This window comes from Pseudomonas sp. Sample_21 (assembly GCF_004307525.1).
Lineage (GTDB): Bacteria > Pseudomonadota > Gammaproteobacteria > Pseudomonadales > Pseudomonadaceae > Aquipseudomonas > Aquipseudomonas atacamensis.
Genome location: NZ_RCNZ01000138.1, coordinates 57672 through 114285, shown reverse-complemented (window position 1 = coordinate 114285; position 56614 = coordinate 57672). Strand labels below are relative to the sequence as shown.

51 protein-coding genes and 2 pseudogenes (1 of these 53 running past the window's edge) are annotated in these 56614 nt (G+C 58.7%); 29 read left to right on the top strand and 24 right to left on the bottom strand.

Going from position 1 to position 56614, the window contains the following annotated elements; all coding sequences use genetic code 11:
* The first annotated feature begins 113 nt into the window (after positions 1–113).
* Positions 114–374 carry an accessory factor UbiK family protein gene (locus D8U71_RS26355; RefSeq protein WP_016772581.1) on the top strand — a complete coding sequence of 87 codons (261 nt, stop codon included), beginning with the start codon at positions 114–116 and terminating at the stop codon, positions 372–374.
* A gap of 113 nt (positions 375–487) precedes the next feature.
* Here D8U71_RS26355 and D8U71_RS26350 read toward each other — a convergent pair whose 3' ends face one another.
* Together D8U71_RS26350 and D8U71_RS26345 are read right to left on the bottom strand one after the other, a co-directional pair.
* The gene (locus D8U71_RS26350; protein WP_039757791.1) at positions 488–793 is read right to left on the bottom strand and encodes a HigA family addiction module antitoxin; all 306 of its coding nucleotides are present in this window, start codon (positions 791–793) and stop codon (positions 488–490) included.
* Positions 794–800: 7 nt separating this feature from the next.
* On the bottom strand, positions 801–1079 hold the full coding sequence (locus tag D8U71_RS26345; protein WP_082228595.1) for a type II toxin-antitoxin system RelE/ParE family toxin: 279 nt from the start codon (positions 1077–1079) through the stop codon (positions 801–803).
* Between the two features lie 325 nt (positions 1080–1404).
* On the opposite strand from D8U71_RS26345, the gene D8U71_RS26340 reads away from it, so the two are divergent.
* On the top strand, positions 1405–2898 hold the full coding sequence (locus D8U71_RS26340) for a YifB family Mg chelatase-like AAA ATPase (protein ID WP_122698697.1): 1494 nt from the start codon (positions 1405–1407) through the stop codon (positions 2896–2898).
* Here D8U71_RS26340 and D8U71_RS26335 read toward each other — a convergent pair.
* The 3 genes from D8U71_RS26335 to D8U71_RS26325 all read right to left on the bottom strand — a co-directional run bounded on the left by D8U71_RS26335 (position 2895) and on the right by D8U71_RS26325 (position 7389).
* The gene (locus tag D8U71_RS26335) at positions 2895–4109 is read right to left on the bottom strand and encodes an aldose 1-epimerase family protein (RefSeq protein ID WP_130889072.1); all 1215 of its coding nucleotides are present in this window, start codon (positions 4107–4109) and stop codon (positions 2895–2897) included. The genes D8U71_RS26340 and D8U71_RS26335 overlap by 4 nt on opposite strands.
* A gap of 195 nt (positions 4110–4304) precedes the next feature.
* Positions 4305–6281 carry a methyl-accepting chemotaxis protein gene (locus D8U71_RS26330; RefSeq protein WP_130889071.1) on the bottom strand — a complete coding sequence of 659 codons (1977 nt, stop codon included), beginning with the start codon at positions 6279–6281 and terminating at the stop codon, positions 4305–4307.
* Between the two features lie 187 nt (positions 6282–6468).
* Positions 6469–7389: a LysR substrate-binding domain-containing protein gene (locus D8U71_RS26325; RefSeq protein WP_016772577.1), complete on the bottom strand. Its 921-nt coding sequence runs from the start codon at positions 7387–7389 to the stop codon at positions 6469–6471.
* Between the two features lie 159 nt (positions 7390–7548).
* Between D8U71_RS26325 and D8U71_RS26320 the strand changes: the two genes are divergently transcribed.
* Entirely contained in the window at positions 7549–8943 is a 1395-nt protein-coding gene (locus D8U71_RS26320; RefSeq protein ID WP_125925375.1) for a NorM family multidrug efflux MATE transporter, read from the top strand.
* A gap of 78 nt (positions 8944–9021) precedes the next feature.
* On the opposite strand, the gene D8U71_RS26315 is transcribed toward D8U71_RS26320, so the two are convergent.
* Complete coding sequence (locus tag D8U71_RS26315; protein ID WP_130889070.1) at positions 9022–10692, bottom strand: bifunctional diguanylate cyclase/phosphodiesterase; 1671 nt, start codon at positions 10690–10692, stop codon at positions 9022–9024.
* Between the two features lie 272 nt (positions 10693–10964).
* Here D8U71_RS26315 and rep point away from each other — a divergent pair, with 272 nt between their 5' ends.
* Together rep and D8U71_RS26305 are read left to right on the top strand one after the other, a co-directional pair.
* Positions 10965–12974 carry a DNA helicase Rep gene (rep, locus tag D8U71_RS26310; RefSeq protein ID WP_016772574.1) on the top strand — a complete coding sequence of 670 codons (2010 nt, stop codon included), beginning with the start codon at positions 10965–10967 and terminating at the stop codon, positions 12972–12974.
* 57 nt (positions 12975–13031) lie between these two features.
* Positions 13032–13604: a xanthine phosphoribosyltransferase gene (locus tag D8U71_RS26305; protein WP_016772573.1), complete on the top strand. Its 573-nt coding sequence runs from the start codon at positions 13032–13034 to the stop codon at positions 13602–13604.
* A gap of 132 nt (positions 13605–13736) precedes the next feature.
* Here the strand turns inward: D8U71_RS26305 and D8U71_RS26300 are convergent, their stop codons facing one another.
* Complete coding sequence (locus tag D8U71_RS26300) at positions 13737–15659, bottom strand: acetyl-CoA hydrolase/transferase C-terminal domain-containing protein (RefSeq protein ID WP_130889069.1); 1923 nt, start codon at positions 15657–15659, stop codon at positions 13737–13739.
* Positions 15660–16250: 591 nt separating this feature from the next.
* Here D8U71_RS26300 and lanM point away from each other — a divergent pair.
* The 4 genes from lanM to D8U71_RS26280 are packed head-to-tail and all read left to right on the top strand — an operon-like array spanning position 16251 to position 21653.
* The gene (lanM, locus tag D8U71_RS26295; RefSeq protein WP_130889068.1) at positions 16251–19181 is read left to right on the top strand and encodes a type 2 lanthipeptide synthetase LanM; all 2931 of its coding nucleotides are present in this window, start codon (positions 16251–16253) and stop codon (positions 19179–19181) included.
* A complete protein-coding gene (locus tag D8U71_RS26290) occupies positions 19178–20056 on the top strand; it encodes an ABC transporter transmembrane domain-containing protein (RefSeq protein WP_125916825.1) in 879 nt (292 codons plus the stop codon). Before lanM ends, D8U71_RS26290 begins: the two co-directional genes overlap by 4 nt.
* Positions 20057–20059: 3 nt before the next feature.
* Positions 20060–20941: an ABC transporter ATP-binding protein gene (locus D8U71_RS26285; protein WP_130926274.1), complete on the top strand. Its 882-nt coding sequence runs from the start codon at positions 20060–20062 to the stop codon at positions 20939–20941.
* Positions 20934–21653: an AAA family ATPase gene (locus tag D8U71_RS26280; RefSeq protein ID WP_125916829.1), complete on the top strand. Its 720-nt coding sequence runs from the start codon at positions 20934–20936 to the stop codon at positions 21651–21653. Before D8U71_RS26285 ends, D8U71_RS26280 begins: the two co-directional genes overlap by 8 nt.
* Positions 21654–21708: 55 nt before the next feature.
* Here D8U71_RS26280 and D8U71_RS26275 read toward each other — a convergent pair whose 3' ends face one another.
* The 5 genes from D8U71_RS26275 to dadA form a co-directional block, all read right to left on the bottom strand.
* Positions 21709–22122, bottom strand: a complete 414-nt coding sequence (locus tag D8U71_RS26275) for a c-type cytochrome (RefSeq protein WP_039757383.1) — start codon at positions 22120–22122, stop codon at positions 21709–21711.
* A 181-nt stretch (positions 22123–22303) separates the two neighbouring features.
* Positions 22304–22852 (bottom strand): cupin domain-containing protein, encoded by a 549-nt coding sequence (locus tag D8U71_RS26270; RefSeq protein WP_016772566.1) that lies wholly within the window; start codon positions 22850–22852, stop codon positions 22304–22306.
* A gap of 88 nt (positions 22853–22940) precedes the next feature.
* Complete coding sequence (gene alr / locus D8U71_RS26265) at positions 22941–24014, bottom strand: alanine racemase (protein ID WP_130889066.1); 1074 nt, start codon at positions 24012–24014, stop codon at positions 22941–22943.
* 93 nt (positions 24015–24107) lie between these two features.
* Entirely contained in the window at positions 24108–24461 is a 354-nt protein-coding gene (locus D8U71_RS26260) for a RidA family protein (protein WP_016772564.1), read from the bottom strand.
* Positions 24433–25737 carry a D-amino acid dehydrogenase gene (gene dadA, locus D8U71_RS26255; RefSeq protein WP_130889065.1) on the bottom strand — a complete coding sequence of 435 codons (1305 nt, stop codon included), beginning with the start codon at positions 25735–25737 and terminating at the stop codon, positions 24433–24435. Before dadA ends, D8U71_RS26260 begins: the two co-directional genes overlap by 29 nt.
* 153 nt (positions 25738–25890) lie before the next feature.
* On the opposite strand from dadA, the gene D8U71_RS26250 reads away from it, so the two are divergent.
* Positions 25891–26379 (top strand): Lrp/AsnC ligand binding domain-containing protein, encoded by a 489-nt coding sequence (locus D8U71_RS26250; protein ID WP_130889064.1) that lies wholly within the window; start codon positions 25891–25893, stop codon positions 26377–26379.
* Between the two features lie 120 nt (positions 26380–26499).
* Here the strand turns inward: D8U71_RS26250 and D8U71_RS26245 are convergent, their stop codons facing one another.
* A complete protein-coding gene (locus tag D8U71_RS26245; RefSeq protein ID WP_071172244.1) occupies positions 26500–26853 on the bottom strand; it encodes a YkgJ family cysteine cluster protein in 354 nt (117 codons plus the stop codon).
* Positions 26854–26999: 146 nt separating this feature from the next.
* On the opposite strand from D8U71_RS26245, the gene D8U71_RS26240 reads away from it, so the two are divergent.
* On the top strand, positions 27000–28310 hold the full coding sequence (locus D8U71_RS26240) for an FAD-binding oxidoreductase (RefSeq protein ID WP_130889063.1): 1311 nt from the start codon (positions 27000–27002) through the stop codon (positions 28308–28310).
* 120 nt (positions 28311–28430) lie between these two features.
* On the opposite strand, the gene D8U71_RS26235 is transcribed toward D8U71_RS26240, so the two are convergent.
* Positions 28431–28673, bottom strand: coding sequence for a DUF1127 domain-containing protein (locus D8U71_RS26235; RefSeq protein ID WP_016772560.1), 243 nt, complete (start codon positions 28671–28673; stop codon positions 28431–28433).
* A gap of 175 nt (positions 28674–28848) precedes the next feature.
* Here D8U71_RS26235 and D8U71_RS26230 point away from each other — a divergent pair, with 175 nt between their 5' ends.
* Entirely contained in the window at positions 28849–30270 is a 1422-nt protein-coding gene (locus tag D8U71_RS26230) for a PLP-dependent aminotransferase family protein (RefSeq protein WP_130889062.1), read from the top strand.
* Between the two features lie 61 nt (positions 30271–30331).
* Entirely contained in the window at positions 30332–31900 is a 1569-nt protein-coding gene (locus tag D8U71_RS26225; RefSeq protein ID WP_024014795.1) for a phospholipase D family protein, read from the top strand.
* Between the two features lie 33 nt (positions 31901–31933).
* Here D8U71_RS26225 and D8U71_RS26220 read toward each other — a convergent pair whose 3' ends face one another.
* Both D8U71_RS26220 and D8U71_RS26215 read right to left on the bottom strand, forming a co-directional pair.
* Positions 31934–33079: an MFS transporter gene (locus tag D8U71_RS26220; RefSeq protein ID WP_130889061.1), complete on the bottom strand. Its 1146-nt coding sequence runs from the start codon at positions 33077–33079 to the stop codon at positions 31934–31936.
* A 260-nt stretch (positions 33080–33339) separates the two neighbouring features.
* Positions 33340–34833: an aldehyde dehydrogenase gene (locus D8U71_RS26215; RefSeq protein WP_016772556.1), complete on the bottom strand. Its 1494-nt coding sequence runs from the start codon at positions 34831–34833 to the stop codon at positions 33340–33342.
* A 236-nt stretch (positions 34834–35069) separates the two neighbouring features.
* Here D8U71_RS26215 and D8U71_RS26210 point away from each other — a divergent pair, with 236 nt between their 5' ends.
* Positions 35070–35432, top strand: a complete 363-nt coding sequence (locus D8U71_RS26210) for a cupin domain-containing protein (RefSeq protein WP_073470919.1) — start codon at positions 35070–35072, stop codon at positions 35430–35432.
* Positions 35433–35593: 161 nt separating this feature from the next.
* Here the strand turns inward: D8U71_RS26210 and rpmG are convergent, their stop codons facing one another.
* Together rpmG and rpmB are read right to left on the bottom strand one after the other, a co-directional pair.
* Positions 35594–35749, bottom strand: a complete 156-nt coding sequence (rpmG, locus tag D8U71_RS26205; protein ID WP_016772554.1) for a 50S ribosomal protein L33 — start codon at positions 35747–35749, stop codon at positions 35594–35596.
* An 11-nt stretch (positions 35750–35760) separates the two neighbouring features.
* Positions 35761–35994 carry a 50S ribosomal protein L28 gene (gene rpmB, locus D8U71_RS26200; protein ID WP_007920377.1) on the bottom strand — a complete coding sequence of 78 codons (234 nt, stop codon included), beginning with the start codon at positions 35992–35994 and terminating at the stop codon, positions 35761–35763.
* Positions 35995–36440: 446 nt separating this feature from the next.
* Between rpmB and D8U71_RS26195 the strand changes: the two genes are divergently transcribed.
* Positions 36441–38030 carry an ABC transporter substrate-binding protein gene (locus tag D8U71_RS26195; protein WP_130889060.1) on the top strand — a complete coding sequence of 530 codons (1590 nt, stop codon included), beginning with the start codon at positions 36441–36443 and terminating at the stop codon, positions 38028–38030.
* Positions 38031–38107: 77 nt separating this feature from the next.
* Here the strand turns inward: D8U71_RS26195 and radC are convergent, their stop codons facing one another.
* Positions 38108–38782 carry a DNA repair protein RadC gene (radC, locus tag D8U71_RS26190; protein WP_016772552.1) on the bottom strand — a complete coding sequence of 225 codons (675 nt, stop codon included), beginning with the start codon at positions 38780–38782 and terminating at the stop codon, positions 38108–38110.
* A 133-nt stretch (positions 38783–38915) separates the two neighbouring features.
* Between radC and coaBC the strand changes: the two genes are divergently transcribed.
* From coaBC to D8U71_RS26155, 6 genes and pseudogenes are all read left to right on the top strand, one after another.
* Positions 38916–40124, top strand: coding sequence for a bifunctional phosphopantothenoylcysteine decarboxylase/phosphopantothenate--cysteine ligase CoaBC (coaBC, locus tag D8U71_RS26185; protein WP_016772551.1), 1209 nt, complete (start codon positions 38916–38918; stop codon positions 40122–40124).
* 5 nt (positions 40125–40129) lie between these two features.
* Positions 40130–40585, top strand: a complete 456-nt coding sequence (dut, locus tag D8U71_RS26180) for a dUTP diphosphatase (RefSeq protein ID WP_016772550.1) — start codon at positions 40130–40132, stop codon at positions 40583–40585.
* 239 nt (positions 40586–40824) lie between these two features.
* A pseudogene (locus D8U71_RS26175) lies at positions 40825–42228 on the top strand (phosphomannomutase/phosphoglucomutase); the annotation flags it as partial.
* A gap of 17 nt (positions 42229–42245) precedes the next feature.
* The gene (gene argB / locus D8U71_RS26170) at positions 42246–43151 is read left to right on the top strand and encodes an acetylglutamate kinase (RefSeq protein WP_016772548.1); all 906 of its coding nucleotides are present in this window, start codon (positions 42246–42248) and stop codon (positions 43149–43151) included.
* Positions 43152–43587: 436 nt separating this feature from the next.
* Positions 43588–44160, top strand: coding sequence for a hypothetical protein (locus D8U71_RS26160; protein ID WP_016772546.1), 573 nt, complete (start codon positions 43588–43590; stop codon positions 44158–44160).
* Positions 44147–44530, top strand: a complete 384-nt coding sequence (locus D8U71_RS26155) for a hypothetical protein (RefSeq protein ID WP_016772545.1) — start codon at positions 44147–44149, stop codon at positions 44528–44530. The genes D8U71_RS26160 and D8U71_RS26155 overlap by 14 nt, the downstream gene beginning before the upstream one ends.
* Positions 44531–44671: 141 nt before the next feature.
* Here D8U71_RS26155 and pyrE read toward each other — a convergent pair whose 3' ends face one another.
* Positions 44672–45316: an orotate phosphoribosyltransferase gene (gene pyrE, locus D8U71_RS26150; protein ID WP_016772544.1), complete on the bottom strand. Its 645-nt coding sequence runs from the start codon at positions 45314–45316 to the stop codon at positions 44672–44674.
* Positions 45317–45398: 82 nt separating this feature from the next.
* On the opposite strand from pyrE, the gene D8U71_RS26145 reads away from it, so the two are divergent.
* Positions 45399–46178, top strand: coding sequence for an exodeoxyribonuclease III (locus D8U71_RS26145; RefSeq protein ID WP_016772543.1), 780 nt, complete (start codon positions 45399–45401; stop codon positions 46176–46178).
* Between the two features lie 65 nt (positions 46179–46243).
* Here the strand turns inward: D8U71_RS26145 and gltS are convergent.
* From gltS to rph, 3 genes and pseudogenes are all read right to left on the bottom strand, one after another.
* Positions 46244–47451, bottom strand: a pseudogene (gltS, locus tag D8U71_RS26140) (sodium/glutamate symporter).
* A 369-nt stretch (positions 47452–47820) separates the two neighbouring features.
* Positions 47821–48189 carry a DUF4870 domain-containing protein gene (locus D8U71_RS26135; protein WP_016772541.1) on the bottom strand — a complete coding sequence of 123 codons (369 nt, stop codon included), beginning with the start codon at positions 48187–48189 and terminating at the stop codon, positions 47821–47823.
* A gap of 24 nt (positions 48190–48213) precedes the next feature.
* Positions 48214–48936: a ribonuclease PH gene (gene rph, locus D8U71_RS26130; RefSeq protein WP_024014799.1), complete on the bottom strand. Its 723-nt coding sequence runs from the start codon at positions 48934–48936 to the stop codon at positions 48214–48216.
* 268 nt (positions 48937–49204) lie between these two features.
* Between rph and D8U71_RS26125 the strand changes: the two genes are divergently transcribed.
* From D8U71_RS26125 to D8U71_RS26100, 6 genes are all read left to right on the top strand, one after another.
* The gene (locus D8U71_RS26125; protein ID WP_016770639.1) at positions 49205–50068 is read left to right on the top strand and encodes a YicC/YloC family endoribonuclease; all 864 of its coding nucleotides are present in this window, start codon (positions 49205–49207) and stop codon (positions 50066–50068) included.
* Positions 50069–50079: 11 nt separating this feature from the next.
* Positions 50080–50700: a guanylate kinase gene (gmk, locus tag D8U71_RS26120; RefSeq protein ID WP_039757364.1), complete on the top strand. Its 621-nt coding sequence runs from the start codon at positions 50080–50082 to the stop codon at positions 50698–50700.
* A gap of 168 nt (positions 50701–50868) precedes the next feature.
* Positions 50869–51132 carry a DNA-directed RNA polymerase subunit omega gene (gene rpoZ / locus D8U71_RS26115; RefSeq protein ID WP_008030604.1) on the top strand — a complete coding sequence of 88 codons (264 nt, stop codon included), beginning with the start codon at positions 50869–50871 and terminating at the stop codon, positions 51130–51132.
* 57 nt (positions 51133–51189) lie between these two features.
* Positions 51190–53295, top strand: coding sequence for a bifunctional GTP diphosphokinase/guanosine-3',5'-bis pyrophosphate 3'-pyrophosphohydrolase (gene spoT / locus D8U71_RS26110; RefSeq protein ID WP_007920338.1), 2106 nt, complete (start codon positions 51190–51192; stop codon positions 53293–53295).
* A 24-nt stretch (positions 53296–53319) separates the two neighbouring features.
* Positions 53320–53700, top strand: coding sequence for a RidA family protein (locus D8U71_RS26105; RefSeq protein WP_014340863.1), 381 nt, complete (start codon positions 53320–53322; stop codon positions 53698–53700).
* A gap of 65 nt (positions 53701–53765) precedes the next feature.
* Positions 53766–54506, top strand: coding sequence for a hypothetical protein (locus D8U71_RS26100; protein WP_024014801.1), 741 nt, complete (start codon positions 53766–53768; stop codon positions 54504–54506).
* 140 nt (positions 54507–54646) lie between these two features.
* Here the strand turns inward: D8U71_RS26100 and D8U71_RS26095 are convergent, their stop codons facing one another.
* Positions 54647–55504: an SDR family oxidoreductase gene (locus tag D8U71_RS26095; protein ID WP_130889058.1), complete on the bottom strand. Its 858-nt coding sequence runs from the start codon at positions 55502–55504 to the stop codon at positions 54647–54649.
* Positions 55505–55692: 188 nt separating this feature from the next.
* Here D8U71_RS26095 and exbB point away from each other — a divergent pair, with 188 nt between their 5' ends.
* Positions 55693–56614: the 5' portion of a tonB-system energizer ExbB gene (gene exbB / locus D8U71_RS26090; RefSeq protein ID WP_041476629.1), read on the top strand. Its footprint extends 32 nt past the window's final position; 922 of the gene's 954 nt are visible here — the first part of the coding sequence; the start codon lies at positions 55693–55695; the stop codon falls past the right edge of the window.

Below are 56614 nucleotides of genomic sequence, written 5' to 3'. Positions count from 1 at the left end.
ACAACGGTGCGCCACCGTCCGTCCCCCTGCGCGAAAAGCGTGCATCCGTGCAACGGGATTGACTATAGACACTGCGTGATACACTGCCGGCCATTGTTTCCAGGACATTCCCCATGCTCGCGCCCAAAGACTTCCTCGACGCCCTGAGCGGCACCGCCTCCCGCCTGTTCAGCGGCGATACCCCGCTGCCGAAAGCCGAAATCGAAAGCCAGTTCAAAATGCTGCTGCAAAGTGCCTTCAGCAAACTCGATCTGGTCAGCCGGGAAGAGTTTGATAGTCAGATGGTGGTGTTGGCTCGCACGCGGGCACGGCTTGAGAGTCTTGAAGCGAAGGTGGCGGAGATGGAGGCGAAACTGAATCCGCCGGCTGAATAGCACCACTACTGACAGTGAAGGTTGGGCACGCTCTTCAGCTTTGAAGGCGTCGAAAAAAAACCTTCAAGCGTTTTCCTTCAAGCAGCCTTCAGCTCCACTGCCTAGATTCACTATCAAGCGCAATGTGCCAGCCGCTCGACCTGATCACGGATTGCAGCTCCTCTTTCAATTTCGGCTTTTCGCAGATCGTAGGTCGATTGGAGGTTCAGCCAAAACTCAGGAGTGGTGTCCAGACAGATTGAAAGTCTTAAAGCCATGTCAGCGCTGATGCCCCGGCGCTGTAGAACGATATCGTTCACCGTCGGAGTAGACACGCTCAATGCTCTCGCCAACGCAGCGGCTGTAAGGCTCAAAGGCTCCAGATACTCCTCTTTGAGGATCTCGCCGGGATGGACCGGACGCATACCATTCTTGGTCATATTCACCTCAGTGATAATCGACGATTTCAACATCCTCGGGCCCATTCAGGCCCCAGACGAAGCAAATTCGCCATTGGGCGTTGATACGAATACTGCATTGCCCCTTCCGATCGCCTCCCAGAGACTCGAGCCGATTTCCGGGAGGAGATCGGAGATCAGCCAACGCAGCTGCCGCATCAAGCATCGTCAGCTTACGTTCCGCGACACTCAATATGGCTGACCAGAAACGGGTTTTACCACTTCGGAACAGGTATTCGGTTTCAGGACATCTGAAGCTAACGATCATAGTTTAAAGCTTAACGTTATGCATTAACGCTGAGTTTATTCGTGAAAATCATTAGCGCAAACGGATGATCTTGCGATTTGGGTGTTCTCTCAGGACTTTCAGAAACGGACTACGCATGCTTGCTGGTTCTTACTGAACCCGTTGCTATCTCCTACACAAACTCTCCCCTATTCCCGTTTGCCATGCCCTGGCGAGTTCCTGGCATTTCTTGCGGCAACATCCTGCGAAATTTTTGCGCTCCACTCACCCCACTAAAATGGCATCGCCCTACTACCCTTCAAAAACCCGCAGGAAGCGGCTCCCCGATTCAGCTCAAGGAACGACCATGTCCCTCTCCATTGTCCACAGTCGCGCCCAGATTGGCGTGGAAGCCCCCGCTGTCACCGTCGAAGTCCATCTGGCCAACGGTCTGCCGTCGCTGACCATGGTCGGCCTGCCCGAGGCGGCGGTGAAGGAGAGCAAGGATCGGGTGCGCAGTGCGATCATCAATTCCGGGCTGCAATTTCCGGCGCGGCGGATCACCTTGAATCTGGCGCCGGCGGATCTGCCCAAGGATGGCGGGCGCTTCGATCTGGCAATTGCCTTGGGGATTTTGTCGGCCAGCGTGCAGGTGCCGTGTCTGACGCTGGACGAGGTGGAATGTCTGGGTGAATTGGCATTGTCCGGTGCCGTGCGACCAGTGCGTGGCGTGCTGCCGGCGGCACTGGCGGCGCGCAAGGCCGGGCGGGCGTTGGTGGTGCCTCGAGCTAATGCGGAAGAGGCGTGCCTGGCTTCGGGGCTGAAAGTGTTCGCAGTCGATCACTTGCTGGAAGCGGTGGCGCATTTCAATGGGCACACGCCGGTCGAGCCGTACACATCAGATGGCTTGATGCATGCCGCCAAACCCTATCCCGACCTCAACGAGGTGCAGGGGCAGACAGCCGCCAAACGCGCACTGCTGATTGCCGCAGCGGGGGCGCACAACTTGTTGTTCAGCGGGCCTCCGGGAACCGGCAAGACGCTGCTGGCCAGTCGTCTGCCAGGATTATTGCCGCCGCTATCCGAATGCGAGGCGCTGGAAGTGGCAGCGATTCAATCGGTGGCCAGCGGGGTTCCCTTGACTCACTGGCCGCAGCGGCCGTTCAGGCAACCGCACCATTCGGCTTCAGGGCCGGCATTGGTCGGTGGCAGCTCGAAACCGCAACCCGGCGAAATCACCCTCGCCCACCATGGCGTACTGTTTCTCGATGAGTTGCCGGAGTTTGATCGCAAGGTTCTGGAAGTGCTGCGCGAGCCGTTGGAGTCCGGGCATATCGTCATCGCTCGGGCCAAGGATCGCGTGCGTTTCCCCGCACGGTTTCAACTGGTGGCAGCGATGAATCCGTGTCCCTGTGGATATCTTGGCGAACCCAGCGGCAAATGCTCGTGCACACCGGACATGGTCCAGCGCTATCGCAACAAGCTGTCAGGGCCGCTGCTGGATCGGATTGATCTGCACCTGACCGTCGCGCGGGAGGCAACCGCATTGAATCCGGCAGCCAAGCCAGGCGAAAACAGCGCCAGCGCTGCGGCGTTGGTGGCCGAAGCGCGGGAGCGTCAGCAGAAACGTCAGGGCTGTGCCAATGCGTTTCTCGATCTGCCGGGGCTCAAGCGTCACTGCAAGTTATCCACAGCTGACGAGATATGGCTGGAGGCGGCCTGCGAGCGACTGATCCTGTCGCTGCGCTCGGCGCATCGCCTGCTCAAGGTCGCGCGCACGCTGGCGGATCTTGAACAGGCCGATGCGATTACCCGCGAGCATCTGGCCGAGGCACTGCAATACCGACCGGCGACACCTTAATGCTCAGTCAGATCAACCAGCGGTGCCTGACGCACTTCAGTGTCGCGACCGGCCTGAATCTCGGTCACGCGCTTGAGGGCCTTGTCCACCGCCCCTTTGTCGGCCAGCAGGCTGTAGCTGATCTGGAACTGTTTATGTTCTTTTGGGGCAATGGTCGGCACCAGATTCAACGGCCGCTGATAGCGACGGTTGTAGGAGAAACTGGTTCCCGGCTCCAGCCCGGTGACGTAGCCCTGCCCTTGGGTGTCGGTGTTTTTCCACAGCGAAAACACTGGCAACTGCTGAATATTGAAGCCAACGGATACGCCGAGGCTACCGGCCTTGTTGTGCAGCACGGTGAGGGTGTCACCCTTGGCGTCCGCATACGGCACGACGTTGTAGACAGTTTCGTCGTAGTCCTTGGTTGGCCCGCGATAGGTCTGCCAGTCGGGCAGATCGCCCTTGGCCTTGTCGTTGAACGGCGACACCTGCTTCACCGGCGCAGCGAATTTTGCCCCTTGCTCAAGAAACGGCGTGCTGAAGTTGCTGTGATACAGCGCCTGATATTCCTTCGCATAGTCGCCGTTGTTGGTCAGGGTGTCGTTGAGGGCGAAGCTGGCGCTGCCCGGTTCGGTGACAAGTTCGGTCGCTACCGAGAAATCGACTTTCTTGAATGCCTGCTCTTTCAGCTCGCCACGCAGCGTGATGGCATACGGCGGCTTCTCGTCGATGTGCAAAGTGACGGTGCTGGCCGGGATGTTGGCGGCGCGACCGTGCAAGGTCAGCAATTCGCCGTTGTCCATGCCGGGATGGCCAACCCACTCGTAACCGCAACGGGTGACCAGTTCATTGAAACCTTCGAGCCAGCCCAGGCCACCGCGACCGTTGAGTTCGATGAACGCCGGGTTGACCACGTCCTTGACCGGCGAATCCCAGCCCATCCGCACGTCGCCCACCGAAGCCTGCAACACGTTCATGCCACGGGTCGGCACTACCGAGAGTTTCATCGTGCCGTTATCGATATCGACAATGCTGACGCCCTCCTGACGACCGCCATGCAGGGTACGCAGGGTCACGGAGAACGGTTTGGCGGTTTTTACGCCAAGTTGCTCGCTGGTGATCGTCCAGTTTTTTGCCGGAGTGTTGGCGTCGAGCAGGACATAGTCCCAGGCCATGGCGTGGGAAGCGGCAGAGAACGCGCCGAGGGCGACGAGGAGTTTGAGCGGGGTCATGGCAGCAGCCTTTATTGGAGTTGTGCCATTTTTATAGCGCTGCGGAAACGTTTCAGCAAGTCCAAAGAAGCTGTCGGTGATAGGCGTTCGCGAGCAGGCTCGCTCCCACAGGGATTTCGGGCCTTCACAATATTTGTGAATTACGCCGACTACTGTGGGAGTGAGCCTGCTCGCGATAGCTGTTTCAAAGATGCATCAACGGAAGCGGTCAACCTCGGAACGCAGATCCGCCGCCAGCTTCTCCAGCTCTTTAGCGGTGACAGCCAGGTTCGACACCACCTCACGCTGCTCGCTGTTGGCCAAGGCGATGCTTTGCAAATTGCTGCTCAGCAACGTCGCAGTGCTGCTTTGTTCCTGAGTGGCGGTGGTGATCGCGGCGAACTGCTGGCCTGCCGAACGGCTCTGCTCATCGATCCGCGCCAGTGCCGAGGCGACATTGGCGTTGCGCGACAGGCCTTCCTGCATCAGCACATTGCCCTGCTCCATGGTGCTGATCGCGTTGCCGGTTTCCTGCTGAATGCTGTGGATCATGCTGGAGATTTCGTCGGTCGCCTGGCGGGTACGCGAGGCGAGGCTGCGCACTTCGTCCGCGACCACGGCAAAACCGCGACCCTGCTCACCGGCACGCGCGGCTTCGATGGCAGCGTTAAGTGCCAACAGGTTGGTCTGCTCGGCGATCGAAGTGATCACGCCGACAATGCCGCCGATTTCCTGCGAGCGCTGCCCCAGCGTGTTGATCACGCTGGCGGTGCTGTTCAGCGCGCCAGCGATCTGCTCCAGCGACGACGACGCTTCTTCCATCGAGTTGCGGCCAATCTGGGTCTGCTGCGCGTTTTCCTGCGCCAGGCGCTGGGTCGCGCCCATGTTGTCGGCAATGTTCAGCGAGGTGGCGCTGAACTCTTCCACGGCGCCGGCCATGCTGGTGATTTCGCCCGACTGCTGCTCCATGCCTTCATACGCACCGCCGGACAAACCGGACAGCGCCTGCGCACGGCTGTTGACCTCTTCCGAAGCGCGGCGGATGTGCTCGACCATGGTCGACAGCGCCTGGCTCATCTGGTTGAACGCGCGGGACAGCTGACCGATTTCATCGTGGCTCGATACGTTCAGCCGCACACTCAGATCACCCGCGCCCAAGGCTTCGGCCTGACGCACCAGATCGCCCAGCGGTGCGAGTTTGCTGCGCAGCAGCCAGACCACGGAACCGACCGCGAGCAACATCGCCAGCAGGCTGCCGATCGCCAGTTGCGTACCGACACTCCAGGTCACCGCGCGGATCTCGGCTTTCGGCATGCTCGCCACCACCGACCACGGGCCACCTTCGAACGGCACGGCGATGCTGTAGAAGTCCTCACCCTTGTCGCTCCAGAACTCACCCTTGCCCGGGGTTTTCACCAGGTTGTTGATGGTCGGGGCGGCTTGATCCAGGTTTTCGACGCCGGCAATCGGCACCAGCCATTTGTTCTGCTCGTCGAGCAGCGCCAGCGAGCCGGTCTTGCCAATGCGGAAGCGCTTGAGATTGGCGAACTGCGCGTTCTGCGCATCGGTGTAGTCGAAGCCGACGTACAGCACGGCGATTATCTTGCCGCCCGCATCGCGCACCGGGGTGTACTGCGACATGTAGTAGCGCTCGAACAGCAACGAGCGGCCGACATAACTCTGCCCCGCCATCAACTTCGCGTACGCCGGGTTGGCATGATCGAGCACGGTGCCAATCGCACGGGTGCCGTCCTGCTTGCTGACGTTGGTGCTGACGCGAATGAAGTCTTCGCCGCTGCGCACGAATACCGTGGCCACACCAGCGGTCATCTGCTTGAACTCGTCAACTTCCTTGAAGTTGTTGTTCAGCACCTCGTTGCCCAGATGCAGGCCCGGAGTCTGCACGCCGGCCACGGTCACTGGCTGATCGGGGTGCACACTCAAACCACTGCCGAAGCGCTTTTCGAACAGCCCGCTCAGGCGCAGGGTGCTTTCACGCAGCGTACCGTGGAAGGTACTCAGCTGATCGGCCAGCAGCCGGGCCTCACTGGCCAGATGCTCTTCACGGGTGGCGAGGTTGGCGGAATCCAGCGAACGCAAGGCGAACACCGTACTGCCGCTGATGACTATCGCCAGTATCACAGCAAGGGCAAGGCCCAGCTGCGAGGCGATCCGAGCACGAGGTTGAGACATGAACAGCTCCTGGCCGAGCCACCGAATCCTCCTTGATCGCGGTAATTGCCCGGAAAATATTCTAATAATGGGGGTAGCGCAGAACCGGCACGACGGTTCCACATGCTCGTAGTCGGCGGAAAATCCGAATACTTGAGCGGATTGCGTGGGTATGGCGCAGTAGTGGCATTGTGCCGGCTCGAACGTTTCAGCTCAAGCGCTCTACCGCCGGCAATTGCATGGCGCGGACTTCGCCTTGGAGAAAATCGCTGAGACGGCGCAAACGTTCACCTCCCGGACGCGGTTTCGGCCACACCAGGTAATAATTCAGGCCACTGGCGACGGCGGTCGGCCACGGCAGGCTCAAGCGTCCTTGCGCGACATCTTCGGCGACCATCAACAGATCACCCATCGAAACGCCGTAGCCGCGCGCCGCGGCGATCATGCCCAGCTCCAGCGTATCGAACACTTGTCCGCCCTTGAGCGAGACCTGATCGGACAGCCCCATGCGCTCCAGCCAACTGCGCCAATCGCGGCGATCCGGGGTCGGGTGCAGCAGTTCAGCAGCCGCCAGACGCGCTACGTCCCAAGGTTGGTCATTGAGCAGGTTCGGCGCGCCGACCGGAATCAATTCCTCGGGAAACAGCAGGCTCGCTTCCCAGTCCGGTGGGAAATGCCCGTCACTGAGCAACACCGCGCAATCGAACGGTTCATTGTTGAAGTCCACCGAATCGATATCCATCCATGCGCTGGTCAGTTGCACCTCATTGCCCGGCTGCAAATGGCGGAAGCGACTCAACCGCGCCAGCAGCCAACGCATGGTCAGGGTCGATGGCGCTTTCATGCGCAGGATGTCGTCCTCGGCGCGCAAGGTATTGCAGGCGCGCTCAAGGGCGGCGAAGCCTTCGCGGATACCGGGTAACAGCAGCCGCGCCGATTCGGTCAGTTGCAGATTGCGCCCGCTGCGGTGAAACAGCCGGCAGGCGAAGTGTTCTTCAAGAGTGCGCATGTGCCGACTGACCGCGCTCTGGGTGATCGACAGTTCTTCCGCCGCGCGGGTGAACGAGCTGTGTCGCGCTGCCGCTTCGAATGCGCGCAGGGCATACAACGGCGGAAGGCGTCGGGACATACACAAAGCTCCAATAGCGGGGATACAGCCAATTCGGCAGGACGATTCAGGATGAGTATTAATCATGCCACCCATCCTTTTTATCCCTTTGTGCAAAGCCTGCCAAGCGCCGAGAATCGACGCTCTTCTGCTTCCTCTGATATTTGGGTGGTGATGACCATGCAGCATCCTGTGCGTACCGAACTCTGGGCCATTCTGCGGCTGGCGGGGCCGCTGATTGCTTCGCAGTTGGCGCACATGCTGATGGTACTGACCGACACCCTGATGATGGCGCGCCTCAGTCCCGAGGCGCTGGCCGGTGGCGGCCTCGGTGCCGCGAGCTACTCGTTCGTGTCGATTTTCTGCATCGGCGTGATTGCAGCGGTCGGCACACTGGTGGCAATCCGTCAGGGTGCCGGCGACATCATCGGTGCCGCGCGCCTGACCCAGGCCGGACTGTGGCTGGCCTGGCTGATGGCCCTCGGCGCCGGGCTGTTGTTGTGGAACCTCAAACCGGTGTTGCTGCTGTTCGGCCAAACCGAAACCAACGTCAACGCCGCCGGGCAATTTCTCATCGCCCTGCCCTTCGCCCTGCCCGGCTACCTGAGCTTCATGGCCCTGCGCGGTTTTACCAGTGCAATCGGCCGGGCGACGCCAGTGATGGTCATCAGCCTCGCCGGTACGGTGGCCAACTTCCTGCTCAACTACGCGCTGATCACCGGCATGTTCGGCCTGCCACAACTGGGCCTGACCGGTATCGGTCTGGTCACGGCGATTGTCGCCAACTGCATGGCACTGGCGCTGGCCTGGCATATCCGCCGGCATCCGGCGTATGACGCTTATCCGTTGCGCGCCGGTCTGTCGCGGCCGAACCGGCAATACCTGAAAGAACTGTGGCGTCTGGGCCTGCCGATTGGCGGCACCTATGCGGTGGAAGTCGGGCTGTTTGCCTTTGCCGCGTTGTGCATGGGCACCATGGGCAGTACGCAGATGGGCGCGCATCAAATCGCCCTGCAGATCGTGTCGGTGGCCTTCATGGTCCCGGCCGGGATGTCTTACGCCATCACCATGCGCGTCGGCCAACACTATGGCGCCGGGCAATTGGTCGATGCGCGCATGTCCGGGCGTGTCGGCATCGCCTTCGGCGCCGTGGTGATGCTCGGTTTTGCCCTGGTGTTCTGGCTGTGGCCGAACCAGTTGGTCGGCCTGTTCCTCGACCACAACGATCCGGCGTTTGCCGAAGTGATCCGTCTGGCGGTGAGCCTGCTGGCCGTAGCGGCGTGGTTCGAGCTGTTCGACGGCACGCAGACGATTGCCATGGGCTGTATTCGTGGGCTCAAGGATGCCAAGACTACGTTTCTCGTGGGGCTCGCTTGCTATTGGCTGATCGGCGCACCAGCGGCGTGGTGGATGGCGTTCCATCTCAATTGGGGGCCGACGGGCGTCTGGTGGGGTCTGGCGTTGGGCCTGGCGTGCGCGGCGGTGAGCCTGACGCTGGCGTTCGAATGGAAGATGCAGCGGATGATTCGGCGCGAGCCAGTTGCAGAGAGGTTCGAGGCCATCGGCGCGGATTAAGATCAAAAGATCGCAGCCTTCGGCGGCTCCTACAAAGGAACACATTCCAAGGTAGGAGCTGCCGAAGGCTGCGATCTTTTAAATGGCTTCCACCGAAGCCTGCTGACTGGCTCCAAAGGTCAGATATTCCACCAACTCATCCAGCGGCAGCGGTCGGCTGATCAGGTAACCCTGCACCTGATCGCAGCCGAACCCGCGCAGCAACTCCAGTTGCTCCGGCGTCTCGACCCCTTCGGCAACTACTTCCAGGTGCAGGTTGTGCGCAAGGTTGATCATCGCGTGCACCAGTTTGCGGTTCTCTTCGCGCTGTTCCATGCCGCCGACAAAACTCTTGTCGATCTTCAACAAGGTGATCGGCAGGCTGTTGAGGTGCACGAACGACGAAAACCCGGTGCCGAAATCGTCCAGCGAGAAGCGCACACCGAGGCGCCCGAGGGCGTCCATAGTCTGTTTGACCAGATCGCTGCGCCGCATCACGGCGGTTTCGGTCAGTTCGAATTCCAGCCACTGCGCCTCGACGCCGCGCTCGGCGATCAGGCGGCTAAGTGTCGGCAGCAACTGGCTGTCCTGAAACTGGCGGAACGACAGATTGATCGCCATGTGCAGCGCCGGCAGCCCCTGCTCGCGCAAGGCCTGCATATCACGCAAGGCGCGGGAAATCACCCAGTAGCCCAGCGGCACGATCAGACCGCTCTGCTCGGCCAGCGGCACAAATTCACTCGGTGGCAGCAGACCGCGCTCACCGTGGCGCCAGCGCACCAGCGCTTCGAGGCCGACAATCTGGCCGTCCTCAAGATTCAGGCGTGGCTGGTAATGCAGTTCCAGCTCATCGCGGCGCAACGCCCGGCGCAGTTCACTTTCGAGGTCGGCCATGCTGCGCGCGTTGCGGTTGATGCGTTCGTTGAAGATATGAAAGGTGCAGCCCTGCGTGCTCTTGGCCTGCTGCATGGCGATATGGGCGTGCCACATCAGTGGATCGGCACCGCCGTTGGCACGGGCATGGGCGATGCCAAGGCTGGAGCCGATCAGCAGGCTCTCGCCGTCGACCCAATAAGGTTCGGCCAACGCCTCAGTGATGCGTTCGGCCATCCACTCGGCGCGTTGCGGCGCGCGGCGGGTATCGATCAGCAGAGCGAATTCATCGCTGCCCAGCCGTGCCAGTTGATCGCCGGCCTCCAGCTGACTTTTCAGCCGCGCGACAACTTGCAGGATCAAGCGATCGCCGGCCTGATGACCAAGGGCATCGTTGGCATGGCGGAAGTTGTCGAGATCGAGATGGCCGAGGGCGAGACCGCGACCGTCGCCTTCGGCAAGGCGCGCGGTGAGCAGAGTCTGGAAGCCCTGACGGTTGGCGATACCGGTCAGCGGGTCCTGTTCGGCGAGGCGCTGAAGAGTCTTTTCCAGCACGCCGCGCTCGCGCACATGGCGCAGGCAACGCTGGAGCATGCCGGCGTCGAGGGCGTCGAACACCAGCCAGTCGCTGACACCGACCGGCGCGGTGGCCGGCTCGTGCTCCAGCAGCAGAACGGTCGGCAGGCTGCAGCGCCCGGGCGGCGGTTGCAAAGCTGGCAGGGTCAGCAGTACCGCGTGGCGGTTGTCCTCGAACAGGCGGCTGACCGAATCCCAGTTCGGCGCGCTGATCAGCACCGCCGCGCTCCCCATCGGAGCCAGACACTCACGCAACAACGCTGTCCACGCTGGCTCTTCGGCCAGTAGCAGCAAACGCAAGGGTTCGACAGGCGTAGACAAGCTGACTCCCTAGACTCTGCAATGATGTAGGCGGGGCATTATGCCGTTGTGCTGAACAATGACCAATGCGTTGTCTGATGACAACGGCATCGAAACGTTATTTTGTGTCACGAATGAGAACATTAGCCGCAAAATCCCCGCGTATCCTGCGTGAAAGTAACAAAAGCGGCAAATCTGAATCGCGTGCTGCGTCACAAGTCGGACAGAGCAGCAGAAATCGCTGAGCCTGTTAAAATGCCGGCCCATTTCGTCAACGACTCCCGAATTTTCGTATGTCCCGACTCAATCCCCGGCAGCAAGAAGCCGTGAACTACGTCGGCGGCCCTCTATTGGTGCTCGCCGGTGCTGGCTCCGGCAAGACCAGCGTGATCACGCGCAAGATCGCGCACCTGATCCAGAACTGCGGCATCCGCGCCCAGTACATCGTCGCCATGACCTTTACCAACAAGGCCGCGCGCGAGATGAAAGAGCGGGTCGGCACCCTGTTGCGTGCCGGCGAAGGGCGTGGCCTGACCGTCTGCACCTTCCACAACCTGGGCCTGAACATCATCCGCAAGGAGCATGCGCGGCTGGGCTACAAACCCGGTTTCTCGATCTTCGACGAGACCGACGTCAAAGCCCTGATGACCGACATCATGCAGAAGGAATACGCAGGCGACGACGGCGTCGACGAGATCAAGAACATGATCGGCGCCTGGAAAAACGACCTGATCCTGCCCGCCCAGGCCCTGGAAAACGCGCGCAACCCGAAGGAGCAGACCGCCGCCATCGTCTACACCCACTATCAGCGCACGCTCAAGGCGTTCAACGCGGTGGACTTCGATGACCTGATCCTGCTGCCGGTAAAGCTCTTCGAAGAACACGCCGACATTCTCGAAAAATGGCAGAACAAGGTCCGTTACCTGCTCGTCGACGAATACCAGGACACCAACGCCAGCCAGTATCTGTTGGTGAAGATGCTCATCGGCAAGCGCAACCAGTTCACCGTGGTCGGCGACGACGACCAGTCGATCTACGCCTGGCGTGGCGCGCGCCCGGAAAACCTGATGCTGCTCAAGGACGACTATCCGTCCTTGAAAGTGGTCATGCTCGAGCAGAACTACCGCTCCACCAGCCGCATCCTGCGCTGCGCCAACGTGCTGATCTCGAATAACCCGCACGAATTCGAAAAACAGTTGTGGAGCGAGATGGGCCACGGCGACGAGATCCGCGTGATTCGCTGCCGCAACGAGGACGCCGAAGCCGAGCGCGTGGCCATGGAAATCCTCAGCCTGCACTTGCGCACCGACCGCCCGTACAGCGATTTTGCGATTCTCTATCGCGGTAACTACCAGGCCAAGCTGATCGAATTGAAGCTGCAACACCATCAGGTGCCGTATCGCCTGAGCGGCGGCAACAGCTTCTTCGGTCGCCAGGAAGTGAAGGACCTGATGGCCTACTTCCGCCTGATCGTCAACCCGGATGACGACAACGCCTTCCTGCGCGTGATCAACGTGCCGCGTCGCGAGATCGGCTCGACCACCCTGGAAAAGCTCGGCAACTACGCCACCGAGCGCAAGATCTCGATGTACGCCGCCACCGACGAAATTGGCCTCGGCGAACATCTCGACAGCCGCTTCACTGATCGCCTGGCGCGCTTCAAGCGCTTCATGGACAAGGTCCGCGAGCAGTGCGCCGGCGAAGATCCGATCTCGGCGCTGCGCAGCATGGTCATGGACATCGACTACGAGAACTGGCTGCGTACCAACAGCTCCAGCGACAAGGCGGCGGACTACCGCATGGGCAACGTCTGGTTCCTGATCGAGGCGTTGAAAAACACCCTCGAGAAAGACGAAGACGGCGAAATGACCGTCGAAGACGCCATCGGCAAACTGGTGCTGCGTGACATGCTCGAGCGCCAGCAGGAAGAAGAGGACGGTGCCGAAGGTGTGCAGATGATGACGCTGCACGCCTCCAAAGGGCTGGAATTTCCCTACGTGTTCATCATGGGCATGGAAGAGGAAATCCTCCCGCACCGTTCCAGCATCGAAGCCGACACCATCGAAGAAGAACGCCGCCTGGCCTATGTGGGCATCACCCGCGCCCGTCAGACCCTGGCCTTCACCTTCGCAGCCAAGCGCAAGCAGTACGGTGAAATCATCGACTGCGCGCCGAGTCGCTTTCTGGATGAGCTGCCGCCGGACGATCTGGCCTGGGAAGGCAACGACGACACCCCGACTGAAGTCAAAGCCGTGCGTGGCAATAGCGCATTGGCCGACATACGCGCGATGTTAAAGCGCTAGAATCGACTACTTTTTAATCTACCTTCGGCGCCCATCGCGCCAACAGAGGAAGCTGTTGTGGAAGCACTGCACAAAAAAATCCGCGAAGAAGGCATCGTGCTTTCCGATCAGGTCCTGAAAGTCGACGCTTTCCTGAACCACCAGATCGACCCGGCCCTGATGAAGCTGATCGGTGACGAATTCGCCGCGCTGTTCAAGGATTCCGGGATCACCAAGATCGTTACCATCGAAGCCTCGGGCATCGCCCCGGCGATCATGACCGGTCTGAACCTCGGCGTGCCGGTGATCTTCGCCCGCAAGCAACAGTCACTGACCCTGACTGAGAACCTGCTTTCGGCGACCGTCTACTCGTTCACCAAGAAGACCGAAAGCACCGTGGCCATCTCCCCGCGCCACCTGACCAGCAGCGACCGCGTGCTGATCATTGACGACTTCCTGGCCAACGGTAAGGCCTCGCAAGCGCTGATCTCGATCATCAAACAGGCCGGCGCCACCGTTGCCGGTCTGGGCATCGTCATCGAGAAGTCGTTCCAGGGCGGCCGCGCCGAACTGGACTCGCAGGGCTACCGCGTCGAGTCGCTGGCTCGCGTGCAATCGCTGAAGGATGGCGTCGTCACCTTCATCGAGTAACCAGCGGCACCGAGTTATACCCTGTGGGAGCGAGCATGCTCGCGACGGCATTGTGTCAGTCATCCTGTTAAGTGAATGACACACCGCTTTCGCGAGCAGGCTCGCTCCCACAGTGGGTTCTCGGCTGGTCAGTTATTGCGCGGTAGCTTTGAGGCCTGTGAGCAGCAGGCGTTGGAAAAGGTCCTCCTTCAAGCCTTCCGGATTCGTCAGCTGCATCCGCTCAAGATGTTCCGGGAACACTGAGGCCTCCGGCGCATCCAGCGCTGCCTTGCCCAAGTCGAGAATCTCGGTCAGCTTGAACTTGCTCTTCAGCCAGTTCAGCGCCCGCAGCAGATCCCGTTCGATGGCGGTGAAATCACAGCCCAGCGGATACTCCGGAAACAGGTTCGGATGCCGTGCGGCAATCGCCTGCAAGCGTTGCGGTGTGTTGTCGGCAAATCGTGGATCGAGACGGAAGTCCTTCGGCAGCTTGCCGACTGTCTGCGCCTGTTCGATCAGTCCCGGCTGAAACCGCGAGTCGCTGATATTGAGCAACGCTTCGATCACCGCCGCGTCGGGTTTGCCGCGCAGATCAGCGATGCCGTACTCGGTGACGACGATGTCGCGCAGGTGCCGCGGGATCGTGCAGTGGCCGTAGTCCCAGACGATATTGGAGCTGACCTCGCCGCCGGACTCGCGCCAGCTGCGCAGGATCAACATCGATCGCGCGCCCTCCAGCGCGTGGCCCTGAGCAACAAAGTTGTACTGGCCGCCAACACCGCTGAGCACGCGTCCGTCCGCCAATTGATCAGCCACGCCGGCGCCGAGCAGAGTCATGGTGAACACGGTGTTGATGAAGCGCGCATCGATGCGCTGCAAGCGCTTGAGCTCTTCCTGGCCGTACAGCTCGTTGATGTAGCTGATGCGGGTCATGTTGAATTCCAGCAGCTTGCTTTGCGGCAACTCGCGCAGCCGCTCATAAAAACTGCGCGGGCCAAGGAAGAAGCCGCCGTGGACGCAGATACCGTCAGGCTGTGCCGCTTCATCGAGGGTGCCAGCGTTGGCCTGCTCCTGGGTCGGCACATCCGGATAGACCTTGCGCCGGATGATCCCGGCATCCGCCAAAACCAGCAGCCCGTTGACGAACATCTCGCTGCAACCGTAAAGGCCTTTGGCAAATGGCGTGGTGCCGCCCTCGCGCTGGATCAATTGCGCCCATTGACTGAGGTTGATGTCACCGAGCAACGCCTGATAACCGGCGTTATCGGCCTGACGGGCAAGCAACGCAGCGGTCAACGCATCCCCCATCGAGCCGATACCAATTTGCAATGTGCCGCCATCGCGCACCAGCGTACTGGCGTGCAAGCCAATGAAATGATCCTGAAAGCCCACGGGCATGTTCGGCGTTGAAAACAGCGTGCTGCTGTCCTTCTCGTCGATCAGAAGATCAAACGTGTTGATATCGACTTCCGCATCGCCGGGCATGTACGGCAGATCCGTATGCACCTGGCCGACCAGCACAATGGTCTCCCCCGCTTCGCGACGCTTGGCGATCATCGGCAACAGGTCGAGGGTGATGTCCGGGTTGCAGCTCAGGCTTAAGCGATCAGGGTGTTCGCTGCTGCTGGCGAGCAATTGCGCCACCAGATTGAGACCCGCTGCGTTGATGTCGCGAGCGGCATGGCTGTAATTGCTGCTGACGTAATCCTGCTGCGCCGGCGCGCTGTTGAGCAGACTGCCAGGCTGCATGAAAAACTGCTGGATACGAATGTTGGCGGGCAGGCTGTCGCGCTGCAGATCGGCGAGGAAATCGAACTCCGGATAATCACCAAACACCCGCTCTACAAAGGGCTCGATAAAGCGCTTCTGCAAGCCATCGCCCAGATTCGGCCGACCAAGGCACAGCGCGGTATAGATCGTCAGCTGCCGCTCGGGCAGGTCCTTGATGCGCCGGTACAGCGCGTTGACGAAGTGATTCGGCTTGCCCAACCCCAGCGGCAGGCCCATGTGGATGTGCGCAGGCAAACGCGCCAATACGTCGTCCACCGCCTGTTCGATCGAACACAACTGCACCATCTGAAGCCTCCCGCCCGTTCCGTTGATAGGGGTAGACCGAGATTGCCGGGGAATTACTTCAGAGGGAAGGTGATTAAAAAGAAAAACCGCGAAATTTCTTGATGGGTCGAACCTCAAGTTAGGTTGCAAATACCTACAAAAAATATATAGCAATAACAATGAATTGTCCGCGCCCAATGAATCACCTCACAAACTTCTAGGTATTTTTCCTACATCGAACCGAATTTAATCATGCATGACTACAGGAAGCGTCTGAATTGAAGTTATTTCAATCCTCGCTAGGATTCATAACGTAACACTCCAGAAACTTATGCCATCAAGGCAAACACTAATTCACGTCAAGGCTCAATTATGGAAATCGACTTCTTAGCAATCCGTCGTGCCCGAGCACGCGTTCTAAACTCAACGACACCAATCTCAACTTTGGCGATTCAAGCATTCAGTAACTTGAGCGCAGCAAGCAGCGGTTCACGACCATGCACTAGCTGCTGTTCACAGTGTTGGCAAGGATGCTGCTACGCGACCTATATGTAAATAAAATTGGGTGGCACTCGAACCGAGTGGCCGCCCTCACTATTTAAGGATAAGACAATGAAAAATCCTAAAGATTTTTTAAGCGGAACAACGCCCATGAAACGCGGCTACGCTACTGACTGTCCAGTCTGGCCATACCTGTCTTATTACATCTTCCATATCGAAAAACAATTTCCGAAATCATGTAAAAACAACGAAGCATTGAAATCAACGGTCATCAATGGCTTTGTAACCAACCTTGCAGCACGACTTACTAACGCGGCAAATAATGTCTTGATAACGGAAAAAATAGTGTTTGAAAAGACCATCAGCAGCAAAATGGAGACTTCTGCATATTTCAAATTGGTTGGTGAAAATAGGAACTACCTCCTCGACATTATTAGCGCCTACCCTGAAATGGATCGAGTCCTGACCAAACTTTCAAATAATTTTATCGAATTCACGATACAGTTAGTCCTCGCTCTCATCGAAGACAGACAAGATATAAACAAAAAATTCGATATACCGACCGGATCCACACTTTCCTCCGTTGATGTTTCATCCAGCGAAACTCACATTGGATCTAGGACCGTTTGTATACTTTCTTTTGGTTCCATTAAGATAATTTACAAACCGAGAAATTTGGAACTTGAAGCCGAAGCATCTGATTTACTACTGCATTTGAGCAATGCTGCCGGAGATGATTACGAAAACTGGAAATTACCAAGGTATCTTGTAAAAAAAGAACACGGCTGGTCAGAGCACACACCTCAAACTCAGGCAGAAAACGAAGCCGAAGTTTCTTCTTACTTTAAAAGAGCTGGATTTCTATTAGGCTACTGCACCACTTTTATGGCCGCCGATATTACCTCTGACAATTTGATTGCACATGGCGCAAGCCCTATCCCAATTGATCTCGAAACCATTTTCTATAGCACCCTTAATATTGAAACCATTCCAAAAGAAGTACGCTGGAATGTCACCCAAACAAGCATACTTCCAAACTGGACGTGGAAAGGCACCGACGGCATAGGTGTAGACCTGAGTGCGTTAGGTGGACTATCGGAGCAATATGTCAGCTTAAATCTGTATCAACATCTGGAAGACGAGAGTGGACAGAGCCAGTTTGGCATGGACGGAGTGAAAATATTTCCAAACCAAAACGTTTTGTATATCGATGGAAAAGCGGCGCAGCCGTGGCACTACGAAAAAGAAATCATTGAAGGCCTGAACAAATTGTTCTCCATTGTGAATAGTAATCAGGCTTCAATCATCGAAATTATTGGTTCTCTCCGAGGAAGAAGAAATAGGTATATTCCGAGGCCGACCGCCACATATCACTACGCTATCCAATGCTCCTTGCATGCGACTTTAATGCGATGCACTAAAAAACGTAGAGCCTTCCTAGAGAACATTCTCAATAACGACACCGCCCCTGCCATAGGCTTTCTCAAGGCAGAGATCGCCGCTTGCTTGGATTTAGACGTACCTTTTGCTCAAGGACAAACTGGGGCCCTTGAATTCTTTGAACCAAGATACGATGGCAATGGCCACCTAGATAGCAATGACTATATAAACGGAATCGATAACAGCCTCCAATACGTTCAAACCATGAGCAAGAACAGAATCGCATTTGAAGAAAAACTGACTGCGAATACTTTATTAGCAATGAAAAATATGTATGAACATGGTGATAAGCTGACGGACCACACATTCAGACAATACGACGACCTGAACGACCCTCGGTATTCAAACGTAGATGAGATCATTAACAAACTCAGGTCATCATCAGAGGTCAATGCGAAGTTGATCAATGAGATGTTAGGCAGTGAAATTTCCAGCAATGGACTTTGGTTGGGATTTCATTCATCACCTGGCGGTTACATGGAGTTCTCAGAGTTAGGGGACGATTTCTACTACGGCCTGTCCGGCATTCTCTACGGGTGCGTGGTCGCTACTAGCCGCAGCAGCGCTATAGATAAAAAGCTGGTAAGCCAACTGCTAAATATTTGTTACAGCAGAGTGATCCAAAAACTTTCGAATAAAGGTACGCATTTAGGTGGTTTTCACTTCGGCTTATCCTCCGCAATTATACCGCTATTGATAAGCCTAGACTATTTTGATGATGAAAGGGAACACGAACTACTACAACTCTACAAGAGATATGTTGAAGAGGCACTCATTGAGCCTTGGTGGCAAAAATACTTTTGGGGCTCGGACTTTCTATCAGGTATGTTCGGAACTTTAAACGTACTGACTCATCTCTTCAGCCTCACGAAAGACAAATGCTTTTCTGATTTAGCGAAATCCTTATACGATAAGTTAAAAACAGAACTCACGCCTATAGCCGGCCGCAAACTAGCGACATTTGATAATGCAGTCACTACTAGAAGCGATGCTCTATTGAGCGGATTGTCCCATGGCATTATGGGGTGCGCATATTCGTTATTTTATTTCAACGATCTGATCGCAAAAGACGACTCAATCAAGAATTTATTCTTAGGATTTCTATCTTGGGAGCTCGACCAATATGATGGAACGATTGAAAACTGGCATGACTATAGAAAACGTTCAGCATCAAGTGCGGGCGAGTTTTCATGGAGCCATGGCTTACCAGGAAACTTCTTGGCAATAGATTATTTTGCTAGAAAGGGAGTGAGACTGGCAACAGAGTTCTTGGAGAAACATCCGTCTAAGACTGCATTTTCTTACTACGATCTAGAAAAAAGAAAGCGCCCTATTAACGACTCTTTATGTCATGGCGCTTTTGGAATTCTTAATATAATTAAAAAGCTTTCACCAGATTCGCTAAGTAACCCTAAGATATTTCTATGGTCAAACATCATCAACCTCAGTGAGCAAAGCAGTCGAAACCTTAGAACAAAGACTGCAGATCCTTTGGGTTTGTGGATTGGAAGAGTGGGATCGCTAATCGGCTCAATTGGGCTAATCGAGCATGACTATGAATTTCCATTCCTCCCCCACCAAATGGGGTTTCTAGAATCATGAAGGATAATCTAAAACTCTGCTGCTTTGGTGTAGGCATTGCGATTCTTACAAGCGCATCACCCTATTTAATAGGCAACTCAATCAATCTATACTTGGCAAGTGACAGTTTATATTTATACGCGCTCGCGGGCGCTTCGTTCTCCCTCATCGCCACGCCCCCATTAAAGCTGGCAGCCAACATCTATCTACAAAAAACCGCGTCCAAAACAAGATTTATTCTGAAGAAGGCAATCCTGAATCACCTACTAGACAGAAGCTTCGAGCATACGCAAAAACCAGGCGAGCGGATCGAACTCATCGATGGCGACGTTGATGGCTCGATATATTTGTATCACTCAATTTATCTGGATGTATCGCTGAACTGCAGCATCATTATCGCTGCTCTCCTGGTGACTGCCCACTATCATCCACTTCTGGCACTCGCACCACTTACCGGCCTCGTTTATGCTATTGCGGCATACCTTATAACTCGAAAAAATAGCAACTCACTGTTTGCTGAGTACGTTCAAGAAAACACCGTAACAATAGGCGCCATCTGTGAGCTTTTGCTTAATGCAAAGCCATACACAAACAGGATCAAGATCGATATAAAAAATATCGAGCGCCTCGCTTTTCGCTCAAGTCTCAAAGCCACAACATTCGAATCAATGTCAGGCACATGTTATCCGGTAGCGATAGTGGTTTTATTATTGGTATCGGCCCATCTGCTAAGCGTTGGCGAAACGAATATAGGCTCAATTTTTGCCTCAGCCATCTATCTTGAACGCGTTCTGAGCCCCACGATGTCACTGATATCTATCTACTACTCGAGCAGAGAGGCATCTTATAGACGTAGTCGAATTCGTAGCTACGAACTGCAGCACGAGGGGCATTGAACTATGTTTATATGCTTGCGAAATAACCTGACCGTTTTTCTGCTTTCGGTTATTTGCCTTACCGTAGCAAGTATATGTCAATTGTTAATACCATCAGTCATCGCAAAGAGCCTGTCGGCTCTTACTACTGGCTCCATTAACGCTGAATTTTATTTCACTCTTATCGCTGTTTTTCTAACCAAGCTATCAAGCCAAGCTCTGGGCAATTCCTTGGCAACGCTCATAGAAGCAAGATCCCGCTTTCTACTTATCAACTTCATTGTGCATGATAAACGCCCCTCTCCATTATGTTCTCGGGTGACATTGATAAAAGAAGACGCGGAAAAAATTGCTTCCGTCATTCATGACACAATCCACCTCATGGGCTCTTGCATTTTGACGGTTTCCGCAGCCTATATTCTGCTCCGGGAAAACATCTATTTCTTCCTGCCCATCGCTTTAATTATTGTGTTGACGTGTGTGCAATTAAGATTTGCCAAGCCTGTAATCCAGCGGTTATATGCAGCAGAAATGTCGAAGGAAGATTTGTACAAAGAGTCGCTTATCAGCGCCTTCAACGTTTCCAGCGATGGCAAGCAAAGTAAAATGCAACTCATCAGAAGCTATGGATATTTGAAGGACACGGTAAGAGCACGCTACAAGTATCTGAAAGCAAGCGCCATACAATCCTTCTGGCCGGAAATGGCTATATCGGCGGGGACGGTATCGGTTATTTTCTTCAGCGCCGCTGCCACGCCGGAATTATTTGGCGAGCGTCTTATTGCCTGTCTCGGTTATATCGGAATTTTTACCATGGCCAGCACTGGTTCGATAAGACTCGGCATAACGATGATTGGCGTGAAGGTATCCGTCGATAGAATCTTCAGAGGGCATCGATATGAATGATCTGTTTATCCAGCAAATACGCCTGAAGCCAGACATGACGGTGGGTGACCGGCTACAAAACCTCTTCCCGCTTGAGCTCAGCAACTCGATAACGGTTTTTATCGGCGAAAATGGTGCTGGGAAATCCACATTACTTGAAGCTATTGCCATCAAGTCAGGCTGCAATCCAGAAGGCGGTGGGAAGAATTTCAATTTCTCGACTGAGAATACTCATTCAAAACTGTACGAAAGCCTGACGCTCTCAAAAGGCTACCGAAGGGAGAAGGACGTTTTTTTCTACAGGGCAGAAACCTTCTACAACTTGAATACTGCAATTCGCAAGCTTGATGCAGAGGCGAGCTTTGATCCCGAAATAAAGAGCTACTACGGCGGCGTGGATATGCATTGCCTGTCGCACGGTGAAGCCATGGAGGCGTTGTTTCAACATCGATTCAAAGCCCAAGGTCTGTATGTGCTCGACGAGCCGGAAGCATCGTTATCCCCGTTGAGGCAATTGGTTTTTATCAACCGGATAATGGAGCTGTCGCGCGGCGGCGCGCAGTTCATCATCGCTACTCACTCTCCCCTCATCATGTCGATCCCGGGATGTGATCTTAGGCAGATATCAGGAGGGCGCTGCGAGCAAATAGCGCCTGAAGATACCGATGCTTACGCCGTGTACAAAGCGGTGCTCAATTCTGCCGGCGCCTACATCACGAAAAACATGCAGTGAGATTGCAGGCGCAAAAAAACCGTCCGAAGACGGTTTTTTTCAAAGCCGGCGCTGATTACAGACCGGACATCTCTTTGATCGCGCCCTTGAGCTCTTCATCGGAGCAATCGGCGCAGGTGCCTTTTGGCGGCATGGCGTTGATGCCGGTGATGGCCTTGGCGAGGATGCCGTCCAGACCACCCTGATGATCGGCGCGCTCCTTCCAGGCTGCCTTGTCGCCGATCTTCGGCGCGCCGAGCAGGCCCGTGCCGTGACAAGCGTTGCAGTGCTTGGCGATCACGTCTTTAGGGGCCTTTGCTCCGCCGCCCCCGCCAGCGGTAGCAGCCACTTCCATACCCTTGCATTCCTGCCCTTGAACACACACCTGGCCGACGGGCTCGAGGCGTTTGGCGATGTCGTCATTTGTCGCAGCTTGAGCGCTGACAGCCCAGAGGGCCAGTACGGTTGCTGGTGCAGCCAGCATTTTCATAATTAGGTTCACGCGTTCACCCTCAATGGTGGCTATTCACGCCTGCGGCCACGGTTCGCAGGCGGGCGCAAGTATAGCGGGTAGGCCGCTGTACTGAAACAACCCCATGCTTAGAGGGGTTTTGTTGCCCATCGGTAAATCGGTTCGGGCACCTTCGCCGCCATGGCCTGGCGCCTTCTGCTTAAAAATTCGCCGGCGTGGCTGCGCTGATTAGTCGCGCCGGCACGTCGAACGGGTTACGGAAGCGATGCGGCTTGGTACTTTCAAAATAGTAGCTGTCGCCGGCTTCGAGGATAAAAGTTTCCAGCCCTACCACCAGCTCCAGGCGACCTTCCACCAGAATTCCGGTTTCCTCGCCCTCGTGGGTGAGCATTTCTTCGCCGGTGTCGGCGCCCGGCGGGTAGATTTCGTTGAGGAACGCGATGGCGCGGCTCGGGTGGGCGCGGCCGACCAGTTTCATGGTCACGGCGCCGTCGGAGATGTCGATCAGCTCATTGGCCTTGTAGACGATCTGAGTCGGTTGGTCCTGCAGGATCTCTTCGGAAAAGAACTCGACCATCGACATGGGAATGCCGCCGAGCACCTTTCTCAGCGAACTGATCGAAGGGCTGACGCTGTTCTTTTCGATCATCGAAATGGTGCTGTTGGTGACGCCCGCGCGTTTGGCGAGTTCACGCTGGGAAAGCCCTTTGAGCTTGCGGATCGATTGCAGTCGTTCACCGACGTCCAAGGCGGGAGCCTCCTGATGTTGTAAGAATATTGAGCGTTATCATGGCGACAGCGTTCAGTATTTACAACAGCTGGCCCCCGCAGCGGCGTCAACCCTCGGAATAGAGCCTTGGCACCCGTTTCAGGTTGCAGAAGATCTGATACGGGATGGTATCGGCCCACTTTGCCACGTCGCTGGCGAGGATGTTTTTACCCCACAGCTCGACAGTTGAACCCAGCCCCGCTTCCGCTACGTCGGTCAGATCGATGCAGAGCATGTCCATCGACACACGCCCCAGCAGGCGGCTGAGTTTGCCGGCCACCAGCACCGGCGTGCCGGTCGGCGCCTGGCGCGGGTAGCCGTCGGCGTAACCCATGGCGACCACGCCGATGCGCATCGGCTTGTCGGTGATGAATCTGGCGCCATAGCCGATCGGTTCGCCGGCCGGCAATTCACGCACACTGATGACTTTCGATTCGAGAGTCATCACCGGTTGCAGGCGTTCAGCGACGGCGTTGGCTTCTTCGAACGGGGTCGCGCCGTAGAGCATGATGCCCGGACGTACCCAGTCGCTTTGGATTTCTGGCCATCCGAGCACCGCTGGCGAGTTGCGCAAGCTGACTTCCGCCGCCAGCCCCTGACGCGCCGCTTCGAACACCGCGACCTGCTCGGCACTGCTTTGCGCATGCAGTTCATCGGCGCGGGCGAAGTGGCTCATCAACACGATTTTTGCCACTTTGCCGCTGGCCAGCAGACGCTGATAGGCCGCTGGATAATCTTTCGGATGCAGGCCGACGCGGTGCATGCCGGAATCGAGCTTGAGCCATACCGTGATCGGTTTGCTCAGGACTGCCTGCTCGATCGCTTCGAGCTGCCACAGCGAATGCACCACGCACCAGAAATCATGCTCGACGATCAACGCCAGCTCATCGGCTTCGAAGAAGCCTTCCAGCAGCAATACCGGCGCGCGAATCCCGGCAGCGCGCAGTTCAAGCGCTTCCTCGATGCAGGCCACGGCAAACCCGTCAGCCTCGGCTTCCAGCGCCTGGGCGCAACGTACCGCGCCATGGCCATAGGCGTCCGCCTTGATCACCGCGAGCGCCTTGGCGCCGGTGACTTCGCGGGCAATTCGGTAGTTGTGGCGCAGGGCTTGAAGGTCGATCAGGGCACGGGCAGGACGCATGGCGGCAGACTTCTGGGCGGTCATGGGAAGAAAAACCGGCGCTGACTGACGACGTGAACCGCCAACAGCACCGGGAGAGGGATCTTGGGAACGTTATGGCAGCGCGGCGACGATGGATATCTCCACCAGAATGCTCGGCTTGGCCATCTTCGCTTCGACGGTGGCGCGGGCCGGCGCGGCGCCTTTGGGCAGCCACTGGTCCCACACCGCGTTCATTCCGGCGAAGTGCGCTTCGATGTCATTCAAATAGATCGTTGCCGACAACAGATGCTGTTTGTCCGTCCCGGCCAGATCGAGCAGACGTTCGATATTGGCCAGCACGTCGCGGGTCTGCTGTTCAATTCCGGCGTCGAAGTCGTCGCCGACCTGCCCGGCCAGATACACGGTGCCGTTGTGGCTGACGATCTGACTCATGCGCTCATTGGTGAGCTGGCGCTGGATTGACATGTTTTGCGGACTCCTGGGTCTGGTTGCCGTAACGGGAAATATCGAGGCCTTCAGCGCTGATCTGCGGCTTTTTCTTCGCCATCAGGTCGGCGAGCAAACGGCCGGAACCGCAGGCCATGGTCCAGCCAAGCGTACCGTGACCGGTGTTGAGGAACAGATTCTTGAACGGCGTGGCGCCAACGATCGGCGTACCGTCCGGCGTGGTCGGGCGCAGGCCGGTCCAGAAACTCGCTTCGGCCAGATTGCCGCCCTGAGGATAAAGGTCGTTGACGATCATCTCCAGGGTTTCGCGCCGACGTGGGTTCAGCGACAGATCAAAACCGGCGATCTCGGCCATGCCGCCGACGCGGATGCGGTTGTCGAAACGGGTGATCGCGACCTTGTAGGTCTCGTCGAGAATGGTCGACGTCGGCGCCATGTCCGGGTTGGTGATCGGCACGGTCAGCGAGTAGCCCTTGAGCGGATACACCGGGGCCTTGATGCCCAACGGCTTGAGCAGCTGCGGCGAGTAACTGCCGAGCGCCAGCACGTAGCGGTCAGCGGTTTCCAGCTTGCCGTCAATCCACACGCCGTTGATTCGATCACCGGCGTAGTCGAGTTTCTGGATCTCCTGGCCGAAACGGAATTCCACGCCGAGCTTGCGCGCCATTTCAGCGAGACGGGTGGTGAACATCTGGCAGTCGCCGGTCTGGTCATTGGGCAGACGCAGCGCGCCAGCGAGAATGTCAGTCACGCCTGCCAGCGCCGGTTCGACGCGGGCGATGCCGGCGCGGTCGAGGACTTCAAACGGCACGCCGGATTCCTTCAGTACGGCGATGTCTTTGGCGGCGTTATCCAGTTGCGCCTGAGTACGGAACAACTGCGTGGTGCCGAGGCTGCGGCCTTCGTAGGCGATACCGGTTTCGGCGCGCAATTCATCGAGGCAGTCACGGCTGTACTCGGACAGACGCACCATGCGCTCCTTGTTCACCGCGTAACGGCTGGCGGTGCAGTTGCGCAGCATTTGCGCCATCCACAGGTATTGGTCGATATCGGCGGTGGCCTTGATCGCCAGCGGCGCGTGGCGCTGCAGCAGCCACTTGATGGCCTTGAGCGGCACGCCCGGCGCGGCCCACGGCGAGGCGTAACCCGGCGAGACCTGGCCGGCGTTGGCGAAACTGGTCTCCATGGCCGCAGCAGGCTGCCGGTCGACCACCACCACTTCAAACCCGGCACGGGCCAGATAGTAAGCACTGGCGGTACCGATGACGCCGCTACCCAAGACCATGACGCGCATTTTCAATCCCTCATCGCGGCTTTTCGCCGAACTGTTTGTTAGAGCAATGATGGGCGCAGTGTAAAAAAGAAATGCCAGTGCTTTTCACTATATAAGCGCCTATATTTGGCGACAATTCTCGGCAAAAACCCTTTTCACGGAGGCGCATCCCCTATGCGTACCAACACTCAGACCAAACGTGAGCTGGACAAGATCGACCGCAACATCTTGCGCATCCTGCAAGCGGACGGGCGGATTTCCTTCACCGAACTGGGCGAAAAGGTCGGCCTCTCGACCACGCCGTGCACCGAGCGTGTGCGGCGTCTGGAGCGCGAGGGGATCATCATGGGCTACAACGCCCGGCTCAATCCGCAGCATTTGAAGGGTAGCCTGCTGGTGTTCGTCGAGATCAGCCTCGACTACAAATCCGGCGACACATTCGAAGAATTCAGACGCGCGGTGCTGACGCTGCCGCATGTGCTGGAGTGCCATTTGGTGTCAGGGGATTTCGACTATCTGGTGAAGGCGCGGATTTCCGAGATGGCCTCGTATCGCAAACTGCTCGGCGACATTCTCTTGAAGCTGCCGCATGTGCGTGAATCGAAGAGCTATATCGTCATGGAAGAGGTGAAAGAGAGCCTGTGCCTGCCAATTCCGGACTGATCACCGCAATGATCGTTCCCACGCTCTGCGTGGGAATGCAGCCCGGGACGCTCTGCGTCCCAAAGGCCGAACGCGGAGCGTCCGAAGAGGCATTCCCACGCAGAGCGTGGGAACGATCGCTTACACCAACACCTGCCGATTCGCCGCCATGTACTCGAATATATGCTTTTCCACCCGCGGATGAATCAGCTCCACCGGCCGCCGCTCGTTCGGGCATGGCAGCGTCTTGGTGGTACCAAACAATCGACAGATCAGCGGTCGCTCTTCATACACCGTGCAGCCATTCGGCCCCAGGTGCACACAATTGAGTTCTTCCAGCGCGGCATCCTGCTCGGCGCGGGTCTTGCGCGGCAGCCGGGCCATTTCCTCGGGCGACGTGGTCACCGGCCCGCAGCAGTCGTGGCAGCCCGGCACGCAGTCGAACGTGGGGATCTGCTGACGCAGGTTGCGGATTTTCTGGCTGTTGCAGCTCATCGAAACGGTGACCAAAGTGGCGGGATAACGATTGTGCCGCAAAAGCCCGGATCCAGACACCGCAGGCCGACCGATGTTGCCCACGTTCGGGCGTGCGGCTTATGCTCCGTCAAATTTTCTCGACACTCAGCCGTTGGATGATGCCCATGACCGCCCGCGCCCAGACCACCGCGAGCCAACCCCACGTTGCCTCTTATTACGCCGCCAGCAGCCTGTCGCAGCCTGACCATCCCGTGCTGCAAGGCGAGGTAGTGGCGGATGTCTGCGTGGTCGGCGGTGGCTTTTCCGGGCTGAATGCCGCGCTGGAACTCGCCGAACGCGGTTTCAGCGTGGTTTTGCTGGAAGCGCACCGGATCGGCTGGGGCGCCAGCGGTCGCAACGGCGGGCAGTTGATCCGCGGTGTCGGTCACGGCCTTGATCAGTTCGCCAATGTCATCGGTGCCGAAGGCGTGCGCGAGATGAAACTCATGGGCCTGGAAGCGGTGGAGATTGTCCGCCGGCGCGTCGAGCGTTTCGGCATTGCCTGCGACCTGACCTGGGGCTACTGCGACCTCGCCAACAAGCCTTCCGATCTCGACGGTTTTGCCGAAGATGCCGAAGAGTTGCGCGGCCTCGGTTACCGCTACGAAACCCGCTTGCTGCAAGCGAACGAAATGCACACCGTGGTCGGTTCCAAGCGCTATGTCGGCGGCTTGATCGACATGGGCTCCGGACATCTGCATCCGCTGAATCTGGCACTGGGCGAAGCGGCAGCGGCGCAGCAACTGGGCGTGCAGCTGTTCGAGCGTTCGGCAGTGACGCGCATCGATTACGGCCCCGAAGTAAAGGTGCACACCGCGCAAGGCTCGGTGCGGGCGAAGACCCTGGTGCTGGGCTGCAATGCCTATCTCAATGACCTCAACCCGCAACTGAGCGGCAAGGTCCTGCCTGCCGGCAGTTACATCATCGCCACCGAACCGCTGAGCGCAGAGCAGGCGCACAACCTGCTGCCGCAGAACATGGCGGTCTGCGACCAGCGGGTGGCGCTGGATTACTACCGGCTCTCGGCGGATCGACGTTTGCTGTTCGGCGGCGCGTGTCATTACTCGGGACGCGATCCGAAAGACATCGGCGCCTATATGCAGCCGAAGATGCTTGAAGTGTTCCCGCAACTGGCCGGGGTGAAAATCGATTATCAGTGGGGCGGAATGATCGGCATCGGTGCCAACCGCCTGCCGCAGATTGGCCGGCTCGCCGAGCAGCCGAACGTGTATTACGCCCAGGCGTATTCCGGACATGGCGTGAATGCCACACACCTGGCCGGCAAGCTGCTTGCCGAAGCAATCAGCGGGCAGCACAGCGGCGGCTTTGATCTGTTCGCCAAGGTGCCGCACATCACCTTCCCGGGCGGCAAGCATTTGCGCTCGCCGTTGTTGGCGTTGGGGATGTTGTGGCATCGGCTGAAAGAGTTGGTCTGACGAATCAGGATCGTTCCCACGCTCCGCGTGGGAATGCATCCAGTGACGCTCTGCGTCACAGCGGACGCAGAGCGTGCGGGGCGGCGTTCCCACGCAGAGCGTGGGAACGCTCTGTGGTATTCATATCCGCCAAAACGGCTTCAACCCCTCCTCCCTTGCCTGCTCCAGCGTCAGCCCGACATCCTTGAGCTGCTCCGGCGTCAGTCCCAACAACGCCTTGCGCGTGTGCAGACGATGCCAGAACAGACCCCAGCGACTGAGGCCGGACGGTGCGTTACGCAGCAGATTGCGCGCGCTGTCCTTCTGCCCTGCCGCCAGTTCCTGACTGTGTAACGTCAGCCGCACATCGCTCAAGCCGTTCATTTTCGTTGCTCCTGTTTACTTGGGTAGCCAGAGATTCCATGATGCGCGGGCGAGCAAAACCATTACAGACTCAAAGAACCTGTATTAACTCCATACAGATTTGCCGATTCACCGACTGAATGACTGATTTTTGCCGCATCTGTACTGGTTTCCACCAAGACGCACCGAGGCCACCATGACTCTGTATGTAAATCTCGCCGAATTGCTCGGCACCCGCATCGAACAAGGCTTCTATCGTCCTGGCGATCGCTTGCCGTCGGTTCGAGCCTTGAGCGTCGAGCACGGAGTCAGTTTGAGCACGGTGCAGCAGGCCTATCGCGTGCTTGAAGACAGCGGCCTCGCCACGCCGAAACCCAAGTCTGGCTACTTTGTCCCAGTCGGCCGCGAGTTGCCGGAGCTGCCCGCAGTAGGCCGCCCGGCGCAACGGCCGGTAGAGATTTCGCAATGGGATCAGGTGCTGGAACTCATTCGCGCGGTGCCACGCAAGGACGTCGTGCAATTGGGCCGTGGCATGCCCGATGTCGGCTCGCCAACCATGAAGCCGCTGCTGCGCGGGCTGGCGCGTATCAGTCGCCGGCAGGACATGCCTGGTCTGTATTACGACAACATCCACGGCAACCTCGAACTGCGCGAACAGATCGCACGGCTGATGCTCGATTCCGGCTGCCAGTTGAGCGCCAGCGATCTGGTGATCACCACTGGCTGCCACGAAGCGCTGTCCACCAGCATCCACGCGATCTGCGAGCCGGGCGACATCGTCGCGGTGGATTCGCCGAGTTTCCACGGCGCCATGCAGACCCTCAAAGGCCTGGGCATGAAAGCCCTGGAGATTCCCACCGACCCGCTCACCGGGATCAGCCTCGACGCCCTTGAACTGGCGCTGGAACAGTGGCCGATCAAGGCCATTCAGCTCACCCCCAACTGCAACAACCCGCTCGGCTACGTGATGCCCGAGTCGCGCAAACGCGCGCTGTTGACGCTCGCCCAGCGTTTCGACGTGGCGATCATTGAAGACGATGTGTATGGCGAACTGGCCTATACCTATCCGCGCCCGCGCACGATCAAATCCTTCGATGAAGACGGCCGCGTGTTGCTCTGCAGCTCGTTCTCCAAAACCTTGGCGCCGGGGCTGCGCATCGGCTGGGTGGCGCCGGGCCGATATCTGGAGCGAGTGCTGCACATGAAATACATCAGCACCGGCTCCACCGCACCACAACCGCAGATCGCCATCGCCGAATTCATCAAGGCCGGCCATTTCGAGCCGCACTTGCGGCGTATGCGCATGCAGTACCAACGCAATCGTGACGCGATGATCGACTGGGTGACGCGCTACTTTCCCGCCGGCACCCGCGCCAGTCGCCCGCAGGGCAGCTTCATGCTCTGGGTGGAGCTGCCGGAAGGTTTCGACACGCTGAAACTGAATCGCGCGCTGCACGATCAGGGCGTACAGATTGCCGTTGGCAGCATCTTTTCCGCCTCGGGCAAGTACCGCAATTGTTTACGGATGAACTACGCTGCCAAACCAACAGCGCAGATCGAAGAAGCGGTGCGCAAGGTCGGCTCTGCGGCAATCAAACTACTCGCTGAGACCGACTGACCTTTTTTGCGCGCCCGGCGTCCAAATTGCCGACCTCAGCCGCCAACCGGAACGATCCTACGTGAGCTTCAGACAGCCCTTACTCGCTTCACTGATACTCGCCTCGTTTCTCAGCGGCTGCGCCAGCCTCGATGTGCCGCGCGAACCAAGCCAGGCCCTGCCGGCGTCGGACTCCAGCTTCGGCCGCTCGATCCAGGCTCAGGCCGCACCCTACAAAGGGCAATCGGGGTTTCGTCTGCTCTCGGACAGCGGTGAGGCCTTTACCGCCCGGGCCGAGCTGATTCGCCATGCCCAGGTCAGCCTCGATTTGCAGTACTACATCGTCCACGACGGCATCAGCACGCGGATGTTGGTGGAGGAAGTGCTCAAGGCTGCCGACCGTGGCGTGCGCGTGCGCATCCTGCTCGACGACACCACCAGCGACGGCCTCGACCAGATCATCGCCACCCTGGCGGCGCATCCGCAGATCCAGATTCGTTTGTTCAATCCTTTGCACCTGGGGCGCAGCACCGGCGTAACGCGCGCGGCCGGGCGACTGTTCAATCTGTCCGTGCAGCATCGGCGCATGCACAACAAGTTGTGGCTGGCGGACAACAGCGCGGCCATCGTCGGCGGGCGCAATCTGGGCGATGAATATTTCGACGCCGAACCCAACCTGAATTTCACCGACATCGACATGCTCAGCATCGGCCCGGTGGCCGAACAGCTCGGACACAGTTTCGACCAGTACTGGAACAGCGCGCTGAGCAAGCCGATCGACGAATTCCTCTCCAGCCAGCCGACCGCCGCTGACTTGGAAAACACGCGCACGCGCCTGGAAGAATCACTGGAAGAAACCCGCAAGCAGAACCACGCGCTCTATCAACAGTTGATGAAGTTCACAACCGACCCGCGCATGGACATCTGGCGTAAAGAGCTGATCTGGGCCTGGAACCAGGCCTTGTGGGACGCGCCGAGCAAGGTCCTGTCCAAGGGCGAACCGGATCCGCATCTGCTGCTGACCACGCAACTGGCGCCGGAACTGACCGGCGTCAGCAAAGAGCTGATCATGATTTCCGCCTACTTCGTGCCCGGCCAGCCGGGGCTGGTCTACCTGACCGGGCGCGCCGATGCCGGAGTCTCCGTGAGCCTGCTGACCAATTCACTGGAGGCCACCGACGTGCCGGCGGTGCATGGCGGTTATGCGCCCTATCGCAAGGCGTTGCTTGAACACGGGGTGAAACTCTATGAACTGCGCCGCCAGCCTGGGGATAACTATGGCAGCGGGCCGCGGGTGTTCTACAGCAAGTCGTTTCGCGGTTCGGATTCGAGTTTGCACAGCAAGGCGATGATCTTCGACCGGCGCAAGTCGTTTATCGGCTCGTTCAACTTCGACCCGCGCTCGGTGCTGTGGAACACCGAAGTCGGCGTGCTCGTCGACAGCCCGGAACTGGCCGAGCATGTGCGCGCACTGGCATTGCAAGGCATGGCGCCGACCTTGAGTTATCAGGCGAAACTCGAGGACGGCAAGGTCGTCTGGGTCACCGAGGACAACGGCCAGATGCACACTCTGACCAAGGAGCCGGGGAGCTGGTGGCGGCGCTTCAACTCGTGGTTCAGCACCAGCGTCGGCCTGGAGCGGATGCTGTAAGTCCGTCTGTTGATGATCCCTTGTGGGATGCGCTCAGGCTGCTTCTGCTGTTGTGCCAAAGGCGCCTTGGCGCAACAACAAAAGCACCAGACCAAACGCCCCAGCCGCCATCAACAGCGGCAACGCATGACCATTGATCCACTGACTGCCCGCCCCTGCCGCCAACGGCCCGACCAGACAACCGACACCCCACAACTGCGCGATATGCGCATTGGCGCGAACCAGCGCATCGTCTCGATAACGCTCGCCAATCAGAATCAGCGACAGGGTGAACAAGCCGCCGGCACTGGCGCCGAACAGCACCCACAACGGCCAGATCAGCAGCGTGTCGAGCAACATCGGAATGGCCAGACTCGACAGCATCAACACCACCGCGCATCCGGCGAACAGCGTGCGCCGCGACAGGTAATCGGCCAACGCGCCGATCGGCAACTGCAGCAGCGCATCGCCGACCACCACCGTGCTGACCATGGCCAGGGCGATTTCGGCGGTGAACCCCTGTTGCAGGCAGTACACCGGCAGCAGTGTCAGGATCATCGCCTCGAACGCGGCAAACAACGACACCGCCCAGGCAATCGCCGGCAACTCGCGGGCGAAGCCCCACAGATCGCCAAACGTGACGCTGTTGGCCTCACTGCTCGGCGCCCCGCTGCGCCCCAGCAGCAGAAAGGGCGAGAGCGTGAGCAGGCCGACCCCGACCCAGAAACCGTAATCATGCTCGGTACCGAGCGCCCCCAGCAGCAACGGACCAGACAGTTGGCTCAGCGCATAGCTGCTGCCATACAGCGCTACCAGACGCCCGCGCCACTGCTCGATCACCAGTTGATTGATCCAGCTCTCGCCGAGGATGAACACGATGGTCAGGATCACCCCGATCAGCAGGCGCAGCAGCAACCAGATCGGGTAACTCGGCAGCAGCGCCAGCAGGCCGATCGACAATGCCCCGGCCCACAGGCACAAACGCATCAGGTTCGCCGTGCCGAAATACGCGGCGAGGTGGCTGGAAATCTTCGCCCCGAGCAGCACGCCGATTGCCGGCATGGCCGCCATCACACCGATGGCGAACGAGCCGTAGCCCCAGCCCTCCAGACGCAACGACACCAGCGGCATGCTGACCCCCAGGGCCAGGCCGACACTCAAGACAGACGCCAACACGGCGAAATACGTCGCCCAACGCATGTTCCACGCTCCTGTGGATATTTTTATATGCACCACAAAATCACTGTGGGAGCGAGCCCCTGTGGCGAGGGGATTTATCCCCGTTGGGTCGCGCAGCGGCCCCAAAACCTGCATCCACGATGTACCAGGTACACCGCGTGCAATGGTTTAGCGACTGCTTCGCAGCCGAACAGGGATAAATCCCCTCACCACAGAGGCTCGCTCCCACAGGGGATCTCTGTAGGTTCGAGAGCCTGATTAACTCAGGCTCTCTTAATGAATCACAGCTTGATCCACGTGGCCTTCAGCTCGGTGTACTTGTCGAAGGCATGCAGCGATTTGTCGCGACCGTTGCCCGACTGTTTGAAGCCACCGAACGGCGCGGTCATGTCGCCGCCATCGTACTGGTTGACCCACACGCTACCGGCGCGCAAGGCCTTGGCGGTCAGGTGCGCCTTGGAGATGTCCTGGGTCCACACCGCTGCGGCCAGACCGTATGGCGTGTCGTTGGCGATCTGGATGGCTTCTTCGGCGCTATCGAAAGCGATCACCGACAACACTGGGCCGAAAATCTCTTCCTGGGCAATCTTCATCGCATTGCTCACACCATCGAAAATGGTTGGCTCGACGTAAGTGCCACCGGTCTCCTGGAGGATGCGCTTGCCGCCGGCGACCAGTTTGGCGCCATCGCTATGGCCGGATTCGATGTACGACAGCACGGTGTTCATCTGCTGGGTATCGACCAGCGCACCGACGTTGGTCGCCGGGTCCAGCGGATTGCCCGGCTTCCAGGCTTTCAGCGCCTCGATCACCATTGGCAGGAATTTGTCCTTGATCGAACGCTCGACCAGCAGGCGCGAACCGGCGGTGCACACTTCGCCCTGGTTGAAGGCGATGGCGCTGGCGGCGGATTCAGCGGCGGCCTGCAGATCCGGCGCATCGGCGAAGACGATGTTCGGGCTCTTGCCGCCGGCTTCCAGCCAGACGCGTTTCATGTTCGATTCGCCGGCATAGACCATGAGTTGCTTGGCAATCTTGGTCGAACCGGTGAACACCAGCGTGTCGACGTCATTGTGCAAACCCAGCGCCTTGCCGACGGTGTGGCCATAGCCCGGCAGCACGTTGAGCACGCCTTTCGGAATCCCGGCTTCAATGGCCAGCGCAGCGATGCGGATGGCAGTCAGCGGCGACTTTTCCGACGGCTTGAGGATCACCGAGTTACCGGTCGACAGCGCCGGGCCGAGCTTCCAGCAAGCCATCATCAGCGGGAAGTTCCACGGCACGATAGCGCCAACCACGCCCACCGGCTCACGGGTCACCAGACCTAGTTGGTCATGCGGGGTGGCGGCAACTTCGTCGTAGATCTTGTCGATCGCTTCGCCGCTCCAGCTCAACGCCTGCGCCGCGCCCGGTACGTCGATGTACAGCGAATCGCTGATCGGCTTGCCCATGTCGAGGGTTTCCAGCAGCGCCAGTTCTTCAGCGTGCTGTTTCAGCAGGCTGGCGAAGCGGATCATGGTGGCTTTGCGTTTGGTCGGCGCCAGGCGCGACCAGACGCCGGAATTGAAAGTAGCGCGGGCGTTTTCTACAGCACGGTCGGCGTCGGCGGCGTCACAGCTGGCGATCTTGCCGAGCAGGCGGCCATCGACCGGGCTGATGCATTCGAAGGTTTCGCCGGAGACGGCGTCAGTGTATTCGCCATTCAGGAAGGCGCGGCCTTCGATTTTCAGATCGCGGGCGCGTTGTTCCCAGTCGGCACGAGTCAGGGTGGTCATTCGGGTGTCCTCCTCTTATTGAATACGAGCACCGCAAGCGCTGCGGCGCTGTTCAAGAATCCTGCCCGGCCAGCCTGCACTTTCGGCCCGAGGCACCCGCCACCCTAAACCAGCGACCGGGTTTGTTTCAATATATTTGACATAAGCTGGCCATACGGCCTTGCGGTGTTCATTTTAATAAACATAGACTTTGGCCCATTCCAGCCAATGCGCCGTCACTAGCGGAGAAAACAACAATGAACATCCAGAACGTCGTCGACATCAGCCTCGCCAGCAGCGAAGCCGAGCGCTATCGGCCGGACCCGGCGAAAGTGCTAAAGGGCGATCCTGAGCAGGCGGTGTTTCATCAATACGAAAGCCCTTGTGGGCAAATGGGCGTGGGTGTGTGGGAAGGCGCGGTGGGTCAGTGGACGGTGAATTACACCGAACATGAGTACTGCGAGATTCTGCAGGGGGTTTCGGTATTGCGTGACAGCGATGGCAATGCCAAGACCTTGCGCGCTGGTGATCGCTTCGTGATTCCGGCGGGGTTTCGCGGCACCTGGGAAGTGCTGGAGGCTTGCCGCAAGGTTTATGTGATCTTTGAACAGAAGGCTTGAGTCTTTGCGCTGATTTCACCGCCCTCTTCGCGAGCAGGCTCGCTCCCACATTCGAACGTATTCCATTGTGGGAGTGCAGGACAGGCAACACCAAATGCAAGGCAAACAAAAAAGGCCCGTATCTCACGATACGGGCCTTTTTCGCAGTCAGGAAAAATCAATTACTTGATTTTGCCTTCCTTGTACATCACGTGCTTGCGAACAACCGGATCATATTTCTTGATCTCGATTTTGTCCGGGGTAGTACGCTTGTTCTTGTCGGTAGTGTAGAAGTGACCAGTACCGGCGCTCGAGATCAAACGAATCAATTCACGCATGATTAGCTCCCTTAAATCTTGCCATCGCGGCGAAGTTCGGCGAGCACGACAGTGATGCCACGCTTGTCGATGATACGCATGCCTTTGGCAGATACGCGCAGACGCACAAAACGTTTCTCTTCTTCAACCCAGAAGCGGTGATGCTGCAGGTTCGGCAGGAAACGACGACGGGTTTTGTTGTTTGCGTGGGAAATGTTATTCCCAGTCACCGGACCCTTACCGGTAACTTGACATACTCTCGACATGCCTCAGCCCTCTAAAACCACATGCCCAACCCGGCATGGGTTGGCCGCTTAATCTCTCAGTCATTTGGCGCCAGGCGCCGCGTTTCTTTAGAGGTCTTACCGGCTACACCTACAGTGAAGGAACCGGGCCCCTAGAAAAGAGCGCTGCTTTATACCAGAAAGACCGGGGTGCAACAACAATCGGTGTGCAATCAATCGGCAAAAGGGCGATTTTTTCCGCCGCAGACGCCTTGGACAAAGGCTGCGGCCAGTTTTGACCACTCGTCGCAGAAATCCCGCCCTACAGCCGATTCAGACTTTTCATCTGGCTGCCCACGCTCGAAACCGCGCAAGAGTGCGCCTGAAAATGCAAAAAGGGGATAGTCATTTGCAATTCAGAGCTCTAGGGTAGGACTTTTCCAGACTGCACTTGCAGATGGGCCTTCGATCTGTAAAGGAAACCGACCATGCGCCTCGCTGCCCTACCCCTGTTACTCGCTCCGCTGTTGCTGAGCCCCCTCGCCCAGGCCGCCGCGTTGAGCGTGTGTACCGAGGCCAGTCCCGAAGGGTTCGACGTGGTGCAGTACAACTCGCTGACCACCACCAATGCTTCGGCTGACGTACTGATGAACCGCTTGGTGGATTTCGACACCGCCAGTGGCAAGGTCATCCCGAGCCTGGCCGACAGCTGGGAAGTCAGCACCGACGGCCTCATCTATGTGTTCAAACTGCACCCGCAGGTGAAATTTCATACAACCGACTACTTCAAACCGAGCCGCGAGCTGAGCGCTGAAGACGTCAAGTTCAGCTTCGACCGCATGCTCGACCCGGCCAACCCGTGGCACAAGGTCGCCCAGAGCGGCTTCCCCCATGCGCAGTCGATGCAACTGCCGACCCTGATCAAGAAGATCGACGCCCTCGACCCGCTGACCGTGCGTTTTACCCTCGACCATCCGGATTCGACCTTCCTCGCGACGCTGAGCATGGGTTTCGCCTCGATCTATTCCGCCGAATATGCCGACAAACTGATGAAGGCCGGCGCCACCGACAAACTCAACAGCCAGCCGATCGGCACCGGCCCGTTCGTGTTCAATCGCTTCCAGAAAGACGCGGCGATTCGCTACAAGGCCAATCCGGACTATTTCCGTGGCAAGCCTGCGGTCGACCCGTTGATCTTCGCCATCACGCCGGACGCCAACGTGCGCCTGCAAAAGCTGCGACGCAATGAATGCCAGATCGCCCTGTCGCCAAAACCACTGGACGTACAGGCTGCGCTGAAGGAGCCGACGCTGAAAGTCGAAAAGACTGACGCGTTCATGACCGCTTTCGTGGGCATCAACAGCCAGCATCCGCCACTGGACAAACCGGAAGTGCGCCAGGCGATCAACCTCGCTTTCGACAAGGCCAACTACATCAAAGCCGTGTTCGAAGACACCGCCGAAGCGGCCAACGGCCCGTACCCGCCGAACACCTGGAGCTACGCCAAGAACCTGCCGGGCTATCCGCACGACGTGGCCAAAGCCAAGGCGCTGCTGGCCAAGGCCGGCTTGAAGGATGGCTTCCAGACCACAATCTGGACGCGTCCATCAGGCAGCCTGCTCAACCCGAACCCGAGTCTCGGCGCGCAGATGTTGCAGTCGGATCTGGCCGAGATCGGCATCCAGGCGGAGATCCGCGTGATCGAGTGGGGCGAACTGATTCGCCGCGCCAAGGCCGGCGAACACGACCTGCTGTTCATGGGCTGGGCCGGCGACAACGGCGACCCGGACAACTTCCTCACCCCGCAGTTTTCCTGCGCGGCGGTGAAATCCGGGACCAACTTCGCGCGGTACTGCAACGCCGATCTGGACAAGCTGATCAGCGCCGGCAAGACCACCAGCGAGCAAGGCGTGCGCACCAAGCTGTATGAACAGGCACAGGCACAGATCCAGCAGCAGGCGTTGTGGCTGCCACTGGCGCACCCAACGGCCTACGCTTTGACGCGCAAGGATGTTCAGGGTTATTCCGTCAGCCCGTTCGGCCGGCAGGATTATTCCAAGATCAGCCTCAAGCCCTAAGCGGCAAGCGGCAAGCTAGAGCACTCCGCGCGCAGCTCCAGCTTGCCGCTTGCAGCTAGAGGCTTGCCGCTGCTCTTTTACATCCAGCCACACTCCGCCATCGACAGCGGTTCGCCGTCTCCGACGATGAAGTGATCGAGCACTCGCACGTCAATCAGCTCCAGCGCTTTCTGCAGGCGCTTGGTCAGCAGCCGATCGGCCTGACTCGGATCGGTGTTGCCGGACGGATGGTTGTGACACAGGATCACCGCTGCGGCGTTATTGGCCAGCGCGCGCTTCACCACCTCCCGAGGATGCACGCTGGTGTTGTCGATCGAGCCGCGAAACAGCGCCTCGAAATTCAGCACCTGATGCTTTGAATCGAGAAACAGGCAGCCGAACACCTCGTGCGGCTCGTGCCGCAGCATCGCCTTGAGGTAATCGCGGACGACCTGTGGGTTCTCCAGTGCCGGCTTCTGTCGTGAGCGCTCGGCCAGATGGCGCTTGCTCATTTCCTGCGCGGCTTGCAGCTGGGCGAACTTGGCGGGGCCGAGACCCATTTGTTTGCTGAATGCGTCCTGATCGGCCTCAAGCAGCAAACGCAGGCCACCGAATTGCGTCAGCAGATGTCTGGCAAGGTCGACAGCGCTTTTTCCGGGCAATCCGGTGCGCAGAAAAATCGCCAACAACTCAGCGTCCGAAAGACTCCCTGCGCCGTGTTCCAACAGCCTTTCCCGCGGCCGTTCCGCCGCCGGCCAATCGCGAATACTCATAGCACCTCCTTGTCTGTGGGCGCCGCTGTTCCGTAGCGGTCGCTGTGATATCGTAGCCCATCTTTTTGGCGGTCGATTCAACCCTGGGGAGGGGTATCGCGCCGCCGTCATCAACGAAATGAAAGGCAGACCTATGCAGCGGCTGTATCGGAAACGCATCGTTCTGGGCGTCGGCGGCGGCATTGCGGCCTACAAGAGCGCCGATCTGGTTCGCCGCCTGATCGACCAGGGTGCCGAAGTGCGCGTGGTCATGACCCATGGCGGCGCCGAATTCATTACCCCGCTGACCATGCAGGCCCTGTCGGGCCACCCGGTTCACCTCGACTTGCTCGACCCTGCCGCCGAAGCCGCCATGGGCCATATCGAGCTGGCGAAATGGGCCGATCTGGTACTGATCGCCCCGGCCACCGCCGACCTGATCGCCCGTCTGGCGCAAGGCATTGCCAACGATCTGCTGACCACGCTGGTGCTGGCCACCGACGCCGTGGTTGCCGTCGCACCAGCAATGAACCAGGCGATGTGGCGCGACCCGGCGACCCAGGCCAACCTGCAACTGTTGGAGAGCCGTGGCCTGAAGACTTTCGGCCCGGCCTCGGGCAGCCAGGCCTGCGGCGACGTCGGCATGGGCCGCATGATGGAGGCCACCGATCTGGCGCTGCTCGCCGCCGATTGCTTCCAGCGCCAGGCCCTGACCGGCAAGCATGTGGTGATCACCGCCGGCCCGACTCAGGAAAACATCGACCCGGTGCGCTACATCACCAACCACAGCTCCGGCAAAATGGGTTTTGCCCTCGCCGAAGCAGCCGTGGAAGCCGGCGCCCGTGTCACTTTGATCAGCGGCCCGGTGCACTTGCCGACGCCTGATCGCGTGACGCGGATCGATGTGGTCAGCGCCCGCGACATGCTCGCCGCCTGCGAATCGGCCATGCCTTGCGACGTGTTCATCTCGTCGGCAGCGGTGGCGGACTACCGCCCGGAAGTAGTAGCTCCGCATAAACTCAAGAAAGATCCTACGAGCGGTGACGGCTTCGTCCTGCAAATGGTGCGCAACCCGGACATCCTTGCCACCATCGCGACCCGTCCCGACCGTCCGTTCAGTGTCGGCTTCGCCGCCGAAACCGAACACCTGCTCGACTACGCTGCACGCAAGCTGAAGGACAAGAATCTCGATCTGATCGTCGCCAACGACGTCGCCAACCCGAGCATCGGTTTCAACAGCGAAGAAAACGCCTGCAGCGTCATCGACCGTGAGCTGCACGCCACGGTTTTCGCCCAGACCAGCAAGAGCAAGATCGCTCGCCAACTGGTCACTTTTATCGCCGAACGTCTGAACCAGGTTTAATTTACATGCACGCTTTGCAAGCCAAGATCCTCGATCCACGCATCGGTACCGAATTCCCGCTGCCGCAATACGCCACGCCGGGCTCCGCCGGCCTCGACCTGCGCGCCATGCTGGAACAGGACATCGTGATCAAACCGGGTGAAACCGTGCTGATTCCCACCGGCCTGTCGGTCTATATCGGCGACCCGAATCTCGCCGCGCTGATCCTGCCGCGCTCGGGCATGGGCCACAAACATGGCATCGTGCTCGGCAATCTGGTCGGCCTGATCGACTCCGACTACCAGGGCCCGCTGATGGTCTCCTGCTGGAACCGCGGCCAGAGCGACTTCACCATGACCGTCGGCGAACGTCTGGCGCAATTGGTGCTCGTGCCGGTGGTGCAGGCGCATTTCGAAATGGTTGAAGAGTTTGTCGAGACCGAGCGCGGTACCGGTGGTTTTGGCCATACCGGCACCAAATAACCGGATAAAAATTATTGTGGTGAGGGGGTTTATCCCCTCACCACAAAAAATGCGCTACATCGGCAGCAGGTTTTAACACCGTAAATCAAGGTTTTGCCGGCCGAAAGCCACGCCAGCCGGGGCGTCATGGCCCTTTCATAGCACGAACTCTCTGTGGAAAACGCCGTCATACCCTTCAGTTTGAGCCTGCCGTCGAATCATTCGTCGGTCTGTCCCGCCCTTTTCGAGATGGAGCATGTCCACAGATGAGCACCCCCGCCAAGATCGCCCCGAAGCTGCCTGACAGCATTTTCCGCGCCTACGACATTCGTGGCACCGTGCCGGAATTCCTCAACGGCGAAACCGCCTACTGGATCGGCCGTGCCATCGGCTCGCAGAGCCTGGCCCAGGGCGAACCGAATGTGTCGGTCGGTCGCGACGGTCGCCTGTCCGGCCCGGAGCTGGTCGCGGAACTCATTCGCGGCATCGCCGAGAGCGGCTGCCATGTCAGCGATGTCGGCCTGGTGCCAACGCCAGCGCTGTATTACGCCGCCAACGTGCTGGCCGGCAAGTCCGGGGTGATGCTCACCGGTAGCCACAATCCGTCGAACTACAACGGTTTCAAAATCGTCATCGCCGGCGACACCCTCGCCAACGAGCAGATTCAAGTGCTCCACGAGCGCATCAAGAACAACGACCTGAGCACTGGCGAGGGCAGCGTCACCCAAGTCGAAATCCTCGACCGCTACAACACCGAAATCGTCCAGGACATCAAACTCGCTCGTCGCCTGAAAGTCGTGGTCGACTGCGGCAACGGCGCGGCCGGCGTGATCGCCCCGCAACTGATCGAAGCGCTGAACTGCGAAGTCATCCCGCTGTTCTGCGAAGTCGACGGCAACTTCCCTAACCATCACCCGGATCCGGGCAAACCGGAAAACCTTGTCGACCTGATCGCCAAGGTCAAGGAAACCAACGCCGATATCGGCCTGGCCTTCGACGGTGACGGCGACCGCGTCGGCGTGGTGACCAACACCGGCAGTATCGTCTACCCGGACCGTCTGCTGATGCTGTTCGCTCGCGACGTAGTGGCGCGCAACCCGGACGCGGAAATCATCTTCGACGTCAAATGCACTCGCCGTTTGGTGCCGCTGATCAAGGAATACGGCGGTCGGCCGCTAATGTGGAAGACCGGTCACTCGTTGATCAAAAAGAAAATGAAACAATCCGGCGCGCTGTTGGCCGGCGAAATGAGCGGGCACATCTTCTTCAAGGAGCGCTGGTTCGGTTTTGACGACGGCATCTACAGCGCCGCACGTCTGCTGGAGATCCTCAGCAAGGAAAAATCCACCGCGGAAGAGCTGTTTGCGACCTTCCCGAACGATATTTCCACGCCGGAAATCAATATCCATGTGACCGAAGAGAGCAAATTCAGCATCATTGATGCACTGCACGATGCTCAGTGGGGCGAAGGCGCCGACCTGACCACCATCGACGGCGTGCGGGTCGATTACGCCAAAGGCTGGGGCCTGGTGCGCGCGTCCAACACCACACCGGTGCTGGTGCTGCGCTTCGAGGCCGATGACGAGGCTGAATTGCAGCGCATCAAGGATGTGTTCCACGCCCAACTGAAACGCGTTGCACCTGATCTCCAACTACCGTTCTGATCCACCCGGAGCCCTGAATGACCCTCGAACGCGAAGCCGCCGCCAACACTGCCAAGGTCCTGTCCGAAGCGCTGCCTTACATCCGACGCTATGTCGGCAAGACCCTGGTGATCAAATACGGCGGCAACGCGATGGAAAGCGAGGAGCTGAAAACCGGCTTCGCCCGCGACATCGTGCTGATGAAAGCCGTGGGCATCAACCCGGTGGTCGTGCACGGCGGCGGCCCGCAGATCGGTGACCTGCTCAAGCGCCTGTCGATCGAAAGCCATTTCGTCGACGGCATGCGCGTCACCGACGCGGCGACCATGGACGTGGTGGAAATGGTCCTTGGCGGTCAGGTCAACAAAAGCATCGTCAACCTGATCAACCGCCATGGCGGCAGCGCCATCGGCCTGACCGGTAAGGATGCCGGGCTGATTCGCGCGAAGAAGCTCACCGTCTCCCGTCAGACCCCGGAGATGACCCAGCCGGAAATCATCGACATCGGCCACGTTGGCGAAGTCGTCGGCATCAACACCGAACTGCTGAACCTGCTGGTCAAAGGCAACTTCATCCCGGTCATCGCGCCGATTGGCGTCGGTGAGAACGGCGAGTCGTACAACATCAACGCCGACCTGGTGGCGGGCAAGGTTGCCGAAGCGCTGAAAGCTGAAAAGCTGATGCTGCTGACCAACATTGCCGGCCTGATGGACAAGTCGGGCACCGTGTTGACCGGCCTGAGCACGCAGCAGGTCGACGACCTGATCGCCGATGGCACGATCTACGGCGGCATGCTGCCGAAGATCCGCTGCGCACTGGAAGCGGTTCAGGGTGGCGTAGGTAGTTCGTTGATCATCGACGGTCGTGTGCCGAACGCGATCCTGCTGGAAATCTTCACTGATACCGGTGTGGGCACGCTGATCAGCAATCGCAAGCGTCCTTGATCGCTAATAGCTGAAAGCAAAAGATCGCAGCCTTCAACAGCTCCTACAGGGATTTCGCACACGCGAGAATCCGCTTTGTAGGAACTGACGAAGGCTGCGATCTTTTTTGTGCGCACAGGAAAAGCCTGACTCGACACAGCGAAACGTCCGACATCCCTTCAGAATAAATCTCCATAGGATCTTCCCCTCATCCAACGGAGATCTTCCCATGCAAAAAAACAGCGTTCCTTACGGCAGTGACATTTCGGCTGGCACTTACGCCTGCGTGGACTGCGGCCGAGAATATTCAGCCCCTTCGCAGACTTCGATGCCGCCCTGCCCTGACTTCACCGAAGCCTCTCACCCACTCAAGGGCTGGAAAGTGCTCACCGGCCAAGGAGATGCACCCCAGGATCCCTACCCAGCCGCCAGCGACAAATAACCGGAGCGGCGACTCATGCAGATCTCGTTCACGATCGACGCCGACGCTTTCGAGCAGGAACAGAAGGAACCGGTGAAAAAGACCTTGCGCATCGGCGACGCTGAAATCGCCCATGCGCTGGAGCGCATCGCCAAAGCCAGCCTGACCGAATACCTGAAAATGCTGGTCGAGGGCGGCATGCCCAGCCGGGCCGACGAAGCCAAGCAGGATCGCCTGCTGTATCTGATTCAGAGTTACTTCGGGCAAACCCTGCCGACCGAATCGCAGATCTCGACGATCTTTCAGCTGACCCAGAGCCAAAGCAAAACCCTGTTGAAAAACACCGTTTCGCGTTTTCGCAATCAGCTCGACGACATCCTGCAGCACAGCATGCGCGCAGTAATCCAGTCCGCCGAGCATGCGCAAAACGTGTTTCTGGTGGTGATCAGCTCGGACGTGATCCGCGATGAATTGAACATGCTCATCACCCAGAACGAGCCGACCTTCAAACCCATCACCAAACGCAAGGGCAGCGCCGGGCAGTTCGAGATCAGCGAAGATTCCCACGCATTGCTCTGTGCAACGCTGGGTCTGAATGCCGTTCAGTGACATCGTCGCGGTCAGTGGCTTGCTGCTGACCCTGACCACGTTCATGTTCAATCTGGCGTGGCCGGCGCTCAATGAAGCGCTGGCTGAGGATGAATTTCAAAAAGGTTCGCAGGGCCGCAAGCGCAGTCGAGACAAGGTGATGGCTGCTTTCTACTGGCGAGCATTGCCATTGACGTGCGCTTTCGTGGCGCTGTTTTACGTTAACTTGCCGGCAGCAGTCGGGATCATGCGCAGCAGCACGCTGGACCTGTGGGATTTCGATGTGGATCGCACGTTGTACGTGATGGTGGTTGTTGCGCTGCTGGTGTTTGCGCTAGTGAACGCTGCATTGGCGCTGAGACTGCTGATGAAATGGCGAAATCTGCGTTGATCGCCAACAAAAAAAGGCCCGGTTGAGCCTGCCTGAACCGGGTCTTTTTTCTGTGGGAGCGAGCCTGCTCGCAAACGCCTAATGTGCCTCACATCGCTGACAGGTGACGGCCATTCGCGAGCAGGCTCGCTCCCACATTGGTCACACGCCAAACTGCGCGCGGTACGCTTCCACGGCTGGCAAATGCTGTTTGAGCTGCGGATCGTCGGCGAGGAACTCCAGCACCTGATTCAGCGAGACAATGCTGATCACCGGGATGCCGAAGTCGCGCTCGACTTCCTGGATTGCCGACAACTCGCCGTTGCCACGCTCCTGACGGTTCAGTGCGATCAGCACACCGGCGGCCTTGGCGCCGTCCTGGGAAGCGATGATCTGCATCACTTCACGAATCGCGGTGCCGGCGGTGATTACGTCGTCGATGATCAAGACTTCGCCAGTCAGCGGTGCGCCAACCAGGCTGCCGCCCTCGCCGTGGGCCTTGGCTTCCTTGCGGTTGAAGCACCATGGCAGGTCACGGCCGTGATGTTCGGCCAGCGCAACGGCGGTCGTGGCCGCCAGCGGAATGCCTTTATAAGCTGGGCCAAACAGGACGTCGAAGGAGATGCCGCTTTCGGCGATGGCGGCGGCGTAGAAACGCCCCAGCTGCGCCAGGGCCGAACCGGAGTTGAACAGGCCGGCATTGAAGAAGTAGGGACTGGTGCGCCCGGACTTCAGGGTGAACTCACCGAAGCGCAAAACGCCGCGATCGATGGCAAAACGAATGAAATCGCGCTGATACGCTTGCATGAAAAAAACCCCAAATACCACGGATTTAGCTAATTAGCTTGACGCCGTGTATCATACACGCACGCGATTTTTGGGGCCATTTATGCGGATCATCAGTGTGAACGTCAATGGTATTCAGGCGGCAGTCGAGCGCGGTTTGCTCAGTTGGCTGCAAGCCCAGAATGCCGACGTCATCTGCCTGCAGGACACCCGTGCCTCCGCCTTTGAACTGGATGACCCAGCCTTCCAACTGGATGGCTACTTCCTTTATGCCTGCGATGCTGAAGTCCCTGCCCAAGGCGGCGTGGCTTTGTATTCGCGGTTGCAACCGAAGGCTGTCATCAGCGGTCTCGGTTTCGAGACGGCCGACCGCTACGGGCGCTACCTGCAAGCAGATTTCGACAAAGTCAGTATTGCCACCTTGCTGTTTCCTTCGGGGATGAACGGCGATGAAGACTTGAACCAGAAGTTCAAGCTCATGGACGATTTCGGCAAGTACCTGGACAAACAGCGACGCAAACGTCGCGAGTACATTTATTGTGGCTCGCTGTACGTTGCGCAGCAGAAACTCGACATCAAGAACTGGCGAGACAGCCAGCAATCTCCAGGCTTCCTGGCGCCGGAGCGCGCCTGGATGGACGAGATTGTCGGCAACATGGGCTATGTCGATGCGCTGCGCGAAGTCAGCCGCGAAGGCGACCAGTACAGCTGGTGGCCGGATAACGAACAGGCCGAGATGCTCAATCTGGGCTGGCGTTTCGATTATCAGATCCTGACCCCGGGCCTGCGTCGCTCGGTGCGCAGTGCACGCCTGCCGCGTCAGCCACGGTTCTCGCAGCACGCGCCGCTGATCGTCGACTACGACTGGACGCTGACCATCTAAGCGTCCTCGCAGCCAAAAAAATGCCCGCATCGTGAGATGCGGGCATTTTTTATGCGCCATGCTTTCTAGACGGCAGCGAAGAATGGCAAGGCCAGGTACAGCTTGATCACGATGACGTTAACGATATCGATGAAGAACGCTCCTACCATCGGCACTACCAGAAACGCGATCTGCGATGGCCCATAGCGCTGCGTCACCGCTTGCATGTTGGCAATCGCCGTCGGCGTGGCGCCCAGACCGAAGCCACAATGTCCCGCAGCCAGCACTGCGGCATCGTAGTTGCTGCCCATCACCCGGAACGTCACGAAAATAGCGAACAGCGCCATGACCAGCGCCTGCACGGCCAGAATGATAAAGATCGGCAATGCCAACGCCGCCAGATCCCAAAGCTTCAGCGACATCAGCGCGATCGCCAGAAACAGCGAGAGGCTGACATTGCCGAGCACGGAAACTTCACGCTCGAACACCTGATACAAGCCAAGTGCTGACAGACTGTTGCGCAACACCACACCTACAAACAGCACGCAAACAAACGTCGGCAGTTCGAACGCAGTGCCATGCAGCAAGCCATTCAGAAGGTTGCCAGCGAGCAGGCTGACGGCAATTAGCGCCAGCGTCTCGACGAACGAAAACGGCGTGATCGAGCGTTCCTTGTTTGGCTGTTCAAAGCCTTTCGGCAGTCGCGGCGCTTGCTGGGGACTGCAGCCCGGCACTTCCACGCGCTTGATCAGCAACCGCGCGACGGGCCCACCGATCAGCCCACCGAGCACCAGACCGAACGTCGCTGAGGCCAGCGCCAGCTCTGAAGCCGACGCCAGGCCATATTTCTCGCTGAATACCGCGCCCCATGCGGCGCCAGTACCGTGGCCGCCGGCCAATGTGATCGAACCCGTCAGCAAGCCCATCAAAGGATCGAGTCCGAGCAAGGTTGCCATCCGATGCCCATGGCGTTCTGCACCACCAGCAAGCCAATGACCGCCAGCAGGAAGATGCCGACGATGCGCCCGCCCTTTTTCAGGCTGGCAAGGTCGGCACTCAAGCCAATCGTGGCAAAGAACGCCAACATCAACGGTGTTTGCAATGATGTATCGAAGCGAACTTCAATATCGAACGTACGCAATATCAACAGGAGCACAGCAACCACCAGGCCACCCGCTACCGGTTCAGGAATATTGTAACTTCGCAGAAAGCCGACACGCGCAACAAGTCCGCGTCCGAGCAGTAGTACTAAAGAAGCGGCCACGAGCGTGCCGTAGAAATCGAGCTCAATCATGTGGATTATTCTTGGCTAAGTATTCACGAGGCGAGCGTTTACCTGGGCTCGACGGGTGAACCGGCTGATTTTATCAACACTGATTACTGGGGAATTCAAGTGCCATCGATGGCTTGAACATATCGAAATGTTTCAATCGAAACATTGCATCGGGCAACTTTAACAACCCGCTCGCGTCAATAACAAGAACGAGAATAAGCACGTGGTCGATCAGTTGTGACCAAACATGTAATAGAGAAATATCAGCAAATAAATGCCAAACCGCACATCGTTAAAAGACTAGTCCTACAACAAAAACCAATTATTGAGTTGCACAAATAAAAATGCCCGATAAGCCGGGGCATTTCCATATTGCGATACAAGAGACTGTTACTTGATCAGTCGCCAAGTGAACGGATATCTGTACGGGAAACCTTCGTTGGCTTTGACCCCTGCAATGATCGTCAGGACCAATGCCGCGATTGCAAGCAAACCAAAGAGGAAGAAACCAATGATCAGCAGCATGAGCAGGAAGCAGATCATTGAGGCTATCGCCACCGTGATCTGAAAATTCAGCGCCTCTTTACCCTGCGCATCGATGAACGGGTCCTTCTCGCGCTTCATCTGCCAAAGGATCAGCGGCCCGATCAGATTGCCGAACGGAATCCAGATCCCCAGCAAGGCGGACAAGTGACAGAACATCGCCCACTGGCGAACCTCCTGGCTCGGTTTGGGCAGCAACTCTTGCTCGTCACTCATCACGTCCTCCTTGTGGTCAAAACCTCAGTCGGCCAGCGCAGCCTTCTGCAATTCGAAGATTTCGTTCATGCCCTGCTTGGCCAGTTCCAGCATGGCATTGAGCTCATCAGGCTGGAACGGCGCGCCTTCAGCGGTGCCCTGCACTTCGATGAAGCCGCCGGTGCTGGTCATCACCACGTTCAGGTCGGTTTCAGCTGCAGAATCTTCAAGATAGTCCAGATCCAGCACCGGCTCGCCCTGGTACATGCCGACCGAGACCGCACCGATCATCTGCTTGAGCGGGTCACCGCCTTTCAGGCCGCCGCGCTTCTTGATCACTTTCAGGGCATCGACCAGCGCAACCATGGCGCCGGTGATGGACGCGGTGCGAGTACCGCCATCGGCCTGGATCACGTCGCAATCGACGTACAGGGTCACGTCGCCGAGCTTGGACATGTCCAGCGCTGCGCGCAGGGAACGGCCGATCAAACGCTGGATTTCGAGAGTACGACCGCCCTGCTTGCCACGACTGGCTTCACGCTGGTTACGCTCGCCGGTGGCGCGCGGCAGCATGCCGTACTCGGCAGTCAACCAGCCCTGGCCCTGACCTTTGAGGAAACGCGGCACGCCATTTTCGACGCTGACGGTGCAGATGACTTTGGTATCACCGAATTCGACCAGTACGGATCCCTCGGCGTGTTTGGTGTAGTTGCGGGTGATGCGGATCGAGCGGAGCTGATCGGCAGCGCGACCACTTGGACGTTTCATAGGGATACCTGTACTGAGGACGGAAAACTGCCGAGCATTATAGAGCGCTGCACCGCGAGTGGGCACTGGTTAAAACCGCCGGCCGACGACCGAAGCCCCTCAAGCGCGCATAACCGACGGGCTGCAGCGGTTTGTCACACCGTGTGTTTGGGCGCATTCGCCGCACTGCGCTACAATCCTGCGCCTTTGCTGCCAGTCGGCTTAAATTCATTGAAATCGCGCCTGCGAAACAGCGTTTCGCGCCGATCTGCATTGCGAGGTCACCGCCATGGTGCACAGCATGACCGCCTTCGCCCGCGTCGAGAAAGCCGGCGTTCAGGGCACCCTGAGCTGGGAACTGCGCTCGGTCAACAGCCGCTATCTGGAACCGCACCTGCGCTTGCCCGAATCGTTCCGCGACCTCGAAGGCGCCGTGCGTGAAGCGCTGCGTCAGGGCCTGTCGCGGGGCAAACTGGAATGCACGCTGCGCTTCACCGAAGAAAGCACCGGCAAACCGCTGCAAGTGGACCGCGAACGCGCCGCGCAACTGGTGGCCGCTGCGGAAACCGTGGCCGGGCTGATCAAGAATCCCGCCGCGCTGAATCCGCTGGAAGTGCTGGCCTGGCCCGGCGTGCTGGTGGCCGATGCGACCGACCCGCAAGCGCTGAACGCCGAAGCGCTGGCGCTGTTCAATCAGGGTTTGAAAGATCTGAAGGCTGGCCGCGAGCGCGAAGGCGCGGAGCTGGCGCGCTTGATCAACGACCGCCTGACGTCCATCGAAGAAGACGTGGTGACCCTGCGAGAACTGGTGCCGCAGATGCTCGCCACCCAGCGCCAGAAGGTCCTCGACCGCTTCGCCGACATGAAGGCCGAGCTCGACCCGCAGCGCCTGGAACAGGAAATGGTCATCCTCGCGCAAAAAAGCGACGTGGCCGAAGAACTGGATCGCCTGAGCACTCACATCATCGAAGTTCGCCGGGTGCTCAAGTCCGGTGGTGCCGCCGGGCGGCGTCTGGACTTCCTGATGCAGGAGCTCAACCGCGAAGCCAACACACTGGGCTCCAAAGCCTTCGACCCGCGCAGCACCCAGGCCGCCGTCAACCTCAAGGTGTTGATCGAGCAGATGCGCGAACAAGTGCAGAATATTGAGTAAGGCTACCTGACATGACCCAACACACCGGCACCCTGTACATCATTTCCGCGCCATCGGGCGCGGGCAAGAGCAGTCTGGTCAAGGCCTTGACCGACGCCGATCCGGAGATTCGCGTTTCCGTTTCGCACACCACCCGCGCCATGCGCCCGGGCGAAGTGGATGGCGTGAACTACCACTTCGTGACCCGCGAAGAGTTCGTGAAGATGGGCGAGCACGGCGACTTTCTTGAGCGCGCCGAAGTCTTCGGCAACTTCTACGGCACCTCGCAAAGCCGTTTGCAGCAGACCCTGGACGAAGGTCACGACCTGATTCTGGAAATCGACTGGCAAGGCGCCGAGCAAGTGCGCAAGCTGATGCCGCAGGCGCGCTCGATCTTCATCCTGCCGCCGTCGCTGCAAGCCCTGCACCAGCGCCTGACCAACCGTGGCCAGGACAGCGACGAGATCATCGACGGCCGCATGCGCGAAGCGGTCAGCGAGATGAGCCATTACGTCGACTACGATTACCTGATCATCAACGACGATTTCGCCCACGCACTGGACGATCTGAAAGCGATTTTCCGCGCCAATCAGTTGCAACAGAAGCGCCAGCAAGTGCGTTTCGGCAAATTACTGGCTGAATTGCTCGGCTGAAACAGCACTTCCCAAAACGCCTGCAAGCGCTTTACATTGGTGCTTGCAGCGCGTTGAAGGGTCTGGTCAAAAAATCAGCGCTTCCCTAATCGCTGGTGATTTTTTAAACTGCTCAGTCCGCTCGCCCAACCGGGCAGCGCGCATATTGCATTCGCTCCGAGGAATACCATGGCCCGCGTAACCGTTGAAGACTGCCTAGAACACGTGGAAAACCGCTTTGAGCTGGTCATGCTCTCTACCAAGCGTGCCCGTCAACTGGCCACCGGCGGCAAAGAGCCATTGGTGCAGTGGGAAAACGACAAGCCGACTGTTGTCGCGCTGCGTGAAATTGCTGAAGGCCTGATGAGCTACGAGTTCATCGCCGAGCAGGAAATCGTCCAGGATGAACCGCTGTTCGCAGCGTTCGAGGACGAGTCGAACGAGGCCGTCTAAGCCTATGCCTGGTCGACGTAGCACGGCGCGGGGTCACAGCTTTCGGCAGGAATCATCATGCCGAGCATAGACGCCCTCGCCGATCGCTTATCGACCTACCTCGGCAACGACCAGGTCAACCTGGTCCGCCGAGCGTATTTCTACGCCGAACAAGCCCATGACGGTCAACGCCGTCGCAGTGGTGAGGCGTACGTCACGCATCCTCTTGCCGTGGCCAATATTCTTGCCGACATGCACATGGACCATCAGAGCCTGATGGCCGCGATGCTGCATGACGTGATCGAAGACACCGGTATCGCCAAGGAAGCGCTGCAAGCGCAGTTCGGTGAAACCGTGGCCGAACTGGTCGACGGGGTCAGCAAACTGACCCAGATGAATTTCGAGACCAAGGCCGAAGCCCAGGCGGAAAATTTCCAGAAAATGGCCATGGCCATGGCGCGCGACATCCGGGTGATCCTGGTCAAGCTCGCCGACCGCCTGCACAACATGCGCACGCTGGAAGTGCTGTCCGGCGAAAAACGCCGGCGCATCGCCAAGGAAACTCTCGAGATCTACGCGCCCATTGCCAACCGGCTGGGCATGCACGCGATCCGCATCGAATTCGAAGACCTCGGCTTCAAGGCCATGCACCCGATGCGTTCCGCGCGGATCTACCAGGCGGTCAAGCGCGCCCGGGGCAACCGCAAGGAAATCGTCAACAAGATCGAAGAATCCCTTGGTCACTGCCTCGCCATCGACGGCATCCAGGGCGAAGTCAGCGGTCGGCAGAAACACCTCTACGGCATCTACAAGAAAATGCGCGGCAAGCGTCGGGCCTTCAACGAGATCATGGACGTCTACGCGTTCCGGATCATCGTCGACAAGGTCGATACCTGCTACCGCGTACTGGGTGCTGTGCATAATTTGTACAAGCCGTTGCCAGGACGCTTCAAGGATTACATCGCGATCCCCAAGGCCAACGGCTACCAGTCGCTGCATACCACGCTGTTCGGCATGCACGGTGTACCGATCGAGATCCAGATCCGCACCCGCGAAATGGAAGAGATGGCCAACAACGGCATCGCCGCCCATTGGCTGTACAAATCCAGCGGCGACGAGCAGCCGAAAGGCACGCACGCCCGCGCCCGCCAGTGGGTCAAAGGCGTGCTGGAAATGCAGCAACGCGCCGGCAACTCGCTGGAATTCATCGAAAGCGTGAAGATCGACCTGTTCCCGGACGAGGTCTACGTGTTCACGCCCAAAGGCCGGATCATGGAGTTGCCGAAAGGCTCCACGGCGGTCGACTTTGCCTACGCAGTGCACACCGATGTCGGCAACAGCTGCATCGCCTGCCGCATCAACCGTCGTCTCGCGCCGCTGTCCGAACCGCTGCAAAGCGGCTCCACGGTCGAGATCGTCAGCGCCCCCGGCGCACGGCCAAATCCGGCGTGGCTCAACTTCGTCGTTACCGGCAAGGCGCGCACGCACATTCGTCATGCGCTGAAACTGCAGCGCCGCTCCGAGTCCATCAGCCTCGGCGAACGCCTGCTGAACAAGGTCCTCAACGGTTTCGACAGCTCCCTGGAGAAGATCCCGGCAGAGCGCGTCAAGGCAATGCTTACCGAGTACCGCCTCGAACTGATCGAAGACCTGCTCGAAGACATTGGCCTGGGCAACCGCATGGCCTACGTGGTCGCCCGTCGCCTGCTTGGCGAAGGCGAGCAGCTGCCGAGCCCGGAAGGTCCGCTGGCAATTCGCGGTACCGAAGGCCTGGTGCTCAGCTACGCCAAGTGCTGCACGCCGATCCCCGGCGACCCGATTGTCGGGCACCTGTCGGCGGGCAAAGGCATGGTCGTGCACCTGGATAACTGCCGCAACATCAGTGAAATCAGGCACAATCCGGAAAAATGCATCCAGCTCTCGTGGGCCAAGGATGTCACCGGCGAATTCAACGTCGAGCTGCGCGTCGAGCTGGAACACCAGCGCGGTCTGATCGCCCTGCTGGCCAGCAGCGTCAACGCGGCCGACGGCAATATCGAGAAAATCAGCATGGACGAACGCGATGGTCGCATCAGCGTCGTGCAGTTGGTGGTCAGCGTTCACGACCGTGTGCACCTGGCCCGCGTGATCAAGAAACTGCGCGCTTTGACCGGGGTGATCCGCATCACCCGCATGCGTGCATAACCTGCCTATTACAAGGAGTCCTACATGACCAAAACCGTCATCACCAGCGACAAGGCCCCGGCCGCCATCGGCACTTACTCCCAGGCGATCAAGGCAGGCAACACCGTTTACATGTCGGGCCAGATTCCTCTGGACCCGAAAACCATGGAACTGGTTGAGGGCTTCGAAGCCCAGACCGTCCAGGTCTTCGAGAACCTCAAAGCCGTGGCCGAAGCTGCCGGCGGTTCGTTCAAGGACATCGTCAAACTGAACATCTTCCTCACCGACCTGAGCCACTTCGCCAAGGTCAACGAGATCATGGGCAAGTACTTCGACCAGCCATACCCTGCCCGCGCCGCCATTGGCGTGGCCGCCCTGCCGAAGGGTGCGCAGGTTGAAATGGATGCCATTCTGGTCATCGAGTGATGCGCACGGCGCGGGCTCCACGCCGCGCCGACTGCTGCAAGAAAAGGTTTTGAAAGGATTCCACCATGCGCAAAGCGCTAGCTCTCTCGCTGCTCGCCCTGTTTCTCGGCGGCTGCGCCAGCGACCCTGCCGACCGTGACATCAGCGGCACCTGGATCAACCAGGTGGCGATCGATGCCGCCGCCAAGGGCGGTCCCCTGCGTGAAGCGCTGCAGGCTTACGGCCCGAATCTGGAATGGGACGTCAACACCAAGGCCGGTCAGGCCCGCTACACCAACGGTTTTGAGAACGTCGAAGGACGGCTGCTGGGCGAAGAGTCCGGCGCCTGGAAAGTCGACTTCTATGGCAGCTCCGCCAGCGAACTGAAACGCGACGGCGGACGTTTGCAGCAAGCTGCCAGTGACAACGAACCCGAACAAGTTTTCGATCGCGCACAGATCCCGGTGCCGGAAGGCGCGCCAATCGGTGCAAGCTTCGAACGCGCTCTGTATTCAGCGTATTTGGGCGGCAACTGGACCATCGCCAGCGGCCAGGGTGAAGGCGGCACTGTGCAGTTCCAGGCAGACGGCCAGGTGACCGGCCTGCCGGGCGTTGATCGTTATGCCTTGTGCCTGGCGGGCGATTGCGCATCGATGAGCAATGGCAACGACAGCATGTGGCTGCAACTCAATGGCCAGGGCAACAACTGGATCTTTGTGCGCAAGGGCAAGGAGCTTGAGATTTTGCAAGCAGTCAACGCTGCGCTAGCGGATGAGCAACCGCAGTTCGCCGCGGGTGAGCGCAAGTGGTTGCTGGAAAAGCAGTAACCTGCCTCCGAAATCTCAGAAGATCAAATGTGGGGGCGAGCCTGCTCGCGAACGCGGTGGGTCAGTCAAACTGATAATGACTGACATACCGCATTCGCGAGCAGGCTCGCTCCCACAGTGGTTTTTGTGTTGCTGAAAATTCAGCACTTACCTTCAAGAATCGCTGCATAGCCTTCGCGATAACTCGAATACTTCGGCACCCACCCCAACGCTTTCGCCCGCGCATTGCTGCAACGCTTGCTGCCAGTGCGCCGCACGCTGGCGTCTTCGGCCCATTCAGTCACACCCAGATATTCGCGCAACCAGCCCACCACTTCGGCCAACGGCGCCGGCGCGTCATCCACACCGATATAGAGCTGGTCCAGCTTGACGCCCTCGCGGTCTTTTTCCAGCAAGAACGCCAGCAGCCCCGCTGCATCATCGGCATGAATCCGATTGCCATACAGCGGCGGATCAATCGCCACGCGATAGCCGCGACGCACCTGAGTCAACAGCCACTCGCGACCCGGGCCGTAAATGCCGGTCAGGCGCAGCACACTTGCCGGGATGCCGCTATTGAGCGCGACCTGCTCGGCTTCGAGCATCAAGCGACCTGAATATCCGGCCGCGACAGTCTCGGAGGTCTCATCCACCCATGCTCCATCCTGCTGGCCGTACACGCTGCTGCTCGACACGAAGATCAGCCGCTCAGGCACTTGCCCATAGTCGTCCAGCCAGCTCAGCACGTTCTGCAAGCCTTGCACGTAGGCCTTGCGGTAGCCCCCTTCATCGTGGTCGGTGGCCGCAGCGCAATACACCAGATAATCCACGGCACCCACCGGCCAGGTCGCCGGGCATTCTTCGTTGAACAGATCGCCGGCGACGCCGATGACACCCTCCGGCAGTTTGGAAACATCCCGGCGCAGGCCATGGACTTGCCAGCCAGCCGCCAGCAATTGCGTGGCCAGACGACTGCCGACATCACCACAACCGGCAATCAAAACAGAAGGCGCGGACATCAGAAAACTCCCATCGGAAAGGCACAGACTAGCTCTGGCACAGGACGAACGGCTAGCGATGAAGGAAAAAAAGTTACTCTATTACTTTTGTTAACAAGAATTACTTGCAATAATGCACGCCACTTTTGTTCTCGGCCTCACGAGGCCTGGAAGAGCAACAACGTTTTTCTATCTCAGGTCCGGCCAGCATGACACGTAATCAAACTCCCGCTTCGCCAACCACTCGACCTCGCGCCTGGAGCGCCGTCGCGGCTCTGTTGCTCAGCCTGATGCTGGCACCGACCGCCGCCTTCGCCGACGCTCAAGCGCCCGCCACCCCAGCCGCCACCGAGCAGAGCGCACCCGCTGCCGCTCCGGCTGCACCGGCCGCCACCGATCCGGTGCAGGCTGTCGACGCGGCCGACGCACCTGAAGCCCTCGAAGCCGACAACACCTTGGGCATGGCCCACGACCTGTCGCCGTGGGGCATGTATCAGAACGCCGACATCATCGTGAAAATCGTGATGATCGGTCTGGCCATCGCATCGATCATCACCTGGACCATCTGGATCGCCAAAGGCTTCGAGCTGATGGGCGCCAAACGTCGTCTGCGTGGCGAAATTGCTGCACTGAAAAAAGCCACCACCCTCAAGGAAGCCAGCGCTACCGCCGGCAAGGAAGGCACCCTCGCCAACCTGCTGGTGCATGACGCGCTCGAAGAGATGCGCTTATCGGTCAACAGCCGCGAGAAAGAAGGTATCAAGGAACGCGTCAGCTTCCGCCTTGAGCGCCTCGTGGCGGCCTGCGGTCGCAACATGAGCAGCGGCACCGGCGTCCTCGCCACCATCGGCTCCACCGCGCCGTTCGTCGGTCTGTTCGGTACCGTGTGGGGCATCATGAATTCGTTCATCGGCATCGCCAAAACCCAGACCACCAACCTCGCCGTTGTCGCACCGGGTATCGCTGAAGCCCTGCTGGCCACTGCACTGGGTCTGGTTGCGGCGATCCCTGCGGTAGTGATCTACAACGTCTTCGCCCGCTCCATCGCCGGTTACAAGGCGCAGGTCTCCGATGCCTCGGCAGAAGTCCTGCTGCTGGTCAGCCGCGATCTCGACCACCAGCCTGAGCGCA

What these genes read in the sequence shown, in the direction of transcription:
- D8U71_RS26355 (WP_016772581.1), top strand. Translation starts at nt 114, where the DNA reads ATGCTCGCGCCCAAAGACTTCCTCGACGCCCTGAGCGGCACCGCCTCC.
- D8U71_RS26350 (WP_039757791.1), bottom strand. Translation starts at nt 793, where the DNA reads ATGACCAAGAATGGTATGCGTCCGGTCCATCCCGGCGAGATCCTCAAA.
- D8U71_RS26345 (WP_082228595.1), bottom strand. Translation starts at nt 1,079, where the DNA reads ATGATCGTTAGCTTCAGATGTCCTGAAACCGAATACCTGTTCCGAAGT.
- D8U71_RS26340 (WP_122698697.1), top strand. Translation starts at nt 1,405, where the DNA reads ATGTCCCTCTCCATTGTCCACAGTCGCGCCCAGATTGGCGTGGAAGCC.
- D8U71_RS26335 (WP_130889072.1), bottom strand. Translation starts at nt 4,109, where the DNA reads ATGACCCCGCTCAAACTCCTCGTCGCCCTCGGCGCGTTCTCTGCCGCT.
- D8U71_RS26330 (WP_130889071.1), bottom strand. Translation starts at nt 6,281, where the DNA reads ATGTCTCAACCTCGTGCTCGGATCGCCTCGCAGCTGGGCCTTGCCCTT.
- D8U71_RS26325 (WP_016772577.1), bottom strand. Translation starts at nt 7,389, where the DNA reads ATGTCCCGACGCCTTCCGCCGTTGTATGCCCTGCGCGCATTCGAAGCG.
- D8U71_RS26320 (WP_125925375.1), top strand. Translation starts at nt 7,549, where the DNA reads ATGCAGCATCCTGTGCGTACCGAACTCTGGGCCATTCTGCGGCTGGCG.
- rep (WP_016772574.1), top strand. Translation starts at nt 10,965, where the DNA reads ATGTCCCGACTCAATCCCCGGCAGCAAGAAGCCGTGAACTACGTCGGC.
- D8U71_RS26300 (WP_130889069.1), bottom strand. Translation starts at nt 15,659, where the DNA reads ATGGTGCAGTTGTGTTCGATCGAACAGGCGGTGGACGACGTATTGGCG.
- lanM (WP_130889068.1), top strand. Translation starts at nt 16,251, where the DNA reads ATGAAAAATCCTAAAGATTTTTTAAGCGGAACAACGCCCATGAAACGC.
- D8U71_RS26290 (WP_125916825.1), top strand. Translation starts at nt 19,178, where the DNA reads ATGAAGGATAATCTAAAACTCTGCTGCTTTGGTGTAGGCATTGCGATT.
- D8U71_RS26285 (WP_130926274.1), top strand. Translation starts at nt 20,060, where the DNA reads ATGTTTATATGCTTGCGAAATAACCTGACCGTTTTTCTGCTTTCGGTT.
- D8U71_RS26280 (WP_125916829.1), top strand. Translation starts at nt 20,934, where the DNA reads ATGAATGATCTGTTTATCCAGCAAATACGCCTGAAGCCAGACATGACG.
- D8U71_RS26275 (WP_039757383.1), bottom strand. Translation starts at nt 22,122, where the DNA reads ATGAAAATGCTGGCTGCACCAGCAACCGTACTGGCCCTCTGGGCTGTC.
- alr (WP_130889066.1), bottom strand. Translation starts at nt 24,014, where the DNA reads ATGCGTCCTGCCCGTGCCCTGATCGACCTTCAAGCCCTGCGCCACAAC.
- D8U71_RS26260 (WP_016772564.1), bottom strand. Translation starts at nt 24,461, where the DNA reads ATGTCAATCCAGCGCCAGCTCACCAATGAGCGCATGAGTCAGATCGTC.
- dadA (WP_130889065.1), bottom strand. Translation starts at nt 25,737, where the DNA reads ATGCGCGTCATGGTCTTGGGTAGCGGCGTCATCGGTACCGCCAGTGCT.
- D8U71_RS26250 (WP_130889064.1), top strand. Translation starts at nt 25,891, where the DNA reads ATGCGTACCAACACTCAGACCAAACGTGAGCTGGACAAGATCGACCGC.
- D8U71_RS26245 (WP_071172244.1), bottom strand. Translation starts at nt 26,853, where the DNA reads ATGAGCTGCAACAGCCAGAAAATCCGCAACCTGCGTCAGCAGATCCCC.
- D8U71_RS26240 (WP_130889063.1), top strand. Translation starts at nt 27,000, where the DNA reads ATGACCGCCCGCGCCCAGACCACCGCGAGCCAACCCCACGTTGCCTCT.
- D8U71_RS26235 (WP_016772560.1), bottom strand. Translation starts at nt 28,673, where the DNA reads ATGAACGGCTTGAGCGATGTGCGGCTGACGTTACACAGTCAGGAACTG.
- D8U71_RS26230 (WP_130889062.1), top strand. Translation starts at nt 28,849, where the DNA reads ATGACTCTGTATGTAAATCTCGCCGAATTGCTCGGCACCCGCATCGAA.
- D8U71_RS26220 (WP_130889061.1), bottom strand. Translation starts at nt 33,079, where the DNA reads ATGCGTTGGGCGACGTATTTCGCCGTGTTGGCGTCTGTCTTGAGTGTC.
- D8U71_RS26215 (WP_016772556.1), bottom strand. Translation starts at nt 34,833, where the DNA reads ATGACCACCCTGACTCGTGCCGACTGGGAACAACGCGCCCGCGATCTG.
- D8U71_RS26210 (WP_073470919.1), top strand. Translation starts at nt 35,070, where the DNA reads ATGAACATCCAGAACGTCGTCGACATCAGCCTCGCCAGCAGCGAAGCC.
- rpmG (WP_016772554.1), bottom strand. Translation starts at nt 35,749, where the DNA reads ATGCGTGAATTGATTCGTTTGATCTCGAGCGCCGGTACTGGTCACTTC.
- rpmB (WP_007920377.1), bottom strand. Translation starts at nt 35,994, where the DNA reads ATGTCGAGAGTATGTCAAGTTACCGGTAAGGGTCCGGTGACTGGGAAT.
- D8U71_RS26195 (WP_130889060.1), top strand. Translation starts at nt 36,441, where the DNA reads ATGCGCCTCGCTGCCCTACCCCTGTTACTCGCTCCGCTGTTGCTGAGC.
- radC (WP_016772552.1), bottom strand. Translation starts at nt 38,782, where the DNA reads ATGAGTATTCGCGATTGGCCGGCGGCGGAACGGCCGCGGGAAAGGCTG.
- coaBC (WP_016772551.1), top strand. Translation starts at nt 38,916, where the DNA reads ATGCAGCGGCTGTATCGGAAACGCATCGTTCTGGGCGTCGGCGGCGGC.
- dut (WP_016772550.1), top strand. Translation starts at nt 40,130, where the DNA reads ATGCACGCTTTGCAAGCCAAGATCCTCGATCCACGCATCGGTACCGAA.
- argB (WP_016772548.1), top strand. Translation starts at nt 42,246, where the DNA reads ATGACCCTCGAACGCGAAGCCGCCGCCAACACTGCCAAGGTCCTGTCC.
- D8U71_RS26160 (WP_016772546.1), top strand. Translation starts at nt 43,588, where the DNA reads ATGCAGATCTCGTTCACGATCGACGCCGACGCTTTCGAGCAGGAACAG.
- D8U71_RS26155 (WP_016772545.1), top strand. Translation starts at nt 44,147, where the DNA reads ATGCCGTTCAGTGACATCGTCGCGGTCAGTGGCTTGCTGCTGACCCTG.
- pyrE (WP_016772544.1), bottom strand. Translation starts at nt 45,316, where the DNA reads ATGCAAGCGTATCAGCGCGATTTCATTCGTTTTGCCATCGATCGCGGC.
- D8U71_RS26145 (WP_016772543.1), top strand. Translation starts at nt 45,399, where the DNA reads ATGCGGATCATCAGTGTGAACGTCAATGGTATTCAGGCGGCAGTCGAG.
- D8U71_RS26135 (WP_016772541.1), bottom strand. Translation starts at nt 48,189, where the DNA reads ATGAGTGACGAGCAAGAGTTGCTGCCCAAACCGAGCCAGGAGGTTCGC.
- rph (WP_024014799.1), bottom strand. Translation starts at nt 48,936, where the DNA reads ATGAAACGTCCAAGTGGTCGCGCTGCCGATCAGCTCCGCTCGATCCGC.
- D8U71_RS26125 (WP_016770639.1), top strand. Translation starts at nt 49,205, where the DNA reads ATGGTGCACAGCATGACCGCCTTCGCCCGCGTCGAGAAAGCCGGCGTT.
- gmk (WP_039757364.1), top strand. Translation starts at nt 50,080, where the DNA reads ATGACCCAACACACCGGCACCCTGTACATCATTTCCGCGCCATCGGGC.
- rpoZ (WP_008030604.1), top strand. Translation starts at nt 50,869, where the DNA reads ATGGCCCGCGTAACCGTTGAAGACTGCCTAGAACACGTGGAAAACCGC.
- spoT (WP_007920338.1), top strand. Translation starts at nt 51,190, where the DNA reads ATGCCGAGCATAGACGCCCTCGCCGATCGCTTATCGACCTACCTCGGC.
- D8U71_RS26105 (WP_014340863.1), top strand. Translation starts at nt 53,320, where the DNA reads ATGACCAAAACCGTCATCACCAGCGACAAGGCCCCGGCCGCCATCGGC.
- D8U71_RS26100 (WP_024014801.1), top strand. Translation starts at nt 53,766, where the DNA reads ATGCGCAAAGCGCTAGCTCTCTCGCTGCTCGCCCTGTTTCTCGGCGGC.
- D8U71_RS26095 (WP_130889058.1), bottom strand. Translation starts at nt 55,504, where the DNA reads ATGTCCGCGCCTTCTGTTTTGATTGCCGGTTGTGGTGATGTCGGCAGT.